A 57671-nucleotide genomic window follows, 5' to 3' on the forward strand; every position below is an offset into this window, starting at 1 on the left:
CCCGGTCCCGTCAGGATGGTGTGGCGCGTGCGGCGGTGCCGCCGGGTGCTGGTCCGGATGGTCCGTCCCGGTCCCGTCAGGATGGTGTGGCGCGTGCGGCGGTGCCGCCGGGTGCTGGTCCGGATGGTCCGTCCCGGTCCCGTCCGGAGGGTGCGGCGCGTGCCGCTGTGCCGCCGGGCGGTCCGGACGCCGCGGCCCGCGCCGTTGTCCCACCCGGCGTCGATCAGGAGCGTGCGGCCCGCGCGGCGGTACGACCGGATGTCGGCCCGGACGGTCCACCCCGACCTGGTGCGGCCCGGCCCCGCCCGGACGGTCCGGCGCGCGCCGCTGTCCCGCCGGGCGTCGGCCCGGACGGTCCACCCCGGCCGGATGCTCCGGCGCGCGCCGCCGTCCGCCCGCCAGGGGTCGGCCAGCCGCCCGGCGGTGACGTCCGGGCGGGTGCCGAGCAGGCCGGCCCGGGGTCGCCCGTGGCCGCGCGTGCCGCTGCCCCGCGACCGGCGGACCGCGCCGCGGGTCGGGCCCTGCCGCCGCCGCGCGAGGGCGGTCGCCCCGAGCCCAGCGGTGTCGCCCCCGTGCCGCCATCCGGCCGTCCCGGCGAACCGGTCGCCCGCGCTGCCGTCGTGCCCCCGGCCACGGCGGGTCCGGTGGACCGGCCGCCCTCCGAGCCGACCGATGGGCCGGCGTTGCGCGCGGCCGGCCATGACAGCTCCGACGACGACGATGCGGCCCCCGGCGCCCGGTCCGAGCAGCACCGGCAGTCGCGTGAACGACGTCGGCTGCGGGTCGCCGTCCTGGCGCTGGTCAGCGTCGTGCTGCTCGGCGCGGTGCCGCTCTTCTTCGGCCTCCGCACGCTCAGCCGGGACCCGGTCTTCGACAATCTGGACCAGCTCGACGTGCCCGCGTGGGCCGCGACGAAGACAGTCGACGACGTCAGCGGCAGCCGCTGGTGCCTGCTCGACTGCCGGCTTCGCGAGCGCACCGTCACCTCGGAGAAGTCGCCGGAGGAGACGGCGAAGGTCTACGAGGAGGCGCTGCGCCACGACGGTTGGCGACCGTGGAAGGTGAGCCGCTGCCCCGAGCAGGAGACGAAGGGCAGCTACACGTGCTGGCGTCAGGACGAGCTGACCCTCGACCTGTGGGTGCGCGCGCCGGCCTGCGTGCCGCCGCCGGTCGACGGGGAGCCGGCGATCGTGCCGTCACCCGACCCGTCGGCCGCTGCGGGGGAGTGCGCCGGTTCGTTGGTGTCGGTGAAGGTGCGCAACGCGATCGACGACGAGCGGACCAGGCCGCAGCCCAGCACCGATCCGTCACTGACCGGGGAGGATCCGTTCCCGACGGTCAGCGGGGATCCGCTGGGCGACGTGACACCCTCACCGTCCTGAGCCGCTCTCCATCACGGACGGTAGGGTCTGGGGCTGGCGGGCCGTCGGCGCTCGCCGACCGGCGGCGGCCCGGTGGGTTCGGTGGGCACCACGGTTGTGCGTTCCGGGGACGTCGGGTCCGGCGGAAATCTGCTTGAGGAGGACACGCGTGGGCGACATTGGAGAGGTCGCGGCGCTGATCGCGGCGAGCGCGTTCGCGTTGCTGGTGCTCATCCTGACGCTGCCGATCCTGCGGCTGCGGCACACGGTGGACGCCACCACCCGGATGATCAACGACCTCAACGACCGGACGGCACCGCTGCTCGGCGACGTCAACACCACGGTGAAGAACGTCAACATCGCTCTGGAGCAGGTGCAGACCTCGCTCGACGGTGTGAACCTGCAGCTGGCCAAGGTCGACACGATGACCAGCCACGCCCAGAACGTCACCGCCAACGTCGCCAACCTGGCGACGGTGGTCTCCGCCGCGGCCGCGAACCCGCTGGTCAAGGTCGCCGCGTTCGGCTACAGCGTGCGCAGGGCCGCCGCGAGCCGCCGGCACGCCGAGACCGAGCGCGAGGTGCGCGACACCATCAAGCAGCAGCGGCGGGCCGCCCGGCGCGGCAACCGCTGACCGGCCCGGCCACAGGAGGTAGCACGACATGAAGCGGTTGTTCTGGCTCGGCATCGGCGTGGCCGTGGGCGTGGTGGTGGTCCGCAGGGCGACCCGGACCGCGCAGGCGTACACCCCGGCCGGCATCGCCAGCTCGTTGTCGGAATCCGCTGGCAGCCTGGTGGAGTCGGTGCGTAGCTTCGTGGAGGACATCCGGGTCGGGATGGCCGAGCGCGAGCAGGAGATCCACCAGGCGTTCGTCCAAGGCGAGGCGTTCGACGACCAGTTCGCCGAGCTGCGGGAGTCCCCGCGGATCGGCGATCGAGAGATTTTTCCGGAGGAACACCAGCGATGAATACGGCGGAGATCAAGCGGCGGTACCTCGCGCACTTCGAGGCGAACGGCCATGCCGTGGTGCCGTCCGCTCCGCTGCCCGCCCTCAGCGACCCGAACCTGCTGTTCGTCAACGCCGGCATGGTGCAGTTCGTGCCCTACTTCCTGGGCCAGCAGACCCCGCCGTACCAGCGGGCGGTCAGCGTGCAGAAGTGCCTCCGCACCCCGGACATCGACGAGGTCGGCAAGACCAGCCGGCACGGCACGTTCTTCCAGATGAACGGCAACTTCTCCTTCGGCGACTACTTCAAGGCCGGGGCGATTCCGCTGGCCTGGGAGTTGTCCACGAAGCCGATCGCCGAGGGCGGTTACGGACTGGATCCGGAGCGGATCTGGCCGACGATCTACCTCGACGACGACGAGGCGTACGAGATCTGGCGGTCGGTGGGTGTGCCGGCCGAGCGAATCGTGCGTCGGGGCAAGGCGGACAACTTCTGGTCCATGGGCATCCCCGGGCCGTGCGGTCCGTCGTCGGAGCTGTTCTACGACCGGGGTCCGGAGTACGGCCGCGAGGGCGGCCCGGCGGTCGACGAGGACCGCTACCTGGAGTACTGGAACCTCGTGTTCATGCAGTTCGAGCGGGGTCCGGGTACCAACAAGGAGGACTACCCGATCCTGGGTGAGCTGCCGGCGAAGAACATCGACACCGGCATGGGCCTGGAGCGGATGGCCTCGATCCTGCAGGGTGTCGACAACCTCTACGAGATCGACGAGGTACGACCGATCCTGGCTCGGGCCGCAGAGCTGACCGGCAAGCGGTACGGCGCGCACTCCGGGCACGTGGCCAGCGAGTCGCACCCGGACGACGTCCGGCTGCGGGTGGTCGCGGATCACGTGCGGACCGCGCTGATGCTGATCGGCGACGGCGTCACCCCCAGTAACGAGGGTCGCGGGTACGTGCTGCGGCGGATCATGCGCCGGGCGATCCGGTCGATCCGGCTGCTGGGCTGGCAGGACCGGGCGCTGCCCGAGCTGCTGCCGGTGGCGCGGGACTGCATGGCGCCGTCGTACCCGGAGCTGGCGACCGACTTCGACCGGATCGCGCAGTACGCGTACGCCGAGGAGGAGACCTTCCTGTCGACGCTGCGTGCCGGGACGACGATCCTGGACACGGCGATCGCCGAGACCCGCTCGGCGGGTGGCACGGCGCTGTCCGGGGCGAAGGCGTTTCAGCTGCACGACACGTACGGCTTCCCGATCGACCTGACCCTGGAGATCGCGGCCGAGCAGGGCCTGAAGGTCGACGACGAGGGCTTCCGCCGGCTGATGGCCGACCAGCGGACCCGGGCCAAGGCGGACGCGCAGGCCCGCAAGACCGGGCACATCGACGTGTCGGCGTACCGGTCGGTGCTCGACGAGGGTGGCCCGGTGACGTTCACCGGCTACAGCGAGGTGGCCCGCGAGTCGCGGGTGCGGGCACTGCTGGGCTCGGACGGTCCGCGTGCGGCGGCGACCGAGGGCGAGACCGTCGAGCTGGTGCTCGACACGACCCCGTTCTACGCCGAGGGCGGCGGCCAGCAGCCGGACCACGGCATCATCACCGTGGGCGACGGTCAGGTCGAGGTGCTCGATGTGCAGGAGCCGGTGCCGGGTCTGATCGTGCACCGGGCCCGGGTGATCCGGGGTGAGGTGCACCCCGGCGACACCGGCTACGCCGAGATCGACACCACCCGGCGGCGGGCGCTCTCCCGGTCGCACACCGCCACCCACCTGGTGCACCAGACCATGCGCAGCTTCCTCGGCGAGTCGGCCACCCAGGCGGGTTCGCTGAACGCGCCGGGCCGGCTGCGGTTCGACTTCAACACCCCGACGGGTGTGTCGCCGACCGTCCTGCGCGACGTGGAGCAGCAGGTCAACGAGGTGCTCTTGGCCGACCTGGAGGTGCACGCCTTCATCACCTCGCTGGACGAGGCGCGGCGGATCGGCGCGGTGGCGCTGTTCGGCGAGAAGTACGGCGAGGAGGTGCGCATCGTCGAGGTCGGCGACTACGCCCGGGAGCTGTGCGGCGGCACGCACGTGGCCCGCTCGGCACAGCTCGGTCTCGTGAAGATCCTCTCCGAGTCGTCCATCGGCTCCGGTGTCCGCCGGGTCGAGGCGCTGGTCGGCATGGACGCCTTCGACTTCCTGGCCAAGGAGCACCTACTGGTCTCCCGGCTGGCCGAGCTGTACCGGGTGCCCAACGACCAGGTCGCCGACCGGGTGGAGCAGACGGTCACCCAGCTCCGGGATGCGGAGAAGGAGCTGGAGAAGCTGCGTGCCCAGCTGGTGCTCGGCGGGGCGGGTGCCCTCGCCGCGCAGGCCAAGGACGTGCGCGGGGTGGCGTACGTCGGCACCGAGGCGCCGGAGGGTGCGGCCGGTAACGACGTACGGACCCTGGCTCAGGAGATTCGCGGCAAGATCGACCCGGCGCGGCCGGCCGTGGTCGCCGTGGCGGCTCGGGCGAACGGCAAGGCGTCGCTGGTGGTGGCGGTCAACGCGGCGGCCCGCAGTCGGGGCCTCGCCGCGTCGGACCTGGTGAAGGCGGCGTTCTCCGGGCGTGGCGGGGGAAGCCCCGAGCTGGCCCAGGGTGGCGGCCTGCCCGCGACCGAGGCGCCGAACCTCCTACTCACTGTCGAGAAGGCGATCACCGAGGCGTGATGAACGGTCAGTGTCGACCAGGGCGGACCGTTCGGTTCGCCCTGGTTCGTCGACAGCCCCCGGGTGACCCACGGTGACCGGGCTCACGCGGGGCGTTCGCCTCGGTGTGGACGTCGGTCAGGTGCGCGTCGGGGTGTCCCGCTCGGATCCGCACGGGGTGCTGGCCACGCCGGTGGTCACCCTCGCCCGCGATCTCACCGCCGCGCCGGACGCGGTGCCGACCGACATTGCCCAGCTCGCGGCGCTGGTGGTCGAGCACGAGGCCGTCGAGGTGGTCGTCGGCCTTCCGGTCAACCTGGCTGGTAAACACGGCCCGGCGGCGGTCAGCGTCAAGGCGTACGCTGACCGGCTGGCCGATGTGATAGCGCCGGTCCCGGTAACGCTTACCGACGAGAGGATGTCGACCGTGGTCGCTTCTCGTAGGCTTGCCGAGCGTGGCGTTCGTGGCAAGCGTCAACGTGCGGTTGTCGATCAGGCGGCCGCGGTGGAGATCCTGCAGAGCTGGCTGGACGCGCAGCGGAGGCGGACGTAATGATCGACGATCTGGACCTTGGGTTTGACGAGCCGGAGCGAGGTGAGAAGGGCCGGCACCGACGCAGCTTCCGCAACAAGCGCAAGAAAGGCTCCGGCGGCGGCCGGGGCAAGACGTTCCTGGCTTTGTTCATGGCCCTGGTCCTGCTGGGTGTCATCGGTGGCGGCGCGTTCTACGGGTTCGACCGGATCCAGAACTACTTCGTCACGCCCGACTACGACGGCGCCGGGTCCGGTGAGATCACCGTCGAGATCAAGAACGGCGCGTTGCTGGCCGACATGGCCGACGCCCTGGTCGCGGCCGACGTGGTCAAGAGCCAGAAGGCGTTCATCGAGGCCGCTGCGGCCAACTCGCGCAGCAAGAACATCCAGCCGGGCACGTACAAGCTGCGCAAGCAGATGAGCGGCGCGAGCGCCGTGACGGCCATGCTCGACCTGAAAAACAAGATCGTCAACGGGCTGACCATTCCCGAGGGCCGCACCAGCAAGAACATCTACAAGATGCTCTCCGACAAGACCAAGATCCCGGTCAAGGAGTTCGAGGCTGCCGCGAAGGACCCGGAGGCGCTCGGCGTCCCGGACTGGTGGTTCAAGCGCGACGACGGCAAGAAGGTCGTCAAGTCCGTCGAGGGCTTCCTCTACCCGGACACGTACGAGATCCCGCCGAAGGCCACCGCCGAGAGCATCCTCAAGCTGATGGTGGACAACTTCCTCTCGGTGACCGGCGAGATGAAGTTCGCCGACCGGGTGCAGAAGGAGCGCAAGGTCAGCCCGTACGAGGGGTTGATCGTGGCGTCGCTGGCCCAGGCTGAGGCAGGTAACAAGGACGACCTCGGCAAGGTCGCCCGGGTGGCCTACAACCGGGCGTACGGCGAGTTCCCGTGCAGCTGCCTGGAGATGGACGTCACGGTCAACTACTACCTGGAGTCGATCGGCAAGCCGACCAAGTCGTCCAAGCAGATGACTGCGGCCGAGTTGGACGACCCGAAGAACCCGTACAACCGCAAGCTGTCCGGCATGATCCCCACCCCGATCAACAACCCGGGCAAGCGGGCCCTGGAGGGGGCGATGGACACGCCGGTGGGGAGGTGGCTCTACTTCGTGGCGATCGACAAGCAGGGCCACTCCGCCTTCGCCGAGACCTACGCGCAGCACCAGCGCAACGAGGCCCGGGCCCGGGAGGCCGGCATTATCTGATGGCGCTCCGACGACGGGCCGCGGTGCTGGGCAAACCGATCGCGCACTCCCTCTCCCCGGTGATCCACACCGCCGGCTACGCGGCGGCCGGGCTGACCGGGTGGTCGTACACCCGGATCGAGTGCGCGGCCGCGGAGCTGCCGGACCTGGTCGCCGGCCTCGGCCCGGAGTGGGCCGGGCTGTCGGTGACCATGCCGGGCAAGGAGGCGGCGCTCGCCGTGGCCGACGCCGCGTCGCCGGTCGCCGTCGCGATCGGCGCGGCCAACACGTTGGTACGCCGCCCGGACGGCTCCTGGTACGCGGACAACACCGACGTCGCCGGCATGGTGCATGTGCTCACCGAGGCCGGGGTGGTACCGGGCGCGGCCGTGACGGTGCTCGGCGCGGGGGGCACCGCCCGGGCCGCGCTCGCCGCCGCCGCCCGGCTGGCCTGCTCCGGCGTGACGGTGGTGGCCCGCAGGGCCGAAGCGGTGAAAGGCCTGCGGCCGGTCGCTGGGGCGGTCGGCGTTGCGTTGAGCGCCGGCGCCTGGGTGGACGCTCGCCGCCACCTCGCGGCCGACGTGGTCGTCTCCACGGTGCCGAAGGGGGCGGCCGACTCCCTCGCCGGCGAGGCGGACTGGCGATCCGGCGCGGTGTACCTCGACGCGCTCTACGACCCGTGGCCGACCCCCCTGGCGGCGTCCGCGCTCGGGGCCGACCTGCGGGTGATGTCCGGACTGGACCTGCTTCTGGCTCAGGCGGTGGACCAGTTCGAACAGTTCACGGGCGTACGCGCCCCGGTTGAGGCCATGCGCGCCGCATTGACGTCGGTCCGGGCCGGCTGACGCCCGGGATCGGATCGACCTGCCCGCGTACATGGACAGTCTTTGAGTGGCGGCGGTCGCGGGAATTGCCGGTCGTCGTGACGACCGGGCTGTATGCCCGGTTTGTCGGCGGGCGGCCCGGGACTGTGGGGTTGAGCCGTCTGCCCCTTGGGCTGCACTTATGTCAGGTGCTCTTGGCTTGGCCCTGAACCGGTAAACATTCGGGTTCGCTTTGAACCAAAGTCGAACCCGGCCCGTTTGGGGGGCACGGCGATCTGGCTACGGGTGGAGGTGAGTAGGGATGGATCAAGCGGGTCTTGATGGCGGGGCAACCGCCTGGGTGTTGGTGTCGGCCGCCTTGGTGCTCTTGATGACGCCAGGAGTGGCTTTCTTCTACGGTGGCATGGTTCGCGCCTCCAACGTCGCCGGCACGGTGATGCAGGGCTTTATGACGATCGGTGTCGTCACGGTCCTATGGCTACTGCTCGGCTACTCCCTGGCCTTCGGGCCGGGCAACTCGCTCGTCGGCGGGTGGTCATTCGTCGGGCTGACCGATCTCGCGGCCGAGGTACCGGGGATCGACCTCGCCGGGGTACCGCCAATGGCCTTCGTGCTGTTCCAGATGATGTTCGCGGTGATCACCCCGGCTCTGATCCTTGGGGCCGGGGCGGAGCGGTGGCGTTTCAGTGCCTCGATGCTCTTCGTCGCGCTCTGGTCCGTGTTGGTCTACGCGCCTGTGGCGCACTGGCTGTTCTCGCCGCTCGGTTGGGCGCACCAGCTCGGCGCGCTCGACTTCGCTGGTGGAGCGGTGGTGCACGCGAACGCCGGTGCGGCGGCGCTCGTCGTCGCCGCTCGTCTGGGGGCTCGGGCTCGTGCGGAGCATCGTCCGCACAATCTGCCGATGATGCTGCTCGGCACGGCGCTGCTCTGGGTTGGCTGGTTCGGATTCAACGGTGGTTCGGCACTCGGCGCCAACGGCCTGGCCGTTCTCGCGGTCATCAACACGCAGGCGGCCGCCGCAGCGGCGATGATCGCCTGGGCGGTCGTGGAGCGACTTCGGTTCGGCAAGCCCACCACGCTGGGTGCCGCGTCCGGGGCAGTGGCCGGCCTGGTCGCGATCACTCCGGCGGCCGGGTACGTGACGCCTACGAGTGCGCTGCTGATCGGTCTTGCGGCAGGCGTCCTGTGCCACCTCGCAGTGGGGCTCAAGGCGCTTTTCCGACTCGACGACGCGCTCGACGTCGCGGCCGTCCATCTGGGCGGCGGGTTGATCGGCGCGCTCTCGGTCGGCCTCTTCGCCACCGCCTCGGTCAATCCTGGGATAGCGAATGGCCTGTTCTACGGGGGCGGATATCGGCTGCTCGGAGTGCAGGCGCTGACCGTCGGCGCGGTGGTCGTGTACTCCGCGGCGGCCTCCCTGCTCATCATGGCCATCGTGTCGCGGATTCGGGGCAACCGCATCGGTGGCCGCGCAGAGAGCGTCGGGGTGGACCTGTCACAGCATGGCGAGACCGCGTACGCGATCCCGTCGTCGCCGCAGCCGGCGGTCCGGTCGTGACCAAGTCAATAGCCCTCCGTCAACGGCGCGGGCCATGGATCGCAGTCGCGTTGCTGCTGATCGCCGTCCTGGCCGCAGTGCACGCGATGCTCGCCGTGCAGTCGCGCAGGCAAATCGACTCCGACACAGCTCAGGTCACGAGCGAACAGCAGGGAGTGCGCTACCTACAGGCAGCTACCGACCTGATCAGCGAGTTGACCCGGCTCAGGGCGCAGACGGTGCGCGATACTCCGGCCAACCTCGGCGCGCTCCAGCGGGCGGTCGTCGAGCTCGATACGCTGGACGAACGCGAGGGCCAGGCGCTCGGCCTTGGCCAGAGTTGGTCCGGATTGCGTCCGAAGGTCAAGCAGCTCATGGACGACAGGCCGACCGGGCGTCAAGCGCTTGACCGTTACAGCGAGGTGCTCACTCTCGCGGTGGACATGGCCGCCACGGTATTGCGTCTCGCGCACGTCAACGGCAGTGGGGACAGCTACGGCAGCTACCTTGCCGATGCGAGCTTCGTTCAGTTGCCCATCGTGCTGACCGGGGCGAATTTGGTGGCTGACCAGACGTACCTCGGTGACAAGTCTGAGTCGACCACGGTCGCCATCGCGGTGACTCGTGCGCAGGTGGCGGCTGCGGCCGCAGCGATCGAGACCGGTCTGCGGGCCGTGACCGGAGCCGCTGGCCACGCTGCGCTGATCGAGCCCCTCGACTCGTTCCGCGACACCGTCAACCGGTTCGGCGACACTGCGCTGGCCGGAACGGCGGGGAAGAATGCAGTCGCTGCCATTTCGGCACAGGTACAGGACGCGAGCCTGGACGTGGCCGACGCGATGTCCATCGAGCTGGATCGGCTCCTCGAGGACACTGTCCGCTCCCTCAACAGGCTCCGGCAACAGCAGATCGCCATGGTGATCGGCGGGGCATTAGTCGGGCTGCTGCTGTTCTGGTGGGCGGTGCCCGCCCGCGAACGGGAGTCGGGCGACGACCGGGACGAGCAGGTTGGGACGCAGCCGACTGTCGATGTCGCGTCCCTGTCCGTCGCGATGCCGGAGGTTGATGCTCGGGAATTGCTCGCGGCCGAAGAATTGCTCCGGGTCGGGCGCGGCGTACGACCTCGATCGGGTGACGAAGAGCTGTCCGATGCTTAGCGGATTACGCGTCACGCAGCGACTCAGCCTCCTGTCGCTGCTATCGGTGGCCGTGGCGCTGTGCGCTACCGTACCGCTCGTCGCGCGGGGCGTCGACCAGGCGCGCTCGGCTGCGGCCGTCGCGGACAGCGCGGAGAATGCGCGGGCGGTAGGCCGGCTGATCCGGGACCTACAGCGGGAGCGCCTGCTCGTCGTGGGACGGCTCGCCGGAGCGCCTGTCGGTCGCGACGCGCTTCTTGTGCAGATGCAACACGTGGACGAGAGCTGGGAGAGCGTGGCACGTGTGCTGCCGTCCACCGCTGGCGCCGAGCTTCGTAAGGTGCTGGCCCAACCAGATCGCCTGCGGGAGCTTCGGGCCCCGGCATCGGCGGACGCCCGTGCCGCAGCGAAGCTCGCCCGCAGCTACGACGACCTGATCCGGGAACTGCTCGATGGCCTACGTCTGACCGGCTCAGCAGGTGCCGACGCGCCGGGGTTGCGACGGACGGCGGCGGCGGATTCCCTGCTGCGACTGGACGAGGCGGTCAGTCAGAGCCTCACCGCGGTGCTACTCGCGCCGGTGGACCCGAGCGGAGCCCAGCAATTGGCGGCTACGGCGGAGTCCGCGGCCGTGATCTATCGGGAGATTTTCCAGCAGCAGGGGGACGCGCACCACCAGGCGCTGCTCGCGGCAGCGGAAACGGGGCCAACATTCGGGCGGGCGAGAGCGGCAGTGGCCGCCGTGGCGAGCCGTCGCGGGTCGGCACAGGCTCTTCCTATTAGTCGACTGATGCCGATGATCGAGGGGGCGCTCTCAACTCGGCAGGAGGTCCAGGACGAGATCACGCGCGACACAGCGCAGCGAGCGGCGAACGCCGCAGTCGCTGCCCGTCGCGCCGCCGGCCTGGAGGTCGGGGTGGTTGCGGGACTGCTGGCCGCGATCTGGCTCTTCGCTGTCGCGGTGAACAGGTCTGTGGCACGGCCTCTGCGGCGAATGACGCGCGCGGCCAACGCGGTAGCCGACCTCGCCGCTGACGAGATGACACGGATCAACGAGCTCGAGTACGACGACGAGGAACTTCAGCCGAAGTTCGCGGCCGTGATGCTGCGGTCGGCGGACGAGATCGGCGAACTCGCATCAGCGTTCAACCGTGTTCAGGCGACTGCGGCGCTGCTGCTGCAGCAACAGGCACTCAACCGGCGCAACGTATCCGTGATGTTCGTCAACATCGCGAACCGCACTCGTAGTCTGGTTGAGCGGCAGGTGGCTCGTATCGACCAGTTGGAGCGTGACGAGTCCAATGAAGAGCGGCTTGCGCAGTTGTACCAGTTGGACCACCTGACCAGCCGTCTCCGGCGAGGGACCGAGAGCCTGCTCGCGATTGCCGGTCGGCGGGACGAGGAGCAGTTGCCTGCGCACTCCCCGACACCGCTGATCGACGTCATCCGCTCTGCGATCGGCGAGATCGAGCGTTACCAGAATGTTCACCTGGAATCGGTGGCCAACCCAACGGTGGCAGCGGGTGCCGTGGCCGACCTGACCCTGATCCTTGCCGAGTTGCTCGAAAACGCGACATCATTCTCGCCGCCGTCCGCGCCGGTCGTCGTCTCGACGAGCCTGGCTTCGGAGTGCGTGATTCGCGTCGTCGACTCCGGAATCGGCATGAGGCCGGACCGAATCGTCGAGGAGAACCGTCGACTTGTCTCGGTGGGACGGCCTGACGTCGCGCCGACCAACATGCTCGGACTGATCGTGGTGGGGCGGCTGGCCCGGAGGCACGGGATGACGGTACGCCTGATGCCGTCGCCGGTCACCGGGGTGACCGCCGAGATCACGGTTCCGCAGCACGTGTTGCTGCACCTGAATGGTGATCAACCGGCGGCCCGGTCGGGAGGAGGGGCTGAGCCCACGCCGGTGCGACGGGCAGCGCAGAGTGCTGCCGCCCGCAGCCCCGTCGCCGTGGGTGTGGAAGCGCCGTCCCGCCCGCTGCCCGAGGCGCTCGGTGACCGTGCCTTCAACTGGTGGACTGGACGATTGGACGCTGCTGCGGAAACACCCCACCGTCAGGTTCCGCAGCCAACTGCTTCGCGTAGGGACCAGCCCGAGGCGCCGCCGCCCCGAACGGCAGAGGAGCCGGTAGCCACGGAAATGCGTGCTGGGCTGCGGCGACGCCGGCCCGGCGCAACCCAGACGACCCTGGACTGGGATGGTCCGGCCCGGTCCGAGCCCGCCGGTTGGAGTGGGAAGCATGAAACTCTGCCGTACCCATCCCGACGTCCCGAGGCGGAGCGCGCTGAGCTGGACGAGATGGTCCGTGGCGAAGCGCGAGCTGCGGGCGCGATCAGGCCCGAGCCGCGTGGGCCAGGTCGTGATGCGCAGACGTCAGGCGGGCGGGCTACGGATGTCGGGCCATTGCGGCCGCGCGTTGCCGGGTCGTCGACGGCTCGCGGGACCGCTCAGGTCAGCCCCGGCGGGCTGCAACGGCGCCGTCCGGGAGAGCATCTCAACCTGCAGTTGGCCGAGGAACTCACCGCTCACACACGGGCGGCAGAGCCGCGCACCGGAAGCGTTGGAGCGCGACGTGATCCCGAGGCCGAACGGGCAGCACTCGACGACTTTCATGATGGGCTCGCTCGGGCGGCGGCCCTCCACTACGACCGGAGCGGACAATGACAGTACCTGGGCACCAGACAAGCAACGAGGCGCAGCAGTTCAACTGGCTACTCGAAAGGTTCGCCAGCGATACCGCGGGCGTCCTGGAGGCGATCGCGGTCTCCTCCGACGGGTTGCTGGTGGCGCTCTCCGCCACCCTCTCTCGCGCGGACGCCGACCGACTCGCCGCCATCACCTCTGCCCTCGCAAGCTTGGCGAGTGGCACTTCACGTGTTTACGACCTCGGCGCTACGAACAAGGTCATCATCGACATGCAGCGGGGCTATCTGCTGGTCAGCGCTATCAGCACGGGTTGTTCACTCGGAGTGCTCGCGCAGAAGGACGCCAGCCTGGGGAACCTCGCCTATGAGATGGCAGTCTTTGCCAATCACGCCGGCCCGGTACTCACGCCGCAGCTTATTGACGAACTGAAGCTTACGGTCCGGGCCTGACCAGGGTGGTCGCAGACGGGGCTCACGAAACAGCGGGCGCACGACATCGCCAGGTGTCCCGGGTACGGCCATATCTGCTGACCGGCGGGCGGGTACGCCCCATGGGGGTGACGTTGAACATGGCGGCACAGGTGGTGGCGACCCGGGACGGCTTGGAAGGGGCGTCCCGCCTGCACTACGAGCATCGCGACATTGTCGAGTTTTGCACGGAGTGGGTAGCGATCGCGGAGATTTCCGCCCACGTCGGGCTGCATCTCGGAGTCACGCGAGTGTTGGTCGCCGACTTGATCGCGCTGAAGTTTCTCACCACCCGCGGATTGGACCTCCCCGAGGACCGGCAAAGGCAGATCATCGAAAGGGTTATCCGTGGACTCACCGCAATTCGCTGAAGCGGCTGCCGAAAACGGCCGGCCGCCCGTACCGGTGAAGATCGTCATCGCCGGTGGTTTCGGAGTGGGCAAGACCACTGCGGTCTCTCAGATCTCCGAAGTTCCCGTGCTGACCACCGAGGCGCCGATGACCGAGGTCGCGGCCGCGCTCGACCGCGCCGAGGAGGTGCCAGACAAGACGACCACGACGGTTGCGCTGGACTTTGGTCGCATCACCATCGATGACGAGATCAAACTCTACCTCTTTGGCACGCCGGGCCAGGACCGATTCGGTTTCATGTGGCGCGATCTGACCGAGGGGGCGCTCGGCGCCCTGGTGATTGTGGATGCGCGTCGCCTCGACGACTGTTATCCGGCAGTCGACTATTTCGAGCGAACCGGCATTCCCTTCGGGGTGGCCGTCAACCTGTTCGACGGCTTGTTGACCCACGATCTTGACGATGTACGGTGGGCCTTGGCGGTCTCCGACGATACGCCGCTGATCACCTTCGACGCCCGTGACCGTGGCTCGGTGCTGGATGCGCTGTTGGTGGTGCTGCGCCGCAGCCTGACGATGCCGCGGCGGGCGGGCCTACCGGTCGACGTGTCTGGTCCCTGAGTCCGGGCCGGGGGCCGCTTGCCGCCGGCCCGCACGGCGCTCCTTCGCGAGCCTCGATCGCGCTCGTCCAGTCCCGGGAGCATCGAACGCCTCACGCTCACCGGGGGCGGACCGTTCGCGCACCCCAACCCAGCGGCGACGACACCGCGCGGTACGCCGCTCTCCTGCGAGGAGCTGCGGATTTACCCGCTGCGTCTCCTGGAACGGCTCGCCTTCCGCCGGCTTTCTTAGCTGACGGTTAAGACGCGCTTACGGAAAACTGTCCTACCGACGACGTGCCCTGGTCATCGATACGCTGCTCACGGTTATCGCACCAGACACAGGGAGTACTCCTTGACCAGGCACGGACTGCACCGCATCACCCGGTTCCGCACCGGCCCCCGGCGCAAGGCGATCGCCATCGGCGTCGTCGGCGGTTCGGTGGTGGCCGGCATCGTGGCGACCATGATGCCCCTGTTGGCCAGCGACGACCTGTCGATCCGCGCGGTGGCGGACACCACCGCGACGGTGGTCTCGCAGGACGGCGACAACGCCACCAAGGGGACCCTGGCGACCTGTCCGGCGCGCTGCGACGGCAACCCGCGCGGCGGCCGGGAGGCGGTCGTCGAGTTCGCGGTGACCACCCTTCCCGCCGCCGCCGTCAACGTCCGGGCGACGCTGCGCATGCACGCGTGGCAGCAGTTCGCCGCCACGGTGACCGCGCACGCCTCGTCGGTGAGCGCCCGCGAGGCGCGACCGGCCCCGGCGAAGGCGGGGGCCGTGCTGGACACCGTGGCCGGTGTGGCCAAGGGCGTCAACGAGTGGGACGTCTCCACGCTGGTCACCGGAAACGGCACCTGGACGGTGTCGCTGGCCCAGACCGGCCTGGAGACCCGCGTCTACTGGGCGTCGGTCGAGAACCGTAACCCCGACCTGCGGCCCAGCCTGGTGATCAGCTACGACCTCGGCAGCGGGCCGACGTCGGCGCCGACCACCCGACCGGCGCCGGCGCCCTCGCCGACGGTCGCGCCGACCACCGCCGCGCCCCGACCCACGCCGACGGTCACCCCGACCCGTACGCCGGCCCCGACCGGGAGCCCCACCCTCCCGTCCGGCAAGTGTGGCCAGGTGTCCGACACGCTCGTGCCCTCCTGCGGCGCCTGGTGGGGGATGTACTCACCCGCCAACGCCGGCAACGGCTGGGACCACGGCAAGGCGATCACCGACGTGGAAGCCCAGGTCGGGCGCAAGTTCGACATCGTGCACCGTTACCACGACTTCTCCAACGCCGGCAGCAACGGTGCGTTCCCCGACGCGTACGAGCAGGAGCAGATGCGACAGGGCCGGCTGATGTTCTTCGCCTGGGAGTCGCGCGACTTCTCCGCCGACACGACGCTGAAGTGGTCCGACATCTACAGTGGCCGGCAGGACGCGACCATCGACGCGGTCGCCGGTCGCATCCGGGCCGCGAAGGTGCCGGTGTTCATGGGCTTCGACCACGAGCCGGAGGACGAGCCGGGCAAGGGCAGCGACGCCGACTTCGTCCGCGCCTGGAAGTACGTGTACGAGCGGTTCGCCAAGGCGGGCGCGGACAACGCCGTCTGGGTGTGGACGATGATGGGCTGGTCCGGGCACTACTCCCGGTACGCCGGCCTCTACCCCGGCGACCGGTACGTCGACTGGGTGGCCTACGACCCGTACAACTTCCACGTCTGCAACGGCAGCACGGTGTGGAAGAGCCCGAGCACGACAGTGGACGGCTTCTACCGCTGGCTCGACGAGAACGGCGTCGGCGCGGGCAAGCCACGGATGCTCGCCGAGTTCGGAACGAACTTCGACGCCAAGGACCCCGGGGCGAAGCAGCGCTGGTTCCAGGAGTTCCCGGCGGCCCTGAAGGCCCACCCGAAAATCAAGGCCGCCATCTACTTCAACTCGCCGGGCATGACGACCCGCACGGCGACCTGTGACATGACGATGAACCACGATGCCTCCGCCGTGGCCGGGTTCACCCAGGCCGGCAAGGAGACGTACCTGTGGCAGCCCACCGGAGGGAGTCGCTGACGTTTGTGACGACACCATGAACACGGCCGCCGTTCATCGGAGATCTACCAGCTGATCTTCCGGCGTTCTGTCGGCTAGCAGATTCACGCACCGCCCAATCGGCGGATGCGCCTACCAGGCTGGGCGAGGCACGCTACCTCGGGTTCTCATCCATCTTGGAGGCGTAGCGTGCCCACACTCTCGCACTCATGGCGTTTCTCAGGACGACGTCGTACTCGGGCGGGGGTGGTCGCGCTGGCGGTCGCCGCCGCCGTGCTCAGCGCGCCCACGGCCTCCTCGGCGGCGGTGGTGCCGGTCCCCGGAACCGCGACCCTGGTGTCGGCGAATCCCGCCGACATCACCCCGCACGCCCGCGACGGTGAGACCCGCGCCTTCGCGCAGGTCGGCAACACCGTGTTCGTCGGCGGCAGCTTCACCCAGCTCCGGCAGACCGCCACGTCCGCGTGGGTCACGCAGCGCTACCTCTTCGCGTACGACCGCACGACGGGCACGATGTCCACCAGCTTCCTGCCGGTGCTCGACGGCGCGGTCAACACGCTGCTCGCGGGACCCGGCGGCACGCTGATCGTCGGCGGCGCCTTCAAGACCGTCAACGGGGTCTCCCGCAAGAACCTGGTCGCGCTCAACCCGAGCACCGGCGCGATCATCGACAGCTGGGTGGGCCGCTCCGACGGCGGCACCGTCCGGGACCTGGCGCTGTCGGGCAACTGGCTCTACGTGGCCGGCGCGTTCAACTGGCTCAACGGCACCGCGCACGCCGGTCTCGGCCGGCTGAACGCGACCACCGGGGCGATCGACCCGGCGTTCTCCGTCGACGCCACCGTCGGGCGGCACAGCACCACCTCGTACGTGTGGACCATCGACGTCACGCCCGACGGCAACACCCTGGCGGTCGGCGGCAACTTCACGCTCCTCAACGACCTTCCGCGTAACCAGATCGCGCTGGTCGACGTCTCCGGCACCCCGACGGTGCTGGACTGGAGCAGCGAGAAGTACGTCGCGCCGTGCGCCGCCCCGACGACCTTCGTGCACTACGTGCAGGACATCAAGTTCGGTGAGGACGGCAGCTGGTTCGTGGTCGGCAGCAACGGCGGCGGCGGCTGGCCGAGCGCGTACTGCGACGCGCTGGTCCGGTTCGAGACCGCCGCCCGCGGCACCGGCCAGGTCGCCACGTGGGTCGACTTCACCGGCAACGACACCATCACCTCGGTCGAGGTGGCCGACAACGTCATCTACCTCGGCGGTCACTTCCGCTGGTTGAACAATCCGAACGCCAGCGACAACGCCGGCGCGGGCGCGATCGACCGGCTCGGCATCGGCGCGGTCACTCCGGCCACCGGCATGCCGGTGAACTGGAACCCGCGGCGCAGCGGCAGCGCCTCGATGCCGTCCGGCACCACCGCCTGGGGGTCGGCGGTGCCGGTGCTCTGGCGCGGCTCGGACGGTCTCTACTTCGGGCACAACTCCGACGGCATGGGCGAGGAGTACCACGGGCGGCTCGGGATGTTCCCGCTCGCCGGTGGTCGCACCTTCACGGCGAAGAATCCGCCGAGCGGCAGCAGCGGCAACCTCTACCTGGGCGCCGGTGCGGGCGCGGTGTCGGAGGTGCCGTTCGACGGCGCGACGCTGGGCGCCCCGACCACTGTCAGCCAGCCGGCCTACACCGCGTCCGGCGCGGCCTGGCGCGTGGACGACCGGATCTACTGGTCGCACACGGTGGCCGGTACGCCCACCGGTAGCCGCATCGACGTCTCGCTGTTCAACGGCGGCGCGATCGGCTCGCCGTGGGAGGCGTCGGGCTACAACGACTGGTTCAACCCGGCGGCTCTCACCGGTGCCTTCTACCTCGACGGCCGGCTCTACTACACCCGTACCGGCGCCAGCAGCCTCTACTACCGCTACTTCGAGATCGACGGCAACTACCTCGGCGCCACCGAGTTCGCGCTGCCGACCAGTGGCGTCACCTGGTCGAGCGTGCGTGGCATGGCCTGGGTGGACGGTCGGATCGTCTACGGTGCGACAGACGGCGGGCTGCGCAGCGTCCCGTTCGACCCGATGGCCGCGCCGACCGCGGTGGTCAACGGCGCCGCGACGACGCTCATCGCCGCAGCGACGCCCGAGTTGTCGTGGTCCATCCCCTCAATGTTCTTCTCCGTGCAGTGATGGTCAACCGTTCGTAACGGAGGATCGGTAGATTGTTCACGTCGGGTCGGCGGCGGTACCACCGCCGCCGACCCCCACGATGTGGGGAGGGGTCGTTGGTCGACGGCGCTGGATTCCGCGCGAAACGGGCGGTCAACCTGGTCTTCGCGCTCAAACGGGCCTGGTACAGGTTGCGCTACCGGCGGCTGACCCTCGGGCGGGACGTGCAGATCCGAGGTCGTATCCGGCTGCGTCGGGGCGTACGGGTCAGCATCGGCGACCGCACCCGCCTCAACAAGCTGGTCCGCTTCGCCGGCCCCGGTGAGGTACGCGTCGGCGCCGACTGCCTGCTCAACGCCACCTGGATCGGCACCTGGACGTCGGTGACTGTCGGGGACCGGTGCCTGCTGTCCGACTGCGAACTGCTCGACAACGACTTCCACAACCTGCCGCCCGACCAGCGACACGCGCCGCCCGGCCCGGCCACCCGCGCCCCCATCGTGCTGGAGGAGAACGTCTGGGTCGGCGCGCACGCCCTGGTGCTCAAGGGGGTCCGTGTCGGCCGGGACAGCGTTGTGGGCGCGGCCGCGGTGGTGCGGACCGACGTGCCACCGGGCGTCGTCGTCGTGGGCAATCCTCAACAGACGGTGAAGAAGTTCCATGACTGACGCGACACTGGCCTCCTGGCCGCCCGACTCGTCGAGCCCCGGCGCCACCCGCGCCGTCACGCTCTCCGACCTGCTGCGGGTGCCGATGCACCGGCTGCGCCTGGTGGCCGCCGTCGCCCTGGTCGGCCTGCTCGCCGCCCTCGGCTACGTGCTGCTGGTACCAGCGGCGGTGACCGCCAGCGCGGTCGTGGCGGTCCGACCGGTGGTCACCGATGCCTTCACCCCCAGCGGCGCGGGCGCCGACCGTGCCGTCAACATGAACGTGGAGAGCGGCCTCGCCACCGGCACCGAGGTGGTCCAGCGGCTCACCAACGCCCTCGGTGGCGTGCCGCGCGACATCCGCAACGGCCTGGAGGTCGAGGTACCCACCGGCGGGCAGATCCTGCGCTTCACCTATCAGACGCACGACGCGCAGCGGGCGGTGCAGGGCGCCAACCTCGCCGCGCAGGCCTACCTCGATGTACGGCGTGCCATGTACGAGCAGCAGCGGGCCGAGATGCTGCGCTCGTACGACGCCAGCATCACCAAGGTCGTCGCCCAGCAGGCAGCGGTGCAGAAGCGGGCGAGCAGCGCCAAGGGCACCGCCGCCGGGGATGCGGCACTGGCCGAGCTGTCCGGCATCAACAACCAGCTCACCCAGCTCAACGCGGCCCGCACCGAGATCGCCGCGGTCGACATCAACCCCGGCTGGGTCACCCAGACCGCCGAACAGGCGCTGGTGACCTCCGCCGGGCGCCGGCCGCTCTACCTGGTCGCCGGCCTGCTGGGCGGCGCGTTGATCGGCGTCGTGCTGGCGTACGCGTGGGAGTCGGCGGACCGGCGGATCCGCTCGGTCACCGATGGCCGTGAGGCCACCGGCCTGCCGCTGCTCGGCACGGTACGCCGGCCGCCGTTTCGGGGCAGCCCGCGGGCGGTCGACGCGGACATCCGTTACGTGGCGATGGCGGTCGCCGAACGGGTGCGCCAGCCGGCCCGGGTCGCGCTGGTCACCTCCCGCGAGGACGCCACGGCGCTCACCGCCGGGCTGGCCGTGGCGCTCGCCGCCGACGGTCGGGAGGTCTTCGTCGCCGATGACAGCGGCCGCGTCGAGCGCCTGCGCGCCGCTGTCCTCGCCGACCGTGGGCGGCTGCCCGTCGACCCGTCCCGACCGCTGGTGCCCAAGCCGCGCCCGGCCGGCACCCCGGCGGCGGGCGGTGCCCCCGCGGAGAGCCCGGCACCCCGGCGGCCCTCCCCGCACCCGCCCGGCGCGCGCCCGTCCACCGATCCGGACGCCACGCTCACCCTGCCCCGGGTGGCGTCCGCCCGCACCGACAACGGAAAGCCGGCGTCGGCGGACGAGGTGAGCGTGGGGGTGGGCAGCGTCCGCTTCGGCACCTGGCGGCAGGGCGCCGACCATGGTCTGGTGCTGTTCAACGCGCCGCCGGCGGAGTCCGACGAGCGCGGCGTGGCGGTCGCCCGGCAGGGCAGCGCCGTGGTGGTCATCGAGCGGGACCGCACCCGGCAGAGCGACCTGCGGCGGCTCGTGGAGCGGCTGCGTGCCGCCGGAGTCACCCCGCTGGGCTTCGTGCTCACCCGCAACGGCCGGGCCTGATCGGTGTCGGTCACCCGCGCCCCGGCGACGGAGCAGCCACCCGGCACACCGTCCGCCGCCGCGCCGCCGCCGACACCGCCTCCGGCGCGGCTGCCGCTCTGGCCGCTGGCATTGATGTTCGGGCTCGTGCCGCTGTGGTGGTTGCTCGGGGCGTTCTATCTGGGCTGGCCATTGCTGGGCGCGCTGCTGCTCGCGTTGCTGCTCACCCGGGGTCGGGTGCCGCTGCCTCCGGCGGTCGGCAGCTGGCTGCTGTTCCTGGCGATCGTGGTCGTCAGCGCCACGCAACTGCCCTCGCCGGCCTCGCTGCTGACGTTCGCGCTGCGGCTGGCCTTCTACCTGACCGCATTGGTGGTCGGCGTCTACGTCTACGCCGCCGCCCGGGAACGGGCCGACCTCGTGGCGGTGCTCACCCCGCTCTGCGCGTTCTGGTTCGCGCTGGTGGTGCTGGGCTGGCTCGGGGTGCTGGCACCCCGGTTCGCGCTGGCCACCCCGATGGAGGTGCTGCTGCCGGCCGGCGTCGCCCGTACCCCGTTCATCCAGGACATGGTGCACCTGACCACCGCCGAATACAGCCCCCGCTCGCTCAACCCGATCTACCGGCCCGCCGCGCCGTTCGCGTACACCAACAACTACGGCAGCGCGTACGCGATGACGTTGCCGTGCGTGGTGGCGTACACCATGCTGCGCCGTCGCGGGCTGCTGCGGTGGACGCTGCTGGCGTCGTTGCCGCTGTCGCTGGCCCCGGCGTTCCTCACCCTGAACCGGGCGATGTTCCTCAGCCTCGGCGCGGGGCTCGCGGTGCTGGGGGTACGGGCCAGCCTGCGCGGCAACGTCCGCGTCGCCGCGTCCATCGTCGGCGTGGTGGTGATCGGAGGGTTGGCCACGCTCTTCATCCCGATCACCGAGCTGATCAACAGGCGGGTCGACTCCAGCGACACCAACACCGACCGGTTGTCGCTCTACACGGAGGTGATCCGCCGGGTGCAGGATTCCCCGTGGCTGGGCTACGGCGCTCCGGTGAACGTGGACACCATCTCCGCGGACGCGCCGATCGGCACCCAGGGACAGTTGTGGATGGTGCTGTTCAGTCACGGCGTACCGGCGCTGCTCTGTTTCCTGGGCTGGTTCGTGGCCGCCGCGGTGGTCTGCGCGCGGGCGACGTCGGCGGCCGGTCAGTGGCTGGCGGTGGTGCCGGTGGTCTGCCTCGTGCAGATCCCGTTCTACGGCATGGCCAACCAGAACCTGGCCGTCGCGTTCTTCGCGGTCGGCTTCGCCATGGCGCTCACCGAACGGGAACGCGCGGCCCGCCTGCAGCCGTGGCGTCCGCCGCTCGCGTCCGCCGTGGCGGTGCCGGCATGACCGCCGCCACCCGACCGCCGGCCGACGCCGGCCGGGACGGCCCGCAGCGCGCGGCCGTCGACACCGGCGCGGTCGAGACGCGCCGCAGCGCCCGCAGTGGGGTGGCCGGGTTGCTCGGCGCGGCCACCAGCGGCCTGTTCGGGTTCGTGCTGGCCGTGGTGATCACCCGGGGGTACGGAACGGCCGGCGCGGGGGCGTTCTTCGCCGCGATCGGTGTGGTGACCGTGGCCACCGCGGTCTGCACGCTCGGCGCGGAGACCGGTCTCATGTGGGCGGTGCCCCGGCGGCGTCTCGGCGTTCGGGGGGACGCGGCCCGGGTGCTTCCGGTGGCGCTGATCCCACCGCTGCTGGCCGGGCTCGTCGTCGCCATCGCGGGGGCGCTGAGCGCCGACGCGCTCGCCCCCCGCCTGCTGCGCGGCTCGGGCGACGCGGGCCACGGACTGCTGACGCTGACCTTCGCCGCCGTGCCGGTGGTGGTGGCGATGACCCTGCTGCTGGCCGCGTTGCGCTGCGTACGACCCATCCGCGCGTACGTCGGTGTGCAGTTCCTCCTGCTGCCGGTGGCCCGCCCCGCGCTGGTCGGCGCCGCCGCGCTGGCGAGCGGCGGGCTGCTCGCCGGCATGACGGGCTGGCTGGTGCCGGCCGCGCTGGCGTTGCTGGTCTGCCTGGTGTTGGTGGCCGGGCCGCTCGGGTTGGGTCGGGGCGCGGCGGTGCGGCCGACCCGCTCCGACTGGTCGACGTTCTGGCGCTTCGCGCTGCCCCGGGCCGCCTCGGCGGCCATCGACGCGGGCAGCATGTGGGTGGGCGTGCTGCTGACGTCGGTGCTGGCCGGACCGGCCGACGCGGGCGTGTTCGGCGCGGTTGGCCGCTACGTGCTGGCCGGTCAGCTCGCCATGCAGGGCCTGCGGGTCGCGGTGTCACCGCAGCTGTCGCGGCTGCTCGGGCGCGGTGAGCGGGCGGCCGCGGCGGCCGTGCACCGGCAGTTGACCATCTGGGGGCTGGTGCTGTCCTGGCCGGTGTACCTGCTGCTGGCGGTGTTCGCGCTGGCGTTCCTGCAACTGTTCGGCCCGGAGTTCACCGCCGGCGTGCCGGCGATGACGGTGCTGGCGCTGGCGATGCTGGTGAACACCGGCGTCGGCAACGTGCAGAGCCTGCTGCTGATGGGCGGCCGCAGCGGCCTGCACCTGGTGTCCACCCTGGCCGGGCTCACCGTGACCGTCTCGCTCGGGCTCTGGCTGATCCCCGGCCACGGCGCGACGGGAGCAGCGGTGGCGTGGGCCGCCGGCATCGCCACCGAGAACCTCACCGCTGCCGGCTTAGCCCGGTCGGTGGTCGCCGAGCCGCTGGTCGGCACCGCGATGCTGCGCGCGGCGGGGGCCACCGTCGGCGGTGTGGGCGTCGCGGCGGCGGTCGGTGTGCTGGCCGCGGGGCGTGGCCTACCCGGCCTGGCGGTGGCGCTCGGCGTGCTGCTGGCCGGTTGCGTCGGCTTGTTGACGTTGCCCCGGGTGCGCGCCGGCATCCGGGTGACCATGAGGCAGATCCGTGGGTCCGACGAGGCGGCCACGGCCGCCGGGCCGGCCCCGGCATCGACGAGAGGCAGGTGAGGGCCGTCGTGGCGTCCATCCGTGACCGGGTCAAGCAGTTGGTGCCGACCCAGGTGACCACCCGGGTGAGGGAGTCCCTGGTCGACTACGCGGTACGCACCAGTGACCGGCGGCCCCTGCCGGACTTCTTGATCATCGGCACCAAGCGGGGCGGCACCACCTCGCTGTGGAACTACCTCATCCAGCATCCGCTGGTGCCCCGGCTCTTTCCCGCGTGGAACACCAAGTCCGCGCACTACTTCGAGGAGCACTGGGGTCGCGGCGAGGCGTGGTACCGCTCGCACTTCCCGACCGAACGGCAGCGCGAGGCCCTCGCGAAACGGCACGGCGGGCCGGTCCGCGTCGGCGAGGCCGCGCCCCTGTACATGTTCCACCCGCTCGCCGCGCAGCGGGTCGCCGCGTTGATGCCGACCGTGAAGCTGATCGTGTTGCTGCGCGACCCGGTCGAGCGGGCGTACTCGCACTGGAAGGAGCGCCGCACGCACGGCATCGAGCCGCTGGACTTCGCGGCCGCGCTGGCCGCCGAGCCGGAGCGTACGGCGGGGGAGCGGGAGCGGCTCATCGCCGAGCCGGAGGCGTTCAGCGAGGCGTACGACTGGTACACGTACCGGGCGCGGGGGCGCTACCTGGAGCACCTGGAACCGTGGCTGGAACGTTTCGCCCCCGCCCAGATCCTCTTCCTGCCCAGCGAGGACCTGTACCGCGACTCCCGCGCCACCTATCGGCGCACCCTCGACTTCCTCGGGCTGCCTCCGTACGAACTGCCGAACTTCAAGGTGTACAACGACCGGCGCTCGGCGCCGCTGGAGCCGGCGGTGCGCGCCGAGCTGACCGAGTACTACCGCCCGTACAACGACGCGCTGCGTGAGCGGCTCGGGTTGGAACTCGACTGGGCGGACCGGGCGGCGTGACGACCGGGGTCGCCCCGGCCACGGACCCCCGGTCCCGGGCGGACGGGCTGGGCTGGGTGAGCCGTGCGGTGTTCCCGGACGACCGGGTCCACCTGACGGTGGGCGGCGTGGTGCCGGCCGGGCAGCGGGAAGTGGCCCGGTACGCCGTGGTGCCGTCGGTGGCGCGGGCGCGGTTCCTCGTACCGCTGGGCTCGCCCCGGGCCGGCGCGGCGTCGCTGCTGGCGTACAACGCGTTGCGGCCACCGAAGGTCCGGGCCCTGCGGGCGGCCCTCGGTGGGCTGGCCCGCTTCGGCGCGGCGGGCCTCGCGCCGTTTCCGACGCTGACCGTGTCGGTGCCGGTGGGGGCGTCCGTGACCGAGTTGGTGTTGACCGAGCGGCTCGCCGCCGCGCTGGGCGGTACGCCCCTGCTGGCCGCGTGTGGCGTCCGTCCACCGGACCCGAACGCCAAGCCCACGTTGCAACTGTTCACCGTCGACGGTCGCCCCCGTGGCTACGCGAAGATCGGTTGGAACGACGCCACCCGCGCCCTGGTCACCGCCGAGGCCGGCGCGCTGCGGGCGCTGCGCGCGGTGACCGGTGTGCCCGACCACCCGGTGCCACCGGGGCTGCTCACCGAGACGGCGTGGGCCGGTCAGGCCGTGGCGGTGATCGAGCCGCTGCCACCCGACGTACGCGGAGTGCCGGCCGACGACCCGCCGCGGATCGCGGCGCTGCTTGCGGTCGCCCGCCGGGGCGCCGCGCCCGGTGTGTCCCGGACGCTGGCCGCGTCGACGTTCCTTTCCCGACTGGCCGCCCAGGCCGAGCGGGCCGCAACGGCCGGGGTGGCCGGGGTGGCCGGGGTGGCCGGGGCGGCCGGGGCGCGGGCGGTGGCGGCGGTCGCCGTCCTGACCCGCCGACACGGCGACACGACCGTCGAGTTCGGCCACTGGCACGGCGACTGGGTGCCGTGGAACCTGGGCACGTACGCCGGCCGGCTGGTCGCCTGGGACTGGGAGCACAGTGGCCCGGACGTGCCGGTCGGCTTCGACCTGGCCCATGACGCGTTCCAGCGGTCGCTGGTGCTGCGCGGCGAGCCGGCGGCCGTGGCCGCCGCAGCCGTGGACGCGCACCTGGGTCGGCACGGCGCGCGGCTGGGCCTCGACGCGGCGCGGCGCGCTCTGGTGGCCGACGCGTACCTGCTGGAGATGTGGCTACGGACGTGGCGGCTGGCGGACGCCGGCGCCGGGTGGAACGCGTCGCTGCATCCCGCACTGTTGGACGTCATCGAGAAACGACATAGCGAGTGAACGGGAGAATTCTCGACGCCGGGTGCGCGTCGTAGAGTGACTACATAATGGCAGGTCGTGACGGCGGTCGATGGGCTGCGGGGTCGACAGTGGGCCTGAGCACGCCGAGGGGAGATCGTCGCCTCGTCCGGTCGCGCTATTCAACGACCGGAAAACCTGTGATCTGCTTCTGCCTTGCGTGAATCGGAATTCCAAGCGAACTTGTGGGGAGTCGCGTGGACACGAACAACGACGACGAATCGCCGGTGCTGCTGCTGGTCGGATCCAGCGGCGGCCACCTGGCCCAACTTCTCGCCCTGCGGCCCTGGTACGAACGGTGGCGGCGCTGCTGGGTCACCTTCGACACCCCGGAGGCGGTGTCGCTGCTGACCGGCGAGGACCTGGTGCCGGCGCACCACCCGACCACCCGCAACGTACCCAACCTGCTGCGCAACGCGCGGCTGGCCTGGCGGGTGCTGCGGCGTCGGCGGGTCGCGGCCGTGGTCACCACCGGCGCCGGCGTGGCCGTGCCGTTCGTGGTGCTGGCCCGCCTGCGTCGCATCCCGACCGTCTACATCGAGGTGTACGACCGGATCGACACCCCGACGTTGACGGCCCGGCTCTGCCGCCCGTTCCTGTCCGCGATGCTCGTGCAGTGGGACGAGCAGCGCCGGCAGTACCCGGAGGCCACCGTCGTGGGGACGCTGCTGTGAGCGGGGAGGCGGGCACCACCCGCCGTGCCCAGTCGCCCCGGCCGGATGCCGCCCAGTCGCCCCGGCCCGACGCCGCCCAGTCGCCCCGGCTGCCGCGCCAGCGCGACACGAACTCCGTCGGGCAGCCCCGGCTGCTCGTTGCGGTCGGCACCGACAAACACCCCTTCGACCGGCTCGTGGACTGGCTGGCGCAATGGCACGAGCAGGCCGGCCCGGTCGGGCTGACCGTGCAGCACGGGCACACCGCCGCGCCGCCCCTGCCCGGCGCGGTGCCGTTCCTCGGCCATGACGCCCTGCAACGGGCGATGGCGGACGCTGACCTGGTGGTGTGTCACGGCGGCCCGGCGACGATCCTGGAGGCGCGCCGGCACGGCCACCTGCCGATCGTGGTGCCCCGCGACCCGTCCCGCGGCGAGCACGTCGACGACCACCAGCAGCTCTTCGCGCGTCGGCTCGGCGCGGCCGGGCTGGTGGCGCTCTGTGAGACCCGCGAGGAGTTGCACGACGCGCTCGCCGCCGGACAGGCCGACCCGTCCCGGTACGCGGTCCAGGCCGACCCGGCCGCGTACGAGGCCCGCCGCGCGGCCGTGGCCCGGGTCGGGCAGATCGTGGACGACCTGGTGGCCCGGTCGAGCCGGCGCCGACCCCGCTGGCGGACCTGGCCGCGCACCGGCCAGCCGACGAAGGAGACCCGATGACCCGCCAGCCGAGCGTCAGCGTCGTGGTGCCCACCCGGGACCGCCCCGAACTGCTGCGCGCCGCCGTGGCCGCGATCCTCGCCCAGGAGTACGCGGGCACGATCGAGGCCATGGTCGTGTTCGACCAGTCCACGCCGGACGAGTCGCTGACCGGACTGGGCGGGCCGGACCGGACGGTCCGGGTCATCGCCAACGGGCGCGCGCCCGGGCTGGCCGGCGCGCGCAACAGCGGCACCCTCGCCGCCGAGGGCGACCTGGTCGCGTTCTGCGACGACGACGACGAGTGGCTGCCCGGCAAGCTGGCCGCCCAGGTCGAGGCGTTGGCCGCCGACCCGGCCGCCGAATTCGTCTGCTGCGGCATCCGGGTCAGCTACGACGGGCACACCGTCGACCGGGTGCTCGACAAGGACCGGATCACCCTGGACGACCTCCTGCGGGACCGGTTGACCGAGCTGCATCCGTCCACCTTCCTGATCCGGGCGGCGGCCCTGCGCGACGGCTTCGGCCTGGTCGACGAGGAGATCCCGGGCAGCTACGCGGAGGACTACGAGTTCCTGCTGCGCGCCGCCCGCAGCGCGCCACTGGTCAACCTGCGGACGCCGTCGGTGCTGGTGCGCTGGCACAAGCGTTCGTACTTCGCCCAGCGGTGGGACACCATCTCGGAGGCGTTGCAGTGGCTGCTGCGGCGCTACCCGGAGTTCGCCGGGCAACCGGCCGGCGAGGCCCGGGTCACCGGCCAGATCGCCTTCGCGCGGGCCGCCGCCGGCGATCGGCGGGGCGCGCTGCGGTGGGCCCGACGCACCCTGCGCAGCAATCCCCGCGAGCCGCGCGCCTACCTGGCGCTCGCGGTCGCCGGTCGGATGGTACGGGCCGACTCGGTGCTACGCACCCTGCACAAGCGCGGTCGGGGCATCTGATCCGTCGCGCGAAGCCGCCCTGCGGACGGTCCTGGCCGTCCGCAGGGCGGGACGCGGCGGGCAGCGCGACGTGTCCGTCGCGCGCCGTGACAGACTGACCGCTGTGTTGCGCTGGTTGACTGCAGGTGAATCGCACGGTCCCGCCCTCGTCGCGCTGCTGGAGGGGGTGCCGGCCGGCATCGAGGTGAACACCACCGAGATCGCGGGCGAGCTGGCGCGTCGCCGGCTGGGCTATGGCCGCGGCGCCCGGATGTCGTTCGAGCAGGACGAGGTCGAGGTGATCGGCGGGCTGCGGCACGGCGTCACGCTGGGCAGTCCGGTGGCGATCCGGGTCGGCAACTCCGAGTGGCCCAAGTGGCAGACGGTGATGGCCGCGGACCCCGTCGACCCCGACGAACTGGCCCGGCAGGCCCGCAACGCGCCGCTGACCCGCCCCCGACCCGGTCACGCCGACCTGGCCGGCATGCAGAAGTACGGCCACCACGACGCGCGGCCGATCCTGGAGCGCGCCAGCGCCCGGGAGACCGCCGCCCGGGTGGCCGTCGGCACGGTCGCCAAGGCGTTGATCCGGCAGGCGCTCGGCATCGAGATCGTCTCGCACGTCGTCGAGTTGGGGCCGGTGGCCGCGAAGCCCGGGCTACGTCCGACCCCGCAGGACGCCGACCGCATCGACGCCGACCCGCTGCGCTGCCTCGACCCGGAGGCCAGCGCCCTGATGGTGGCCGAGGTCGACGCCGCGAAGAAGGCCGCCGACACCCTCGGTGGTGTGGTGGAGGTGCTGGCGTACGGGGTGCCGCCGGGCCTGGGTAGTCACGTGCAGTGGGACCGCAAGCTCGACGCCCGACTGGCCACCGCGCTGATGTCCATCCAGGCGATCAAGGGTGTGGAGATCGGCGACGGGTGGCAGCAGGCCCGCTCCCGTGGCTCCGAGGCGCACGACGAGATCATCCCGTCGGCCACCGGCGTCCGTCGCGTCACCGACCGGGCCGGAGGGCTGGAGGGTGGCATCACCACCGGTGAGCCGCTCCGGGTCCGCGCCGCCATGAAGCCGATCTCCTCGCTCAACCGGGCGCTGGCCACCGTGGATGTCGTCACCGGCGAGCCGGCGACCGCCATCAACCAGCGCTCCGACGTCTGCGCCGTGCCCGCCGCCGCAGTCGTCGCCGAGGCGATGGTGGCCCTCGTGCTGGCCGAGGCGGCCACCGAGAAGTTCGGCGGCGACTCGGTCGCCGAGATCCGCCGCAACGTCGCCGGTTACCTCGACGCGTTGGTCATTCGCTGATGGCGCCGGTCGTCGTCCTGGTCGGGGTGCCCGGCTGCGGCAAGACCACCGTGGGGCAGGCGCTCGCCGCCACCCTCGGCGTGGAGTTCCGGGACACCGACGCCGACATCGAACAGATGGCCGGCAAGACCATTCCGGAGATCTTCATCGACGAGGGTGAGGAGCACTTCCGGGCCTTGGAACGGGCCGCCGTGGCCGCGGCGCTCGCCGCGGGCACCGGTGTGCTCGCCCTCGGTGGCGGTGCGGTCCTGGCCGAGGAGACCCGAGCCGCCCTGGTGGGGCACCGGGTCGTCCACCTGTCGGTGGAGCTGCCCGACGCGGTGCGGCGCGTCGGGCTCGGCGCGGGCCGGCCGCTGCTGGCGATCAACCCCCGAGCCACCCTCAAGCACCTGATGGACCAACGCAAGCCCCTCTACGCCGAGGTCGCCACCGACACGGTGGCCACCGACTGCCGGACGCCGGCGGCGGTCGTCGCCGAGGTCGCCGCCCTACTTCCCCGCTGACCCACCCCCACCCTGACCCGCCCCACCCCCACCCCCACCCCACCCCCACCCCACCCTGACCCGCCCCACCCGCCCCGCCGATCATGGAGTTGTGGTGGGGGACGAACTGTCTCTCGTCCCGCAAACCCGGCACCACGACTCCATGATCGACGAGAGCGCGGCGCGCGGGTAGCCGCCGGCCCGGCCAGCAGGTGGACAGCCGCCCGCGCCACGCCGTCCGCTGGACTAGGCTGCCGGCGATGGACGAGGTGACCCGGATTCCGGTCGGCGGCGAACGACCGTACGACGTGCTGGTCGGACGCGACCTGCTGGACGCGCTGCCCGGGCTGCTGCCCGGCGCGACCAGGGCGGCCGTGCTGCACACGCCCCCGCTCAAGGCCCTGGCCGCCGCGGTCGGTGAACGGCTGCGCGCGGCCGGCGTCGACCCGCTGCCGATCGAGGTGCCGGACGCCGAGTCGGGCAAGCGGATCGACGTGGCGGCCGCCTGCTGGGACCAGCTCGGCGCGGCTGGCTTCACCCGTACCGACGCGGTGGTCGGGGTCGGCGGCGGCGCGGTGACCGACCTGGCCGGATTCGTCGCGGCCTGCTGGCTGCGCGGGGTGCGCTGGGTGCCGGTCGCCACCTCGCTGCTGGGCATGGTGGACGCGGCCGTGGGCGGCAAGACCGGGATCAACACCGCCGCCGGCAAGAACCTGGTCGGCGCGTTCCACCCGCCGGTCGGCGTGCTCGCCGACCTGGCCACCCTCGACAGCCTGCCGGCCGTCGATCTCGCCGCCGGGCTCGCCGAGGTGGTCAAGTGCGGGTTCATCGCCGACCCGGTGATCCTGGATCTCGTCGAGCGTGACCCGGCGGCGGCCACCGACCCGCGCGGGCCGGTGGCCCGGGAGCTGATCGAGCGGGCCGTCCGGGTGAAGGCCGACGTGGTCGCCGGCGACCTGCGCGAGTCGGGCCTGCGGGAGGTGCTCAACTACGGCCACACCCTGGCGCACGCGATCGAGCAGAACGAGGGCTACCGCTGGCGGCACGGCCACGCGGTCGCGGTCGGCCTGGTGTACGCCGCCACGCTGGCCCGTCTCGCCGGCCGGCTGGACGCCCCGACCGCCGACCGGCACCGGAGTACCCTGACCGCCCTCGGCCTGCCGGTGAGCTACCCCGCCGAGGCCTGGCCGCGACTGCTGGCCGCGATGCGGGTGGACAAGAAGGCGCGGGGCAGTCGGCTGCGGTTCGTGGTGCTGGACGGGCTGGCCCGCCCGGCGATGCTGGAGGGGCCGGACGACGCCCTGCTGGAGGCCGCCTACCGGGAGGCGGTGGCGGCGTGAAGGTGTACGTGTTGAACGGACCGAACCTGGGTCGCCTCGGCACCCGGGAGCCCGCCGTGTACGGCTCGACCAGCTACGCCGACCTGGTGACGCTCTGCGAGGCCACCGGTCGGGACCTGGGGCTCGACGTCACGGTCCGGCAGACCGACGCCGAGCACGAACTGCTCGGTTGGCTGCACGACGCCGCCGACGAGGGCGTGGCCGTGGTGCTCAACCCGGCCGCGTGGTCGCACTACTCGTACGCGGTGCGCGACGCCTGTGCCATGTTGCGCGGGCCGCTGGTGGAGGTGCACATCTCCAACATCCACACCCGTGAGGAGTTCCGGCACCACTCGGTGATCTCCGCGGTGGCGACCGGGGTGATCTGCGGTCTTGGCATCGACGGCTATCGTCTCGCGCTACACCATCTGGCCGGCCGCGCAGATGCCGCCGGAAGCGGCGGGCAGCCGATTCGCGGCAGCTAGTAGACTTCTGAGGTCTGTCCGCCAATTGATGATCAAGGCAGGAAATGGCCTCCACCAACGACCTCAAAAACGGCCTGGTACTCAACCTCGACGGCGAGCTCTGGGCCGTCGTCGAGTTCCAGCACGTCAAGCCCGGTAAGGGTGGTGCCTTCGTGCGCACCACGCTGAAGAACGTGCTGTCCGGGAAGGTGGTCGACAAGACCTTCAACGCGGGCACCAAGGTCGAGACCGCGACCGTGGACAAGCGCACGATGCAGTATTTGTACGCCGACGGCGAAGACTTCGTCTTCATGGATCTGGAGACCTTCGACCAGATCACCGTGCCCGGCGGCACCGTCGGTGAGGCAGCCAACTACCTGCTGCCCGAGGCGGAGGCGACCGTCGCCCAGCACGAGGGTGTGCCGCTCTACATCGAGCTGCCCACCAGCGTCGTGCTCGAGGTCACCTACACCGAGCCGGGCCTGCAGGGCGACCGTTCGACCGGCGGCACCAAGCCGGCGACCGTGGAGACCGGCGCCACCGTGCCGGTTCCGCTGTTCATCACCACCGGTGAGAAGATCAAGGTCGACACCCGCGACGGCCGTTACCTCGGCCGCGCCTGATGGCTGAGGGTCCCAAGCAGCAGATGCCGGCGCGCCGCAAGGCGCGCAAGCGGGCGCTGGACGTCCTTTACGAGGCCGACCTGCGGGATCGGCCGCCCGTCGAGGTCCTGGCCGGCTACCTCCAGCGCATCGAACAGCCCCGCCCGGAGCACCTGGGTTACGCGGTGGGCCTGATCGAGGGGGTCGCCGAGCACCTCAACCGCATCGACGAGCTGATCGCCAGCTACGCCGAGGGTTGGACGTTGGAGCGGATGCCGGTGGTCGACCGCAACCTGGCCCGGATCGCCGTCTACGAGTTGCTCTACGTCGACGAGATCGACGACGCGGTGGCGATCAGTGAGGCCGTCGAGTTGGCCCGGCAGATGTCCACCGACGATTCGCCGCGGTTCCTCAACGGCGTGCTCGGCCGTATCGCCGAGTACGCCACCCGCTGACCAGCTCGCGTACCCGCACGACGAGAAGGGCCCGTGCCATCCGGCACGGGCCCTTTCGGGTGAAGCGACAGTTCAGGAGGCGAAGAACGCCCGGGGGTCGGCCACCAGCACGCCGTGCTCGGTGAGCCGCTCGATCAGACCCGACGGTGAGGCGTCGTAGACGATCGCGAGCGCCCGCAGGTCGTCGGCGCGGATGGAGAGCACCCGGCCGTTGTAGTCACCGCGCTGCTGCTGGATCGCGCGGGCGTAGCGGGCGACGTAGGCCAGGTCCTCGGAGGCCTCGTCGTAGAGCCGCTCCAGGTCCAGGACGATCTTGCTGGTGGGCTCGTGCCGGACACCGCTGCCGTCGGGCAGCAGCTCCGAGACCGGGACACGGTAGAACTCGGCCAGCTCGGCCAGACGGGACACCGTCACGGCCCGGTCGCCACGCTCGTACGAGCCGACCACCACGGCCTTCCACCGCCCGTTCGACTTCTCCTCCACACCCTGCAGGGAGAGGCCCTGCTGCTGGCGGATGGAGCGCAGGCGTGCGCCCAGAGATTTGGCGTATTCAGAGGGCATTCGGACACTCCCAGTGCTGCTCGGGGTTCTCCCGTCGATCGCTACGGAGCGTGACGGTACGGGGAATGGGACACCTGGTCAAGTGGTCGTGACCTTACCGTTGGGGAGCGCCGGGGCGGCCATCGGCATTTGGGTGGATCTGATCCGGTGGTCAGCGGCCGCCGTCGGTCGGCACGGTGACCACTGGTAACGTGGCGTGAAGCCCCGGTCAGGGCGGCTTGCGCTCCCCGGCCGGTGGTGCCCGACATCCTTTAACGACCCGTCCCGTGAGGCGGGGAAGGAGGTCCGCCGTGGCGTACCCACCGGCTGCCCGCCCGTCACCACCGCGACAACCCTCGGTGAAGGTGATCCTCGCCAGCGCCGACGTGCAGCGTGTGGTCGACCGCATCGCACACCAGATCCTGGAGAAGACCCAGGGCGCGGCCGACACCGTGTTCCTTGGGATTCCCACCCGGGGTGCCCCCCTCGCGCGGCGGCTCGCCGCCCGGATCAGCACCTTCGAGGACGTCGTCGTCCCGGTCGGTGTGCTCGACATCACGCTCTACCGTGACGACCTGCGCCGGCACGCCACCCGCGCGATCGGCCCGACCCAGGTGCCCAGCGGCGGCATCGACGGCAAGCGGGTGATCCTCGTCGACGACGTGCTCTTCTCCGGCCGCACCGTGCGGGCCGCGCTCGACGCGCTCAACGACGTCGGCCGCCCGGCGTCCGTGCAACTCGCCGTCCTGGTCGACCGCGGCCACCGCGAGCTGCCGATCCGCGCCGACTACGTCGGCAAGAACATCCCCACCGCGCTCGCCGAGAGCGTCAAGGTGACGCTCGCCGAGACCGATGGGACGGACGAGGTCAAGCTCTTCGGGGGAGCCCACTCATGATCAGACACCTGCTCTCCGGCGCGGACCTGGACGCCGACACCGCCACCGAGATCCTGGACACCGCCGCCGAGATGGCCACCGTCGCCGGGCGGGAGATCAAGAAGCTGCCCGCGCTGCGTGGCCGGACGGTGGTGAACCTCTTCTACGAGGACTCCACCCGGACCCGGATCTCGTTCGAGGCGGCGGCCAAGCGGCTCAGCGCCGACGTGATCAACTTTTCCGCCAAGGGGTCCAGCGTCGCCAAGGGCGAGAGCCTGAAGGACACCGCGCTGACCCTGCAGGCCATGGGCGCCGACGCGGTGGTCGTACGGCATCCCGCCTCCGGCGCGCCGCACCGGCTGGCCAACTGGGTGGACGGGTCGGTCGTGAACGCCGGCGACGGCACCCACGAGCACCCCACCCAGGCGCTGCTCGACGCGTACACCATGCGGGCCCGGCTGGGCCGGCTCGCCGGCCTGTCCGTCGCGGTGGTCGGGGACGTGCTGCACTCCCGGGTGGCCCGGTCGAACGTGCTGCTCCTGTCGACCCTCGGCGCGAAGGTCACCCTGGTCGGCCCACCCACCCTCATCCCCGTCGACATCGCCGGAGCGCTCGCCCCCGGCATCGACGTGTCGTACGACCTCGACGCGGTGCTGCCGAACGTCGACGCGGTGATGATGCTGCGCGTGCAGCGGGAGCGGATGCAGGATTCCTACTTCCCCTCCGCCCGTGAGTACGCCCGCCGCTACGGGCTGGACGGCCCCCGGATGCGCCGCCTGCCCGAGCACGCGATCGTCATGCACCCCGGCCCGATGAACCGGGGGATGGAGATCACCCCCGAGGTCGCCGACTCACCCCGCTCCACCATCGTCGAACAGGTCACCAACGGGGTCTCCGTACGGATGGCTGTTCTTTACCTGCTGCTCGGAGGGAACAACCGGTGACCGCGTACCTCATCACCAGCGTGAGCATCGTCGGCGCCGCGCCGACCGACCTGCTGATCCGCGACGGCGTCGTCGCCGAAATCGGTCCGGGGCTCTCCGCGTCGGACGCCGTCGTGATCGACGGAACCGGCCTCGTCGCCCTGCCCGGTCTGGTCGACCTGCACACCCACCTGCGCGAGCCGGGCCGCGAGGACGCCGAGACGGTCGAGTCCGGGTCACGGGCTGCGGCGTTGGGCGGCTACACGGCGGTCTGCGCGATGGCCAACACCTCGCCGGTCGCGGACACCGCCGGCGTGGTCGAGCAGGTCTGGCGGCTCGGCCGGGAGGCCGGGCTGGTCGACGTGCAGCCGATCGGCGCGGTCACCGTCGGACTGGCCGGCGAGCGCCTCGCCGAGCTGGGCGCGATGGCCGACTCCGCGGCCCGGGTACGCATCTTCTCCGACGACGGGCACTGCGTCGCCGATCCGCTGCTCATGCGCCGCGCCCTGGAGTACGTCAAGGCGTTCGACGGGATCATCGCCCAGCACGCCGAGGAGCCCCGACTCACCGAGGGCGCCCAGATGCACGAGGGTGAGGTCTCCACCCGGCTCGGGCTGATCGGCTGGCCGGCGGTCGCCGAGGAGGCGATCATCGCCCGGGACGTGCTCCTCGCCGAGCACGTGGGCAGCCGACTGCACGTCTGCCACGTCTCGACCGCCGGCAGCGTCGAGGTGCTGCGCCAGGCAAAGGCCCGCGGGGTACGCGTCACCGCCGAGGTCACCCCGCACCACCTGCTGCTCACCGACGAGCGTGCGGAGAGCTACGACCCGGTCTTCAAGGTGAACCCGCCGCTGCGCACGGCGGCCGACATCGCCGCGCTGCGCGCCGCGCTCGCCGACGGCGTCATCGACGTCATCGCCACCGACCACGCCCCGCACGCCGTGGAGGACAAGGAGTGCGAGTGGGCGTACGCCCGGCCGGGGATGCTCGGCCTGGAGACGGCGCTGTCCATCGCGCTGGACGTGCTCGGCCCCGAGTGGGACCTGATCGCCGAGCGGATGTCCCGCACCCCCGCCCGGATCGCCGGGCTCACCGGGCACGGCGTCGACCCGGCGCTCGGCGTACCGGCCACGCTGACCCTGGTCGACCCGGCCGCCCGGCGCACCATCGAGCCGTCGGAGCTGGCCAGCCGTAGTCGCAACACCCCGTACGCCCGCATGACGCTGCCGGGTCGCATCGTGGCGACCTTCCTGCGCGGCGAGCCGACGGTCCTGGACGGAAAGGCAATCAAGTGACGCGTAGACGTTCCGCGATCCTCGTGCTCGAGGATGGGCGCACGTTCCCCGGTGAGGCGTACGGCAGTGTCGGGGAGACCTTCGGCGAGGCCGTCTTCACCACCGGCATGACCGGCTACCAGGAGACGCTGACCGACCCGTCCTACCACCGCCAGGTGGTCGTGCAGACCGCCCCGCACATCGGCAACACCGGCGTCAACGGCGAGGACGACGAGTCCGGCCGGATCTGGGTGGCCGGGTACGTCGTCCGCGACCCCGCCCGGGTCGGCTCGAACTGGCGGGCCACCGGCGGCCTCGAGGACCGCCTCGCCACCGAGGGTGTGGTGGGCATCAGCGGGGTGGACACCCGGGCGCTGACCCGGCACCTGCGCGAGCGGGGCGCCATGCGGGTGGGCATCTCCAGCGTCGAGAAGGACCCGCAGAGCCTGCTGGCCCGGGTCCGGCAGTCACCGCAGATGGTCGGCGCGGACCTGTCCGCCGAGGTGAGCACCCCCGAGCCGTACGTCGTCGACGCGATCGGCGAGCACCGGTTCACGGTGGCCGCGCTGGACCTGGGCATCAAGCGCAACGTGCCGCGCCGGCTCGCGGCACGCGGGGTGACCACCCATGTGCTGCCGTCCTCGTCGAGCATCGAGGACCTGCTGGCCACGGGCGCCGACGCGATCTTCCTGTCGCCCGGCCCCGGCGACCCGGCCACGGCCGACGGCTCGGTGGCGGTGGCACGGGAGGCGCTGCGGCGGGAGGTGCCGCTGTTCGGCATCTGTTTCGGCAGCCAGATTCTCGGTCGGGCGCTCGGCTTCGGCACCTACAAGCTGGGCTACGGCCACCGGGGGATCAACCAGCCGGTGCTCGACCGGGCCACCGGCAAGGTCGAGGTGACCAGTCACAACCACGGCTTCGCTGTGCAGGTGCCGGGCGCGGGTGTGGGTGCCGGCGCGGTGGTTCCCGACCAGGTGATCGACACCGACTTCGGTGGCGTGCGGGTGTCACACGTCTGCCTCAACGACAACGTGGTCGAGGGGCTGCGGGCCGTGGATGTGCCCGCCTTCACCGTCCAGTACCACCCGGAGGCGGCGGCCGGTCCGCACGACGCGGACTACCTCTTCGACCGTTTCGCCGAGCTGATCGAGGGCACTGGCGCCCTCGACCGGCAGCAGAGCGAGGGCCGGAACCACAGCAAGGGGCGCAGCAATGCCTAAGCGGACCGATCTCAAGCACATCCTCGTGATCGGCTCCGGGCCGATCGTCATCGGGCAGGCCTGCGAGTTCGACTACTCCGGCACCCAGGCGTGCCGGGTGCTGCGCAGCGAGGGCATCCGGGTCAGCCTGGTCAACTCCAACCCGGCCACGATCATGACCGACCCGGAGTTCGCCGACGCGACCTACGTCGAGCCGATCACCCCGGAGTTCGTGGAGCTGGTCATCGCCAAGGAGCGCCCGGACGCGATCCTCGCGACCCTCGGCGGGCAGACCGCGCTGAACACGGCCGTCGCCCTGCACGAGAACGGCGTCCTGGAGAAGTACGGCGTCGAGCTGATCGGCGCGAACATCGACGCCATCAACCGGGGCGAGGACCGCCAGCTCTTCAAGGAGATCGTCGCGAAGGCCGGCGTACGCCTCGGCGTCGACGACCCGACCGCGCTGGTGCCCCGCTCCCGGGTGTGCCACTCGATGGACGAGGTCGAGGCGACAGTCGCCGAGCTGGGTCTGCCGGTGGTGATCCGGCCGTCGTTCACCATGGGTGGCCTGGGCTCCGGCATGGCGCACACCCCGGAGGACCTGGCCCGCATCGCCGGCGACGGCCTGGCCGCCAGCCCGGTGCACGAGGTGCTCATCGAGGAGAGCGTGCTCGGCTGGAAGGAGTACGAGCTCGAGCTGATGCGCGACCGGCACGACAACGTGGTGGTGGTCTGCTCGATCGAGAACATCGACCCGATGGGCGTGCACACCGGCGACAGCGTCACCGTGGCGCCGGCCATGACACTCACCGACCGGGAGTACCAGCACCTTCGTGACCTGGGCATCGCCGTCCTGCGTGAGGTCGGGGTGGACACCGGCGGGTGCAACATCCAGTTCGCGGTCAACCCGGTCGACGGTCGGATCGTCGTGATCGAGATGAACCCCCGGGTGTCGCGCTCCTCGGCGTTGGCCTCCAAGGCGACCGGCTTCCCGATCGCGAAGATCGCCGCGAAGCTGGCCATCGGCTACACCCTCGACGAGATTCCCAACGACATCACGCTGAAGACCCCGGCGGCGTTCGAGCCGTCGCTCGACTACGTGGTGGTGAAGATCCCCCGGTTCGCGTTCGAGAAGTTCCCCGGCGCGGACCCGGAGCTGACCACCACCATGAAGTCGGTGGGCGAGGCGATGAGCCTCGGGCGCAACTTCACCGAGGCGCTGAACAAGGCGATGCGCTCGATGGAAACCCGATCATCTGGTTTCTGGACCACTCCCGACCCAGTGGACGTCACTCTGGCGGACACCCTTGCCGCGCTGCGCATCCCGCACGACGGCCGGCTCTACACGGTGGAACGGGCGCTGCGCCTCGGCGCGTCGATCGCCGAGGTCGCCGAGGCGTCCGGCGGCATCGACCCCTGGTTCCTGGACCAGATCGCCGCGCTGATCGAGCTGCGGGCCGAGATCGTCGACGCGCCGGTGCTCGACGCCGACCTGCTGCGTCGCGCCAAGCGGGCCGGTCTGTCCGACCGGCAGCTCGCCGCGCTGCGCCCGGAGCTGGCGGCCGAGGACGGCGTACGCGCCCTGCGGCACCGCCTCGACGTGCGCCCGGTCTACAAGACCGTCGACACGTGCGCGGCCGAGTTCGAGGCCACCACGCCGTACCACTACTCGACGTACGACCTGGAGACCGAGGTCGTGCCGTCGGACCGTCCGAAGGTGCTGATCCTGGGCTCCGGCCCGAACCGGATCGGGCAGGGCATCGAGTTCGACTACTCCTGCGTGCACGCGGTCCAGGCGTTGCGGACGGCCGGTTACGAGACCGTCATGGTCAACTGCAACCCGGAGACGGTCTCCACCGACTACGACACCGCCGACCGGCTCTACTTCGAGCCGCTGACCTTCGAGGACGTCCTGGAGGTCTGGCACGCGGAGGACTCCTCCGGCCGGGCGGCCGGCGGGCCGGGCGTGGTCGGCGTGGTCGTGCAGCTCGGCGGGCAGACCCCGCTGGGGTTGGCGCAGCGGCTCAAGAACGCCGGCGTGCCGATCGTCGGCACGTCCCCTGAGTCGATCCACCTGGCCGAGGAGCGGGGCGCGTTCGGCGCGGTGCTGGCCCGTGCCGGGCTGCGCGCGCCGGCGTACGGCATGGCCACGTCCTACGACGAGGCCAAGACGATCGCCGACGAGATCGGTTACCCGGTGCTGGTCCGTCCGTCGTACGTGCTCGGTGGGCGGGGCATGGAGATCGTGTACGACGACCCGACGCTGCGCGACTACATCGGGCGGGCCACCGACATCTCCGGCGACCACCCGGTGCTGGTGGACCGGTTCCTCGACGACGCCATCGAGATCGACGTGGACGCCCTGTGCGACGCCGACGGCGAGGTCTACATCGGTGGCGTGATGGAGCACATCGAGGAGGCGGGCATCCACTCCGGAGACTCGTCCTGCGCGTTGCCGCCGATCACCCTCGCGGGCTCGCACCTGGCCGAGGTCCGTCGGTACACCGAGGCCATCGCGCGTGGTGTCGGCGTGCGCGGTCTGCTCAACGTGCAGTACGCGCTCAAGGACGACGTGCTCTACGTCCTGGAGGCCAACCCCCGCGCGTCGCGGACCGTCCCGTTCGTCTCGAAGGCGACGGCGGTGCCGCTGGCCAAGGCGGCGGCCCGGATCGCCCTGGGCGCGACCGTCGCGGAGCTGCGTGCCGAGGGCCTGCTGCCGCCGACGGGGGACGGCGGGACGATGCCCGCCGACGCGCCGATCGCGGTGAAGGAGGCGGTGCTGCCGTTCAAGCGCTTCCGTACCCGCGGGGGCAAGGGGATCGACTCGCTGCTCGGCCCGGAGATGAAGTCGACCGGCGAGGTGATGGGCATCGACACCAACTTCGGGCACGCCTTCGCCAAGAGCCAGTCGGCCGCGTACGGGTCGCTGCCGACGGCCGGGAAGATCTTCGTGTCGGTGGCCAACCGGGACAAGCGCGGCATGATCTTCCCGATCAAGCGACTGGCCGACCTGGGCTTCGAGATCGTGGCGACTGCCGGTACCGCGGAGGTGCTGCGTCGGCACGGCATCGCCTGCGAGCAGATCCGCAAGCACTACCAGGCCGGCGAGGGCGACGACGCCGTGTCGCTGATCCTCGGCGGCGACGTGGCGCTGGTGATCAACACGCCGCAGGGTTCGGGCGCCAGCGCCCGCTCCGACGGCTACGAGATCCGCAGCGCGGCCGTCACCGCCGACATCCCGTGCATCACCACGGTCCCCGGCGCCGCCGCGGCCGTGATGGGTATCGAGGCACGCATCCGGGGTGACATGCAGGTCCGCCCCCTGCAGGATCTGCACGCCACCCTGCGGGCCGCCCAGTGACCGTGTTCGAGCGGGTCGTACGGCCGTCGTTGTTCCGGCTTGGTGGTGGGGACGCGGAGGCGGCGCACGAGTGGACGCTGCGGCGGCTGGCCGCCCTGTCCGGGCGTCCGGCCGCTCTGGCCGCGCTGCGGGCCCGGTACGCCGTCGACGCTCCGCGCACGGTCTTCGGCGTGCGGTTCCCCAACCCGGTCGGGTTGGCCGCCGGCATGGACAAGGACGGCGCGGCGCTGCCGGCCTGGCCGGCGCTCGGGTTCGGTTTCGTCGAGGTCGGCACGGTCACCGCGCACGCCCAACCGGGCAATCCACGGCCCCGGCTGTTCCGGCTGCCGGCCAGCGAGGCGGTGGTCAACCGGATGGGCTTCAACAACGCCGGCGCCGCCGCGTTGGCGGCCCGGCTGGCGGCGCTGCCGCGCCCCCTCGGGGTGCCGTTGGGCATCTCGTTGGGCAAGTCCAAGGTGACCCCGCTCGACGAGGCGGTCGAGGACTACCTGGCCTCCTACCGGGCGCTGCGCGGGCACGGCGACTACTTCGCGGTGAACGTGTCCTCGCCGAACACGCCGGGTCTGCGGTCGTTGCAGGACGGCGCCCACCTGGACGCGCTGCTCGGCGCGCTGGTGGGGGAGAAACCGGTGCTGGTCAAGATAGCGCCCGATCTCACCGAGGCGGCGATCGCCGAGCTGCTGGAGGTCTGCCTGGCCCGGGGCGCCGCCGGGGTGATCGCCACGAACACCACCCTGGCCCGCGACGGTCTGGCCGCGGCGGACGTCGAGCGCGGTGCCGAGGCTGGTGGTCTGTCCGGCCGACCGCTGACCGGCCGCGCCCGGGACGTGGTGGCCTTCGTGCACCGCGAGACCGGTGGCCGGCTGCCCATCGTCGGGGTCGGCGGTGTGCTCGACCCGGACGACGCCAGCCGGATGTTCGACGCCGGCGCCTCCCTGGTGCAGCTCTACACGGGCTTCATCTACCGGGGTCCGGCCCTGGTCCGCGCCGCGGCCCGCGCGAGCGCCACGGCGGGGACACCGGCTCCGGTCGCCGGCCGGTGACCGGCCCCCGGCCCGGCGTCTCCGCCGGGTCCGTGCGTCGGTCGGCCGAGGACCCCGACCGGTCACTGCGCCCTTTGCTCTGCTTCAACCCAGGAAACGGTGGGCGTCCGGTATTCGGACGCCAGGTGTCGCCTCCGCTGAAGCAGAGCAAAGACGGTCGGGGGGAGGTGCGGTCCGGCCGCGCGGTCCGCCGCCCGGACGGCGCTGCCAGCGCGGACCACCCCGGTCGGGCCGGTCGGCCCGATCCGGTCGGGAAGGAGTACGCGTGACACCCGAGGAGATCCTGGCCGTCGACCGGGCGCACGTCTGGCATCCGTACGCCGCCCTGCCGTCGGCGAACGCGCCGTTCGTGGTCCGCGGCGCCGAGGGGGTACGGCTGACCCTGGCCGACGGTCGGGAGTTGGTGGACGGGATGTCGTCCTGGTGGGCGGCGGTCCACGGCTACCGGCACCCGGTGCTGGACGCGGCCGTGACCGACCAACTCGGGCGGATGAGTCACGTGATGTTCGGTGGACTCACCCACGAGCCCGCAGTGCGGCTCGCGCGGACCCTCGTCGAGCTGGCCCCCGAGGGGCTGGAGCACGTGTTCCTGGCCGACTCCGGCTCGGTCAGCGTCGAGGTGGCCGTGAAGATGTGCCTGCAGTACCAGCTGGCCGTCGGCCGGCCGGAGCGGCGGCGGCTGGCCACCTGGCGGGGCGGCTACCACGGCGACACCTTCCATCCGATGAGCGTCTGCGACCCCGAGGGCGGAATGCACCACCTCTGGGGTGACGTGCTGCCCCGGCAGGTGTTCGCCCCGGTGCCGCCGGGCGGGTTCGCCGATCCGACCGACGAGGCGTACGTGGCGGCGTTGGTGGACGCCGTCGAGCGGCACGCCCACGAACTGGCCGCGGTCATCGTGGAGCCGGTGGTGCAGGGCGCGGGTGGGATGCGCTTCCACCACCCCGGTTACCTGCGGGTGCTGCGCGAGGTGACCCGCGCCCACGGGGTGCTGCTGATCTTCGACGAGATCGCGACCGGGTTCGGCCGTACCGGCACGATGTTCGCTGCCGAGCACGCCGGGGTGTCGCCGGACGTGATGTGCGTGGGCAAGGCGCTCACCGGGGGTTACCTGACCCTCGCCGCGACGCTGTGCACCCCGGAGATCGCGCGCGGGATCTCCGCCGACGGTGTCCTGGCGCACGGTCCGACGTTCATGGGCAACCCGCTGGCCTGCGCGGTCGCCAACGCCTCCATCGGGCTGCTGAGGGCCGGTGACTGGGCGGCGCAGGTATCCAGGATCGGCGCGGGCCTGCGTACCGGCCTGGAGCCGCTGCGTGCCGCGCCGGGCGTGGCCGACGTGCGGGTGCTCGGGGCGATCGGCGTGGTCCAGCTCGACCACGACGTCGACCTCGGCGCTGCCACCGCGGCGGCCGCCGACCGCGGCGTCTGGCTGCGCCCCTTCCGCGACCTGATCTACACGATGCCGCCGTACGTCACCGACGACGCCGACCTGGCCCGGATCGCGGCCGGGATCGCGGCGGCCGCGGCGGCCGGCTGAGCGGGCATCGCCGAGTACCCCGGGAGGCGGTCCCGCCGCCCGGACGACGAAGAGGGGAAGTACGCCGATGGAGAGCTTCGGCACCCGGCTGCACCGGGCCGTCACCGAGCGCGGACCGCTCTGTGTGGGCATCGACCCGCATCCCGGTCTGCTCGCCCGCTGGGGCCTCGCGGACGACCTCGACGGTCTGGACCGATTCGCCCGGACCGTGGTGGATGCCCTCGGTGACCGGGTTGCGGTTGTCAAGCCTCAGTCGGCCTTTTTCGAGCGGTTCGGATCCCGCGGTGTGGCGATTCTTGAGTCAACTATCCGACAGTTACGAGAAGCCGGATCGCTCGTTCTGCTCGACGTCAAGCGCGGCGACATCGGCTCAACGGTCAGCGCGTACGCCTCCGCGTATCTTGATCCATCCAGTCCTCTGTATGTCGACGCTGTCACGGCCAGTCCCTACCTGGGAGTAGGTTCGCTGGCGCCGATGTTCGAGTTGGCCACCCGGCACGGCGGCGGGGTCTTCGTGCTGGCCCTCACCTCGAACTCCGAGGGTGCGGCCGTGCAGCGGGCCCGTACGGCCGACGGGCGCACCGTCGCGCAGACCGTGATCGACGAGATTTCCCAGCTCAACAGCGGTGCGGAACCCCTCGGTAGCTTCGGTCTGGTGGTCGGGGCCACCATCGGTGACACCGGTCATGACCTCTCCGGCGTGGGGGGTCCGCTGCTCGCTCCGGGGCTCGGCGCGCAGGGTGCGGGCGCCGCCGATCTGCGTACCGTCTTCGGTTCCAGCCTCGCCGCGGTGCTCCCGTCGTACTCCCGCGAGGTCCTGTCGGCAGGACCGGACGCCGACGCCCTGCGGGCCGCCGCGCACCGGGTGCTGGGTGAGTGTCGGGCCGTTCTGGCTGCCCGGTGACTGACTGACGGCTCGGTCACTTTGCGATGATCATCGGGCGCTCACGTTGCCGAAAGCTCCGTCGACCGCTAGTTTTCCCCGCGCTGGGAACCACGGACCCCTTGGTTCACAGCGACACCACGTTTCACAGCTGCGGCGGTGCGCCCCGCCCGCCGCGATAGGGACCTGAGGAGAACTGGTGCCGCTCCCGTCACTGACCCCCGAACAGCGCGCTGCCGCGCTCGAGAAGGCCGCGGAGATCCGCAAGGCCCGTGCCGAGCTGAAGGAGCAGCTCAAGCAGGGCAAGACCACCCTTGGTGCCGTCCTCGAGCGCGCCGAGAGCGACGACGTCGTGGGCAAGCTCAAGGTTTCGGCCGTCCTGCAGGCCATGCCGGGCATCGGCAAGATCCGGGCTACCCAGATCATGGAGAAGCTCAAGATCGCTGACAGCCGTCGTCTGCGCGGCCTCGGCGAGCAGCAGCGCAAGGCACTGCTTGGAGAGTTCGCCGCCAACTGAACCTGGCAGCGTGTAGAAACAAGCAGTGAGCACGGATGACGAGGCGCGCCCGGCGGCTCGGCTCACTGTCCTGGCTGGACCTTCGGGTTCCGGCAGGGAGAGTGTCGTCGAGCTCGTCCGGGCGCGTTTCCCGTCCGTGTGGATCCCGGTGCCGGCAACGACCAGGCCGCGCCGGGAGCCGGAGGCCGACGGAGAGCAGCGGGTCTTTCTGGCCCCGGCCGAGTTCGAGCGCCGGGTGGCCGCCGGCGAGCTGCTGGAGTGGTCCCGGATCGGCGCGTACCGCCGGGGGACCCTGCACCCACCGCTGCGCGCCCGGCTCGACGCCGGGCAGCACGTCCTGCTTCCGCTCGACGTGACCGGGGCCCGGCTGGTGCGGGCGCGACTGCCCGACGCCCGGTTGGTGCTGCTGATCCCGCCCGGACGCCGACCCGCCGCCGCCGTGGCCGCGGCCTTCGCGCACACCCTCACGCACGACCTCACCGATCGGGTGGCTGACGAGCTGGTAGGCTTGCTCGGTTCAACTCATCCGGATCCGGCCTGGTCGCGCGTGCGTGGCTGACAGTCGGCCGCCGTCGGGACTCAGCACCGCGTCCGCGCGGCTCGAAAGACGCAGAGGTTAATTCGTGGGATCCATCGCCAACCCCGAAGGCATCACCAACCCGCCGATCGACGAACTCCTCGAGAAGACGACGTCGAAGTACGCGCTGGTCATCTTCGCCGCCAAGCGCGCGCGCCAGGTCAACGCCTACTACAGCCAGCTCGGCGAGGGCCTCCTGGAGTACGTCGGTCCGCTCGTCGAGACCACCCCGCAGGAGAAGCCCCTCTCCATCGCCATGCGCGAGATCAACGGCGGCCTGCTCACCGCCGAGCCGACCGACCAGCCGTAGGCCCGTACCCGTCGATGTCCGCCTCGATCGTCCTCGGGGTCGGCGGTGGCATCGCCGCCTACAAGGCGTGCGAGCTGCTGCGACTCTTCACCGAGTCGGGCCATCGGGTCCGTGTCGTGCCGACCGCGTCGGCGCTGAGGTTCGTCGGCGCGCCGACCTGGGCGGCGCTCTCCGGCCAGCCGGTCGCCGACGACGTCTGGTCCGACGTGCACGAGGTGCCGCACGTACGCCTCGGCAAGCAGGCCGACCTGGTGCTGGTCGCGCCGACGACGACCGACCTGCTCGCCAAGGCCGCCCACGGGCTCGCCGACGACCTGTTGACCAACACGTTGCTGACCGCGCGCTGCCCGGTGGTGCTGGCTCCGGCCATGCACACCGAGATGTGGGAGCACCCGGCCACCGTTGCCAACGTCGCCACGCTGCGCTCCCGGGGCGTCCGGGTCGTCGAGCCGGCCGTCGGGCGGCTCACCGGCGTCGACACCGGCAAGGGACGGCTGCCCGACCCGGCGGAGATCTTCGCGGTCGCCCGCCACGTCCTCACTCGGGGCGCCTCCGCGCCGGCCGACCTGACCGGCCGCCGGCTGGTGGTCACCGCCGGCGGCACCCGTGAGCCGCTGGACCCGGTCCGCTTCCTCGGTAACCGCTCATCCGGCAAGCAGGGCTACGCCTTCGCGCGCTCGGCGGTCGCCCGGGGCGCCCGGGTCACGCTGATCGCGGCCAACGTGTCCCTCGCCGACCCCGCCGGGGTCGACCTGGTCCGGGTCGGTACGACCGCCGAGCTGCGCGAGGCGACCCTGCGGGCCGCCGATGGGGCCGACGCGGTCGTGATGGCGGCGGCTCCGGCCGATTTCCGACCGGCGACGTACGCGCCTGGCAAAATCAAGAAGTCGGACGACGGTGTCGCTCCCACCATCGAGCTCGTCACGAACCCGGACATCGCGGCGGAGCTCGGCCAGCGCAAGCGACCGGAGCAGGTGCTGGTGGTGTTCGCCGCCGAGACCGGCGACGCGGAGGCCAACGGCCGGGCGAAGCTGGCCCGGAAGCGGGCCGACCTCATCGTGGTCAACGAGGTCGGTCCGGACCGGGTCTTCGGCGCCGACACCAACACGGTGACGGTCATCGGCGCGGACGGCTCGGTGAGTCGTCTGCCGGAGCAGGCCAAGGAGGCTGTGGCCGACACCGTGTGGGACCTCGTCGTGGCGCGGCTGGCCAACCGCTCCTGACGGGTGGAACAGGGCGCGACCGATCCCGACACCGGCCGCAGCGGTGATTAGACTGCCGCGGAACGACCTCACACGCTTAGGAGTGCCGTGACACGCCGCCTCTTCACGTCCGAATCGGTCACGGAAGGCCACCCGGACAAGATCGCCGACCAGATCAGCGACGGCATCCTCGACGCGCTGCTCGCCGAGGACCCGCACAGCCGGGTCGCGGTCGAGACCATGATCACCACCGGCCAGGTGCACATCGCCGGCGAGGTCACCACCAAGGCGTACGCCGACATCCCGACCCTCGTCCGCCGGACGATCCTCGACATCGGCTACGACTCGTCGAAGAAGGGTTTCGACGGCGCCTCCTGCGGCGTCAGCGTCTCGATCGGCGCCCAGTCCGAGGACATCGCGCAGGGCGTCGACAACGCCTTCGAGCTGCGTACCGGGGCGTCGGAGAGCGCGTTGGACGCACAGGGCGCCGGCGACCAGGGCATGATGTTCGGCTTCGCCTGCTCCGAGACGCCGGAGCTGATGCCGCTGCCGATCGCCCTGGCCCACCGGCTCGCGCGTCGGCTCGCCGCGGTGCGCAAGGACGGCACCATCCCGTACCTGCGCCCGGACGGCAAGACCCAGGTCACCATCGAGTACGAGGGGCTGCGCCCGGTCCGTCTGAACACCGTGGTGGTGTCCAGCCAGCACGCCGCGGACATCTCGCTGGAGTCGCTGCTCACCCCCGACGTACGCGACTCCGTGATCGCCCCGGAGCTGGAGAGCCTCGGTCTGGACACCGACGGCTACCGGCTGCTGGTCAACCCGACCGGCCGGTTCGAGATCGGCGGCCCAATGGGTGACGCCGGCCTGACCGGTCGCAAGATCATCGTTGACACCTACGGCGGGTACGCCCGGCACGGCGGCGGCGCGTTCTCCGGCAAGGATCCGTCCAAGGTGGACCGTTCGGCCGCGTACGCGATGCGGTGGGTGGCCAAGAACGTGGTCGCCGCCGGCCTCGCCGAGCGGTGCGAGGCGCAGGTCGCCTACGCCATCGGCAAGGCGCACCCGGTGAGCCTGTTCATCGAGACGTTCGGCACCGAGACCGTGCCGGTCGCCTCGATCGAGAGCGCGGTCTCCGAGGTGTTCGACCTGCGCCCGGCCGCGATCATCCGGGACCTCAACCTGCTCCGCCCGATCTACCAGCAGACCGCCGCGTACGGCCACTTCGGCCGCGAGCTGCCGGACCTGACCTGGGAGAGCACCGACCGGGCCGCCGACCTCAAGTCGGCCGCGGGAGCCTGACCGCCACCAGGTCCAGCGACCGGCGACCCGCGGACGGGTCGCCGGTCGCACGCGTCTGCGTGGACGTGCCGCTGGCCCACCTGGACCGCCCTTTCGACTACCTCGTGCCGGCCGAGCTGGACGACGTGGCGGTGCCCGGCACCCGGGTCAAGGTGCGTTTCGCGGGGCAGGTGGTCGACGGTTGGTTGTTGTCCCGGGCGGACGACTCCGGGCACACCGGGCGGCTCGCCTACCTGGAGAAGGTCGTCTCGCCCGAGCCGGTGCTGACGCCCGAGGTCGCCCGGCTGGCCCGCGCGGTCGCCGACCGGTACGCGGGTAACCTCGCCGACGTCCTCCGGCTCGCCGTGCCACCTCGGCACGCCCGCGTCGAGAAGGAAACCCACGAGGAGCAGCCGACCCCGGCCCCCGACCCCGGCGATGCCGCCGCGCCCGGTGGTCCGGTCGTCTCGGGGGAGTCCGGCGTGCCGGGTGGCCCTGCGGTGCCGGGGGAGCCCGTCGACCCGAGGGGGTGGCGGGACTATCCGGCCGGGCCGGCACTGCTGCGGGCGCTCACCGAGGGCCGGCCGGCCCGCGCGGTCTGGTCCGCATTGCCTGGTGAGGACTGGGCCGCCCGCTACGCCGACGCGGTCGCCGCCACCGTCGCCGGTGGGCGCGGCGCCGTGGTCGTGGTGCCCGACGCGCGTGATCTCGACCGTCTCGACGCGGCGCTGACCGCCGTGCTGGGCCCGGGGCGGCATGTCAGTCTCTCCGCCGCCCTCGGACCGGCCCGGCGCTACCGGGCGTTCCTCGCCGCCCGGCGGGGACAGGTGCCCGTGGTCGTCGGTACCCGGGCGGCGATGTTCGCCCCGGTGCGCCGGCTCGGTCTCGTCGCCGTCTGGGACGACGGGGACGACCTGCACTCCGAACCCCGCGCCCCCTATCCGCACGCCCGTGACGTGCTGCTCACCCGGGCGCAGCTCGGCGAGGCCGCCGCGCTGGTCGGCGGGTACGCGCGTACGGCCGAGGCGCAGTTGCTGCTGGAGACCGGCTGGGCCCGCGAGGTGGTCGCCGACCGGGCGACGGTCCGGGCCCGGATACCGGCCATCGCGCCGACCGGCGACGACCCGCAGCTCGCCCGTGATCCCGGTGCGGCCACCGCGCGGCTGCCCAGCCTGGCCTGGACGGCCGCCCGCGACGCGCTCCGGGCGGACCTGCCGGTGCTCGTGCAGGTGCCCCGCCGTGGTTACCTGCCCTCGGTCTCCTGCGCCGACTGCCGTACCCCGGCCCGCTGCGCGCACTGCGCCGGCCCGCTCGCCCTGCCGTCGGCGGGTGGCACCCCCGCCTGCCGCTGGTGCGCCCGGGTCGCCGCCGCGTACGCCTGTCCCCAGTGCGGCGGGCGGCGGTTGCGGGCGGCAGTGACCGGCGCCCGGCGTACCGCCGAGGAGCTGGGCCGGGCCTTTACCGACGTGCCGGTGCGGACCTCGGGACGGGAGGAGGTCCTGACCGACGTGCCCGGCACGGCGGCCCTGGTCGTTGCCACCCCCGGTGCCGAGCCGGTCGCCCAGGGCTGCTACGGCGCGGTGCTGCTGCTCGACTCGTGGGCCCTGCTGACCCGGGCCGACCTGCGCGCCGGCGAGGAGGCGCTGCGCCGCTGGCTGGCGGCGGCGGCCCTGGCCCGCCCGGCGCCGGCCGGCCGCGTGGTGGTCGTCGCCGACGGCGCGCTCGCCCCGGTGCAGGCGCTGCTGCGCTGGGACGCCGCCTGGTTCGCCGGCCGGGAGTTGGCCGAGCGCCGCGAGCTGGGCTTCCCACCTGCCGTACGCATGGCGAGCGTCACCGGCCCGGCCGAGGCGGTGGCGGACCTGCTCGACGCCGCGCGGCTGCCCGCCGACGCCGAGGTGCTCGGCCCGGTGCCGGCCGACGAGGGGCGCGAGCGGATGCTCCTGCGGGTGCCCCGGGCGCGGGCCGCCGCGCTCGCCGAGGCCCTGCACTCGGCGGCCGGGCTGCGCGCCGCCCGCAAGGCCGCCGATCCGGTTCGTCTCCAGGTCGATCCGCTGAGCCTGTTCTGACCGTTTCCCGGGCGCGGCCGACGGGCGGGAACCCCGCCGTGGGGACCGGTGCCCGCACACCGCGTCCGGCAAAGCGCTGGCGACGAGGTGGTAGCATCGCCCGTCATGCTCGGGCGTACAACGGCCCCAGGTCACGGCACCGCCGGAGACGGACGGGCCGGGCCGGGTGCGCCGCGGGATGGCGCGACGATGGCGGGAACGCGTCGGTCGGACGCGATGTCGATGATGTCAGGAAGCCGGTTATCAGGGGTGGACCAGTCGTGACCGTTCGACAATCGATCGTCTTCAACGGCGACCTCGGCAGCGGCAAGAGCACGGTGTCGGTGGAGATCGCCAAGCGGCTCGGGATGCGCCGGGTCAGCGTGGGTGACCTCTATCGGGAGATGGCGCAGCAGCGGCAGATGACCGCCCTGCAACTCAACCTGCACGCCGAGCTGGACCAGGCCGTCGACGGGTACGTCGACCAGCTCCAGCGCGACATCGCCGCCTCCGGCGAAAACCTGATCATGGATTCGCGGCTGGCCTGGCACTTCTTCACCGACGCGCTCAAGGTGCACATGGTCACCGAGCCGGGTGAGGCGGCCCGCCGGGTGCTGGCCCGCCCGTCCGGCCCGGCGGAGAGCTACACCTCGCTCCAGGAGGCCAAGGTCAAGCTCCGCGAGCGCAGCGCGAGCGAGCGGAACCGGTTCATCGTCCGCTACGGCGTGGACAAGGCGCGGTTGCGCAACTACGACCTGATCTGTGACACCACCCGGGCCTCCGCGGCCGAGGTGGTCGAGCACATCGTCGCCGCGTACGAGGGCACGCTCGGCGCCGACGTGCTGCGCGACGGTCCGCCGCTGCTGCTCCTGGACCCGGCCCGGGTCTACCCGACCGAGGACATCGCCACCCTGCGCGGCCTCTGGGACAGCGAGTTCGTCGGCGACGTGGCCGAGGCCGGCGACGAGTCCCTGGAGCCGTTGAAGATCGGCTTCACGGGGGAGTACTTCTTCGTCGTCGACGGTCACCGGCGGCTCAGCGCCGCCCTGCAGAACGGTTTCTCCCTGGTCCCGGCCCAGCTGGTGGCCGAGGTCGACGAGCCGGTGGTGGGCGGGATGAGCGCCGTGGACTACTTCGCCGCTCAGGTCCGGCCGGGCCTGGTCTACGACTGGGAGGCGGCCCACAAGATCCAGTTGCCGCTGCCGGAGCCGGCACTGCTCCGCGGCGACGCCGTGCTCGCCGCGGACACGGGCGTCGGCGCCTAGGCCCAGCGCGGTGCCGGGCCGGCGCGCGGGATGCACGCCGGCCCGACTGTCAGCCTGAATGCTCCTTCATTCGGAAGGCGTCAGCCCAGGACGACTCCGGAGGCGCCGACGCCGGCCATGCCGGAGAAGATGTCCTCGTCGTAGAGCCGCCAGGCGCACACCCGCCCGGTGGGAACGTAGCCGGTACATGCCGTCGCGGTATTGGTGTCGTCGATGGCGGTGTTGGTGCCGGTCGCCCAGACCTGGAGGGTGTTCGCCGGGTTCACGATCTCCACCGGGCCGCCGCTGTCACCCTGGCCGACGGCGTTGGTGTGGGCGGTGCCCGGCCGGTCGGCGTGGAGCTGCTCAGCGCCGCCGAGGCGTGGCAGCTGCTGGCCCGGCGGCTCGGCGCGGACCGGTTGGCCCTCGAGCCACGGGCCGTGGACGAGATCATCGAGGGGCGCGCGCGGTTGCCGCTGGCGCTGGCGCTGGCGGTGCTCGCCGCTCGGGGGGGCGGCGAATCCCCGGGTTCGCCCTGTCCAGCCTGGCCGTGGAGCTGCGCGGAGCACTCCGCCCGCTGGACTCGTTCGACGCGCGACGCCGGCCATCTGACCGGTGAGGCGAGCGCCCGCAACGCGGTGGGTTGGGCGCACGCCCAGCTCGGCCAGTACGCCCCGGCGCTCGCGCACTGCGGGCGCTGGAGCTGCTGCGCCGCACCGGCGACCGGCACGGCGAGGCGAACACCTGGGACAGCCTCGGCTTCGTCCACGCGCGGCTGGGTGACCACCGGGAGGCGATCCGCTGTTACGGCCGGGCGCTGCGGCTGTACCGGGTCCGGGCCCTGCTGGCCCCGGCTGCGGCTCCCGGGGCCGGGTCGGTGACGCTGGGCACACCGGCGATGGCCGATCGAGGTACGCGGGCCGGAGCGCTGCCGGGCACTCCGTAGACTGGTACGGCACCGCTCGCCCGTCCGACGAAGGAGCCGTCCCGCGTGACCGTCCAGCCCATCCGTCTGTTTGGGGATCCGGTGCTGCGCACGCCGGCCGATCCGGTGGTCGACTTCGATGTCGAGCTGCGTAGGCTCATCGCCGACCTCACCGACACGATGCGGGGCCAGAACGGCGCCGGTCTGGCCGCGCCGCAGCTCGGCGTGAGCCTGCGGGTGTTCGCCTTCGACGTCGACGACGTGCTCGGGCACCTGGTCAATCCGGTGCTGGAGTTCCCCGACGAGGAGGAGCAGGACGGCCCCGAGGGCTGCCTGTCCATCCCCGGGCTCTACTTCGACACCAAGCGCCGCCAGAACGTCGTCGCCAAGGGCTTCAACGGCTACGGCGACCCGCTGCAGATCGTCGGCACCGGGCTGATGGCCCGCTGCGTGCAGCACGAGACCGACCACCTCGACGGTGTGCTCTTCCTCGACCGGCTCGACACCGCCGGTCGCAAGGAGGCCATGAAGGCGATCCGCCAGGCCGAGTGGTACGACCCGGCAGCCCCCCCGGTGGTCAAGGTCAACCCGCACGCCGGTGGCAGCCCCTTCGGTCTGGGTCGGTGACCCGGATGCGTGTGATCTTCGCCGGCACCCCGGCGGTGGCCGTACCCGCCCTGGCCGCCGTCGCGGCCTCCCCACACGAACTGGTCGCCGTCGTCACCCGACCCGACGCGCCCGCCGGACGGGGGAGGGGCCTGTCCCGCTCCCCGGTCGGCACGTGGGCCGACGAGCACGGCGTGGAGGTGCTCACGCCGGCCCGACCCCGCGACCCGGAGTTCCTCGGCCGGCTGCGCGAGCTCTCGCCGGACTGCGTGCCGGTGGTGGCCTACGGCGCGCTGGTGCCGCCGTCCGCGCTGGAGATCCCCCGCCACGGCTGGATCAACCTGCACTTCTCGCTGCTGCCGGCCTGGCGGGGCGCGGCGCCCGTGCAGCACGCCGTCCTGCAGGGTGACGAGCTGACCGGGGCCAGCGTCTTCCAACTGGAGCAGGGCCTGGACACCGGGCCCGTCTACGGCACCCTGACCGACGAGATCCGCCCCGGCGACACGTCCGGCGACCTGCTGGAGCGGCTCGCCGACTCCGGCGCGGGGCTGCTGGTGGCGGTGCTCGACGCCATCGCCACCGGCACCGCCCGCGCCGAGCCGCAGCCCGCCGACGGGGTGACCCTGGCGCCGAAGCTGACGGTGGAGGACGCCCGGGTCCGCTGGAGCGACCCGGCCTTCGCGGTGGACCGGCGGATTCGGGCCTGCACCCCGGCCCCCGGCGCGTGGACGACCTTCCGCGACGAGCGGGTGAAGCTCGGTCCGGTCGCGGCGGTCGCCGACGGCCCGGACCTGAAACCGGGAGAGTTGCTGGTGGAGAAGAGCCGCGTGCTGGCCGGTACGGCCACCGGCCCGGTGCGACTCGGCGAGGTCCGGGCCGCGGGCAAGCGGGCCATGGCGGCCACCGACTGGGCCCGTGGCGTCCGCGTCAGCGCCGGCGAGGGCCTCGCGTGACGGCCCCGGAGGGGACGCGCCCGTACCGTGGCGGTCCGTCGGCCGGCCGAGGTGGCGACCGCCGGCCGGCTCGGCCTCCGCTGGACCGGCCGCGACGTGCGGCGTACGAGGCGGTGGCCGCCGTGCACCGCGACGACGCCTTCGCCAACCTGGTGCTGCCCACCATCCTGCGCGAGGAGGGGCTGTACGGCCGCGACGCCGCCTTCGCCACCGAGCTGACCTACGGCACGCTGCGCCACCTGGGCACGCTGGACGCGATCCTCAGCGACGCGTCCGGCCGGGACGTGGCCCGGATCGACCCGCCGGCACGCGACGCGCTGCGGATCGGGGCGTACCAGCTGCTGCACACGCGGGTGCCCCCGCATGCGGCCGTGTCGTCGACCGTGGACCTGGTCCGCTCGGTCGCGCCGGGCGCCGCCGGGTTCGCCAACGCGGTGCTGCGCGAGGTGTCCACCCGCGACATCGACGCGTGGGTGGCCAAGCTCGCCCCGCCCATCGAGACCGACCCGGTCGGGCACTTGGCGCTGGCGTACAGCCACCCGCAGTGGATCGTGCGGGCCTTCTCCGAGGCGCTCGGCGGTGACCTGGGCGAGACCGCCCGGCTCCTGATCGAGGACAACGAGCGTCCCCCGGTGCACCTGTGCGCCCGTCCCGGCCTGATCGACCCGGTCGAGCTGGCCGACGCGGTCGGTGGCGCCCCCGGCGCGTTCTCCCCGTACGCCGTCTATCTGCCTGGCGGCGCGCCCGGCGACGTGCCGGCGGTGGCCGACGGCCGCGCCCACGTCCAGGACGAGGGCTCCCAACTCGTGGCCGCCGCGCTCGCCGACGCGCCACTGGACGGCCCGGACGGGCGTTGGCTGGACCTCTGCGCCGGCCCCGGCGGCAAGGCCGGGCTGCTCGGCGCGTTGGCCGCGCAGCGGGGTGCCCGCCTGACCGCCGTGGAGGTGGCCGAGCACCGGGCCCGGCTGGTGTCCCAGGCGACCCGGGGTCTGCCGGTGACCGTGCTCGCCATGGACGGTCGTGAGGTCGGCGCGGACCCGAAGCTGCCCGAGGGCCACTTCGACCGGGTGCTGGTGGACGCCCCGTGCACCGGGCTGGGCTCGTTGCGCCGGCGGCCCGAGTCGCGCTGGCGCCGCCAGCCCTCCGACCTGCCGTCCTTGACCCGGCTGCAACGGGAGCTGCTGGGCGCGGCGCTGCGGGCGGTCCGGCCGGGCGGGTTGGTCGCCTACGTCACCTGCTCGCCGCACACGGTGGAGACGCACGTGACGGTCACCGAGGCGGCCCGCCGCAGCGGCGTCGCGGTGGACTTCGTCGACGCCCGGCCGCTGCTGCCCGCCGGTATGCCCGGCCTCGGCGACGGCCCCACCGTGCAGCTCTGGCCGCACCGGCACGGCACCGACGCGATGTTCCTCGCCGTCCTGCGCAAGGGCTGACAGCCGGCCCGCGCAAAAGCTGACCGCCGGCCCCCGCGAGAGCTGACAGCCGTCCCCGCGAGGGGCTGAACACGACACCGCACCCGGCCCATCCGGCCGGGTGCGGTCGTACCGGTCGGGATCAGGTGACCGGGAGCCCCTTGGATCCGGCGTTGCGCATGGAGCGGGTCAGGTTCCGGTCGCTGATCCACAGGAAGCACTGCACGCCACGGTTGCCGTTCTTCCACTCCTGCTCGTACGGCTGGTAGTAGATCGTCCCGGCGCGGAAGTCGAGCTTGGAGTCGTCCGGCACCTTGGCGTACTTGGCGGTGACCGACTGGCACGCCCGGTGGGTGCGCTTCGTGGTGCGGTTGAACTCCGCGTAGCTGATGTCGGGGGCCTGCCAGATCCCGACGAACTCGGCGTGGTGCTTCGCGGTGCAGGACACCGCGACCATCTCCTCGATCTTGTCCTTGACCAGCTTCGGGTTGAAGCAGCGGTACGCCAGTGGCGCCGCGCCGCTCAGCGCGCCCCGCAGACTGCCGGTGCGCAGGTCGACGGCGGTGTCGTCGATGCTGGCGATCTCGGTGACGTCACAGCGGTACCAGCGGGCGCCGCCGGCCCAGGCGGGCGCGGACGGCAGCACGACGGTCAGTCCGAGGCGTCCGGAGCGCCAGTCACCGCCCACCGCCTTGGTGACCTCCTTGTCGCAGCCGGCCTGGGCGGCCCGCATGCCCTCCGAGCCGGGCGGCGGGGTCGTGCCGCGCTCTGCGCCGGGGGTGGTGAGCGTACCGACGTGGATGGTCTCCACCCGGTGCGCCTCAGTGCACTCCATCGGGTTGTAGCCGCTGAGGAAGCCGACCTGCTGGGAGGAGTGGTGGCAGACGCCGGCGGCGGGGACGAACTGCTGCGCCGCCACCGGCGCCGGCCAGTCGTCGACGAGGTTCCGGTCGACTCCGGCGGGCGCGCCACAGCCGCTGAGCGCCAGGGCAACCGCCGCGCTCCCGGCAACCGCCGTCAACCACCGTCGCATCCTTCGACCTCCCGCCGCTGGTGACCTCCGGTCGGCCCCCAGCCGGCCGGTAGCGCCACGGCGCAGCAGCATACGGCACCGTGGCTCAGCTGGCGGGCAGTCCCTCGGGGCCGGCGCCGCGCATCGAACGGGTGAGTTTGCGATCGTCGCTCCACAGGAAACAGCGCACCCCGCGGTCGCCCTCCTCCCACTCCCGCTGCGACGGTGGGTAGTAGATGGACCCGGCCCGGTACGGCAGCTCGCTGTTGTTGGGCACGGCGACGTACGCGGCGATCAACGCCATGCAGCGCTGGTGCGCCTGCTCGCCCGCACGGGAGAAGGCCGCCCAGTCCATGTCCTTCTCCTCGTAGACGCCGACGAACTCGGCGCGGTGCGGCTCGGTGCAGAGGACCGGGGCCATGTAGTTGAGGTTGTCGCCGATCAGCTTGGGATCGAAGCAGCGGTGTGTCAGCGGGCTGTCGCCGATCAATGCGCCGCGCAGGCTGCCGACCCGGTTCACCGGCCGGGTGTTGTCGATGCTGTCGGTCTCGCTGAGGTCGCAGCGGAACCAGCGCGCGCCCCCGGTCCAGGCCGCCGCCGAGGGCAGCGACAGCGTCAGGGTGAGCCTCGCCGCGTGCCAGTCGCCGCCGAGCACCTCCCGGGCCCGCTGGTCGCACTCGGAGCGGGCCGCGCGCAGTGCGGTCGAACCGGGGCCCGGCCGGGTCCCGGCACGCGCCGCCGGACCGGTGAACGTGCCGACGTGGATCGCCTCGGCGAGGTGGCTGCGGGCGCAGTCCACGGTCTCGTACGTGCTGGCCTGCACGACCGAGGTGATCCGGGGCAGGCAGGTGTCGGTGGCCGGGGTGAACGGTCGTGGAACCCGCAGCTCCGGCCAGTCGTCGGTGAGATCACCGTCCGCGCCGCGCGCTGGCGCGCAGCCGGAGAGCAGCATCGTCGTGACGCCGACCAGCGCCAGCGCTGCAAGCCACCGTCGCATCGTCCGCCCTCCCGGGAGCTGGCGACCGGCCGCCGCGCCCTGCGGCGCGACCCCGGCGGGCGTGCAGCCTACGGCACCGTCCCGCTTGGAGTGTCGTCGCGTTTGGGTCGATCGGCCAGCCACTGATGTCTGTTCGTCCG

54 protein-coding genes are annotated in these 57671 nt (G+C 72.0%); 49 read left to right on the plus strand and 5 right to left on the minus strand.

Annotated elements, in window-relative coordinates:
- A partial coding sequence (locus ACLQ24_RS06385) for a hypothetical protein (RefSeq protein ID WP_425889584.1) occupies positions 1–701 on the minus strand: 701 nt, incomplete at its 3' end.
- Between ACLQ24_RS06385 and ACLQ24_RS06390 the strand changes: the two genes are divergently transcribed.
- The 30 genes from ACLQ24_RS06390 (at position 684) to nusB (ending at position 32812) form a co-directional block, all read left to right on the plus strand.
- The gene (locus tag ACLQ24_RS06390) at positions 684–1382 is read left to right on the plus strand and encodes a hypothetical protein (protein WP_425889585.1); all 699 of its coding nucleotides are present in this window, start codon (positions 684–686) and stop codon (positions 1380–1382) included. The two genes, ACLQ24_RS06385 and ACLQ24_RS06390, sit on opposite strands and share 18 nt — an antisense overlap.
- Positions 1383–1530: 148 nt before the next feature.
- Entirely contained in the window at positions 1531–1995 is a 465-nt protein-coding gene (locus ACLQ24_RS06395; RefSeq protein ID WP_425889587.1) for a DUF948 domain-containing protein, read from the plus strand.
- A gap of 28 nt (positions 1996–2023) precedes the next feature.
- Positions 2024–2329: a hypothetical protein gene (locus ACLQ24_RS06400; RefSeq protein WP_425889588.1), complete on the plus strand. Its 306-nt coding sequence runs from the start codon at positions 2024–2026 to the stop codon at positions 2327–2329.
- Positions 2326–5004 (plus strand): alanine--tRNA ligase, encoded by a 2679-nt coding sequence (gene alaS, locus ACLQ24_RS06405; RefSeq protein WP_425889590.1) that lies wholly within the window; start codon positions 2326–2328, stop codon positions 5002–5004. Before ACLQ24_RS06400 ends, alaS begins: the two co-directional genes overlap by 4 nt.
- 73 nt (positions 5005–5077) lie before the next feature.
- Positions 5078–5536 carry a Holliday junction resolvase RuvX gene (ruvX, locus tag ACLQ24_RS06410; RefSeq protein WP_425889592.1) on the plus strand — a complete coding sequence of 153 codons (459 nt, stop codon included), beginning with the start codon at positions 5078–5080 and terminating at the stop codon, positions 5534–5536.
- Positions 5536–6732 carry an endolytic transglycosylase MltG gene (mltG, locus tag ACLQ24_RS06415; protein WP_425889594.1) on the plus strand — a complete coding sequence of 399 codons (1197 nt, stop codon included), beginning with the start codon at positions 5536–5538 and terminating at the stop codon, positions 6730–6732. The genes ruvX and mltG overlap by 1 nt, the downstream gene beginning before the upstream one ends.
- A complete protein-coding gene (locus ACLQ24_RS06420; RefSeq protein WP_425889596.1) occupies positions 6732–7556 on the plus strand; it encodes a shikimate dehydrogenase in 825 nt (274 codons plus the stop codon). Before mltG ends, ACLQ24_RS06420 begins: the two co-directional genes overlap by 1 nt.
- 280 nt (positions 7557–7836) lie before the next feature.
- The gene (locus tag ACLQ24_RS06425; RefSeq protein ID WP_425889598.1) at positions 7837–9093 is read left to right on the plus strand and encodes an ammonium transporter; all 1257 of its coding nucleotides are present in this window, start codon (positions 7837–7839) and stop codon (positions 9091–9093) included.
- A gap of 50 nt (positions 9094–9143) precedes the next feature.
- Complete coding sequence (locus tag ACLQ24_RS06430) at positions 9144–10229, plus strand: hypothetical protein (RefSeq protein ID WP_425889599.1); 1086 nt, start codon at positions 9144–9146, stop codon at positions 10227–10229.
- Positions 10204–12882, plus strand: coding sequence for a sensor histidine kinase (locus ACLQ24_RS06435; protein WP_425889601.1), 2679 nt, complete (start codon positions 10204–10206; stop codon positions 12880–12882). The genes ACLQ24_RS06430 and ACLQ24_RS06435 overlap by 26 nt, the downstream gene beginning before the upstream one ends.
- A complete protein-coding gene (locus ACLQ24_RS06440; protein WP_425889602.1) occupies positions 12879–13313 on the plus strand; it encodes a roadblock/LC7 domain-containing protein in 435 nt (144 codons plus the stop codon). The genes ACLQ24_RS06435 and ACLQ24_RS06440 overlap by 4 nt, the downstream gene beginning before the upstream one ends.
- 107 nt (positions 13314–13420) lie before the next feature.
- Positions 13421–13702, plus strand: coding sequence for a DUF742 domain-containing protein (locus ACLQ24_RS06445; RefSeq protein WP_425889604.1), 282 nt, complete (start codon positions 13421–13423; stop codon positions 13700–13702).
- A complete protein-coding gene (locus ACLQ24_RS06450) occupies positions 13680–14300 on the plus strand; it encodes a GTP-binding protein (protein WP_425889606.1) in 621 nt (206 codons plus the stop codon). The genes ACLQ24_RS06445 and ACLQ24_RS06450 overlap by 23 nt, the downstream gene beginning before the upstream one ends.
- Positions 14301–14633: 333 nt before the next feature.
- Entirely contained in the window at positions 14634–16340 is a 1707-nt protein-coding gene (locus ACLQ24_RS06455; RefSeq protein WP_425889608.1) for a glycosyl hydrolase, read from the plus strand.
- A gap of 225 nt (positions 16341–16565) precedes the next feature.
- Positions 16566–18503, plus strand: a complete 1938-nt coding sequence (locus ACLQ24_RS06460; protein ID WP_425889610.1) for a hypothetical protein — start codon at positions 16566–16568, stop codon at positions 18501–18503.
- A gap of 95 nt (positions 18504–18598) precedes the next feature.
- Positions 18599–19150 carry an acyltransferase gene (locus tag ACLQ24_RS06465; protein ID WP_425889611.1) on the plus strand — a complete coding sequence of 184 codons (552 nt, stop codon included), beginning with the start codon at positions 18599–18601 and terminating at the stop codon, positions 19148–19150.
- The gene (locus tag ACLQ24_RS06470) at positions 19143–20741 is read left to right on the plus strand and encodes a lipopolysaccharide biosynthesis protein (protein WP_425889613.1); all 1599 of its coding nucleotides are present in this window, start codon (positions 19143–19145) and stop codon (positions 20739–20741) included. Before ACLQ24_RS06465 ends, ACLQ24_RS06470 begins: the two co-directional genes overlap by 8 nt.
- A gap of 3 nt (positions 20742–20744) precedes the next feature.
- On the plus strand, positions 20745–22100 hold the full coding sequence (locus ACLQ24_RS06475) for an O-antigen ligase family protein (RefSeq protein ID WP_425889615.1): 1356 nt from the start codon (positions 20745–20747) through the stop codon (positions 22098–22100).
- Positions 22097–23704, plus strand: coding sequence for a lipopolysaccharide biosynthesis protein (locus ACLQ24_RS06480; RefSeq protein ID WP_425889616.1), 1608 nt, complete (start codon positions 22097–22099; stop codon positions 23702–23704). Before ACLQ24_RS06475 ends, ACLQ24_RS06480 begins: the two co-directional genes overlap by 4 nt.
- Before the next feature lie 8 nt (positions 23705–23712).
- The gene (locus ACLQ24_RS06485) at positions 23713–24615 is read left to right on the plus strand and encodes a sulfotransferase domain-containing protein (protein ID WP_425889618.1); all 903 of its coding nucleotides are present in this window, start codon (positions 23713–23715) and stop codon (positions 24613–24615) included.
- Positions 24612–25901: a hypothetical protein gene (locus tag ACLQ24_RS06490; RefSeq protein ID WP_425889619.1), complete on the plus strand. Its 1290-nt coding sequence runs from the start codon at positions 24612–24614 to the stop codon at positions 25899–25901. The genes ACLQ24_RS06485 and ACLQ24_RS06490 overlap by 4 nt, the downstream gene beginning before the upstream one ends.
- A 215-nt stretch (positions 25902–26116) precedes the next feature.
- The gene (locus tag ACLQ24_RS06495) at positions 26117–26593 is read left to right on the plus strand and encodes a UDP-N-acetylglucosamine--LPS N-acetylglucosamine transferase (RefSeq protein ID WP_355243117.1); all 477 of its coding nucleotides are present in this window, start codon (positions 26117–26119) and stop codon (positions 26591–26593) included.
- Between the two features lie 131 nt (positions 26594–26724).
- The gene (locus ACLQ24_RS06500; RefSeq protein WP_425889680.1) at positions 26725–27291 is read left to right on the plus strand and encodes a glycosyltransferase; all 567 of its coding nucleotides are present in this window, start codon (positions 26725–26727) and stop codon (positions 27289–27291) included.
- Entirely contained in the window at positions 27288–28208 is a 921-nt protein-coding gene (locus tag ACLQ24_RS06505; protein WP_425889621.1) for a glycosyltransferase family 2 protein, read from the plus strand. The genes ACLQ24_RS06500 and ACLQ24_RS06505 overlap by 4 nt, the downstream gene beginning before the upstream one ends.
- Before the next feature lie 103 nt (positions 28209–28311).
- Positions 28312–29490, plus strand: coding sequence for a chorismate synthase (gene aroC / locus ACLQ24_RS06510; protein WP_425889623.1), 1179 nt, complete (start codon positions 28312–28314; stop codon positions 29488–29490).
- Positions 29490–29993 (plus strand): shikimate kinase, encoded by a 504-nt coding sequence (locus ACLQ24_RS06515; RefSeq protein ID WP_425889625.1) that lies wholly within the window; start codon positions 29490–29492, stop codon positions 29991–29993. Before aroC ends, ACLQ24_RS06515 begins: the two co-directional genes overlap by 1 nt.
- A gap of 239 nt (positions 29994–30232) precedes the next feature.
- A complete protein-coding gene (aroB, locus tag ACLQ24_RS06520) occupies positions 30233–31312 on the plus strand; it encodes a 3-dehydroquinate synthase (RefSeq protein ID WP_425889627.1) in 1080 nt (359 codons plus the stop codon).
- Complete coding sequence (gene aroQ / locus ACLQ24_RS06525) at positions 31309–31776, plus strand: type II 3-dehydroquinate dehydratase (RefSeq protein ID WP_425889629.1); 468 nt, start codon at positions 31309–31311, stop codon at positions 31774–31776. Before aroB ends, aroQ begins: the two co-directional genes overlap by 4 nt.
- 44 nt (positions 31777–31820) lie before the next feature.
- Positions 31821–32378: an elongation factor P gene (gene efp, locus ACLQ24_RS06530; protein WP_007458344.1), complete on the plus strand. Its 558-nt coding sequence runs from the start codon at positions 31821–31823 to the stop codon at positions 32376–32378.
- A 23-nt stretch (positions 32379–32401) separates the two neighbouring features.
- Positions 32402–32812: a transcription antitermination factor NusB gene (gene nusB / locus ACLQ24_RS06535; protein ID WP_193376622.1), complete on the plus strand. Its 411-nt coding sequence runs from the start codon at positions 32402–32404 to the stop codon at positions 32810–32812.
- Between the two features lie 72 nt (positions 32813–32884).
- Here the strand turns inward: nusB and ACLQ24_RS06540 are convergent, their stop codons facing one another.
- Positions 32885–33373, minus strand: a complete 489-nt coding sequence (locus tag ACLQ24_RS06540) for a transcriptional regulator BldD (RefSeq protein WP_007458348.1) — start codon at positions 33371–33373, stop codon at positions 32885–32887.
- A gap of 290 nt (positions 33374–33663) precedes the next feature.
- Here ACLQ24_RS06540 and pyrR point away from each other — a divergent pair, with 290 nt between their 5' ends.
- The 15 genes from pyrR to ACLQ24_RS06615 all read left to right on the plus strand — a co-directional run bounded on the left by pyrR (position 33664) and on the right by ACLQ24_RS06615 (position 51647).
- Positions 33664–34248, plus strand: a complete 585-nt coding sequence (pyrR, locus tag ACLQ24_RS06545; RefSeq protein WP_425889631.1) for a bifunctional pyr operon transcriptional regulator/uracil phosphoribosyltransferase PyrR — start codon at positions 33664–33666, stop codon at positions 34246–34248.
- Positions 34245–35171, plus strand: a complete 927-nt coding sequence (locus tag ACLQ24_RS06550; RefSeq protein WP_425889632.1) for an aspartate carbamoyltransferase catalytic subunit — start codon at positions 34245–34247, stop codon at positions 35169–35171. The genes pyrR and ACLQ24_RS06550 overlap by 4 nt, the downstream gene beginning before the upstream one ends.
- On the plus strand, positions 35168–36445 hold the full coding sequence (locus ACLQ24_RS06555; protein ID WP_425889634.1) for a dihydroorotase: 1278 nt from the start codon (positions 35168–35170) through the stop codon (positions 36443–36445). Before ACLQ24_RS06550 ends, ACLQ24_RS06555 begins: the two co-directional genes overlap by 4 nt.
- A complete protein-coding gene (gene carA / locus ACLQ24_RS06560) occupies positions 36442–37644 on the plus strand; it encodes a glutamine-hydrolyzing carbamoyl-phosphate synthase small subunit (protein ID WP_425889636.1) in 1203 nt (400 codons plus the stop codon). The genes ACLQ24_RS06555 and carA overlap by 4 nt, the downstream gene beginning before the upstream one ends.
- Entirely contained in the window at positions 37637–40984 is a 3348-nt protein-coding gene (gene carB, locus ACLQ24_RS06565) for a carbamoyl-phosphate synthase large subunit (protein WP_425889638.1), read from the plus strand. Before carA ends, carB begins: the two co-directional genes overlap by 8 nt.
- A complete protein-coding gene (locus tag ACLQ24_RS06570) occupies positions 40981–42027 on the plus strand; it encodes a quinone-dependent dihydroorotate dehydrogenase (RefSeq protein ID WP_425889640.1) in 1047 nt (348 codons plus the stop codon). Before carB ends, ACLQ24_RS06570 begins: the two co-directional genes overlap by 4 nt.
- Positions 42028–42292: 265 nt before the next feature.
- Positions 42293–43567, plus strand: coding sequence for an adenosylmethionine--8-amino-7-oxononanoate transaminase (locus ACLQ24_RS06575; protein ID WP_425889642.1), 1275 nt, complete (start codon positions 42293–42295; stop codon positions 43565–43567).
- A gap of 67 nt (positions 43568–43634) precedes the next feature.
- Positions 43635–44471, plus strand: coding sequence for an orotidine-5'-phosphate decarboxylase (pyrF, locus tag ACLQ24_RS06580; protein ID WP_425889644.1), 837 nt, complete (start codon positions 43635–43637; stop codon positions 44469–44471).
- 178 nt (positions 44472–44649) lie between these two features.
- Positions 44650–44967, plus strand: a complete 318-nt coding sequence (gene mihF, locus ACLQ24_RS06585) for an integration host factor, actinobacterial type (protein ID WP_007458370.1) — start codon at positions 44650–44652, stop codon at positions 44965–44967.
- A gap of 25 nt (positions 44968–44992) precedes the next feature.
- Positions 44993–45526, plus strand: a complete 534-nt coding sequence (locus ACLQ24_RS06590) for a guanylate kinase (protein ID WP_425889645.1) — start codon at positions 44993–44995, stop codon at positions 45524–45526.
- Between the two features lie 64 nt (positions 45527–45590).
- Positions 45591–45854 (plus strand): DNA-directed RNA polymerase subunit omega, encoded by a 264-nt coding sequence (gene rpoZ / locus ACLQ24_RS06595; RefSeq protein WP_074318577.1) that lies wholly within the window; start codon positions 45591–45593, stop codon positions 45852–45854.
- 14 nt (positions 45855–45868) lie between these two features.
- Positions 45869–47077, plus strand: a complete 1209-nt coding sequence (gene coaBC / locus ACLQ24_RS06600; RefSeq protein WP_425889647.1) for a bifunctional phosphopantothenoylcysteine decarboxylase/phosphopantothenate--cysteine ligase CoaBC — start codon at positions 45869–45871, stop codon at positions 47075–47077.
- 87 nt (positions 47078–47164) lie between these two features.
- Positions 47165–48358: a methionine adenosyltransferase gene (metK, locus tag ACLQ24_RS06605; RefSeq protein WP_425889648.1), complete on the plus strand. Its 1194-nt coding sequence runs from the start codon at positions 47165–47167 to the stop codon at positions 48356–48358.
- Between the two features lie 59 nt (positions 48359–48417).
- Positions 48418–50403 (plus strand): primosomal protein N', encoded by a 1986-nt coding sequence (locus tag ACLQ24_RS06610; protein WP_425889649.1) that lies wholly within the window; start codon positions 48418–48420, stop codon positions 50401–50403.
- A gap of 260 nt (positions 50404–50663) precedes the next feature.
- Entirely contained in the window at positions 50664–51647 is a 984-nt protein-coding gene (locus ACLQ24_RS06615) for an AAA family ATPase (RefSeq protein ID WP_425889651.1), read from the plus strand.
- Positions 51648–51727: 80 nt separating this feature from the next.
- On the opposite strand, the gene ACLQ24_RS06620 is transcribed toward ACLQ24_RS06615, so the two are convergent.
- Positions 51728–52195 (minus strand): hypothetical protein, encoded by a 468-nt coding sequence (locus ACLQ24_RS06620; protein WP_425889652.1) that lies wholly within the window; start codon positions 52193–52195, stop codon positions 51728–51730.
- A gap of 74 nt (positions 52196–52269) precedes the next feature.
- Between ACLQ24_RS06620 and ACLQ24_RS06625 the strand changes: the two genes are divergently transcribed.
- The 4 genes from ACLQ24_RS06625 to ACLQ24_RS06640 are packed head-to-tail and all read left to right on the plus strand — an operon-like array spanning position 52270 to position 55543.
- Positions 52270–52572 (plus strand): tetratricopeptide repeat protein, encoded by a 303-nt coding sequence (locus tag ACLQ24_RS06625; protein WP_425889654.1) that lies wholly within the window; start codon positions 52270–52272, stop codon positions 52570–52572.
- A 45-nt stretch (positions 52573–52617) separates the two neighbouring features.
- A complete protein-coding gene (def, locus tag ACLQ24_RS06630; protein WP_425889655.1) occupies positions 52618–53178 on the plus strand; it encodes a peptide deformylase in 561 nt (186 codons plus the stop codon).
- A 5-nt stretch (positions 53179–53183) separates the two neighbouring features.
- Positions 53184–54110, plus strand: coding sequence for a methionyl-tRNA formyltransferase (fmt, locus tag ACLQ24_RS06635; RefSeq protein WP_425889657.1), 927 nt, complete (start codon positions 53184–53186; stop codon positions 54108–54110).
- Entirely contained in the window at positions 54107–55543 is a 1437-nt protein-coding gene (locus tag ACLQ24_RS06640) for an RsmB/NOP family class I SAM-dependent RNA methyltransferase (RefSeq protein ID WP_425889658.1), read from the plus strand. Before fmt ends, ACLQ24_RS06640 begins: the two co-directional genes overlap by 4 nt.
- A gap of 121 nt (positions 55544–55664) precedes the next feature.
- On the opposite strand, the gene ACLQ24_RS06645 is transcribed toward ACLQ24_RS06640, so the two are convergent.
- Complete coding sequence (locus tag ACLQ24_RS06645) at positions 55665–56555, minus strand: septum formation family protein (RefSeq protein WP_425889660.1); 891 nt, start codon at positions 56553–56555, stop codon at positions 55665–55667.
- 85 nt (positions 56556–56640) lie between these two features.
- Positions 56641–57531, minus strand: coding sequence for a septum formation family protein (locus tag ACLQ24_RS06650; protein ID WP_425889661.1), 891 nt, complete (start codon positions 57529–57531; stop codon positions 56641–56643).
- Between the last annotated feature and the right edge of the window lie 140 nt (positions 57532–57671).

It is taken from the genome of Micromonospora sp. DT4 (genome assembly GCF_049841675.1).
In the GTDB taxonomy this organism is placed as follows: Bacteria; Actinomycetota; Actinomycetes; order Mycobacteriales; family Micromonosporaceae; genus Micromonospora.

Coding starts and splice junctions, on each gene's coding strand:
- alaS (WP_425889590.1), top strand. CDS start 2,326: ATGAATACGGCGGAGATCAAGCGGCGGTACCTCGCGCACTTCGAGGCG.
- ACLQ24_RS06540 (WP_007458348.1), bottom strand. CDS start 33,373: ATGCCCTCTGAATACGCCAAATCTCTGGGCGCACGCCTGCGCTCCATC.
- ACLQ24_RS06400 (WP_425889588.1), top strand. CDS start 2,024: ATGAAGCGGTTGTTCTGGCTCGGCATCGGCGTGGCCGTGGGCGTGGTG.
- ACLQ24_RS06515 (WP_425889625.1), top strand. CDS start 29,490: ATGGCGCCGGTCGTCGTCCTGGTCGGGGTGCCCGGCTGCGGCAAGACC.
- ACLQ24_RS06440 (WP_425889602.1), top strand. CDS start 12,879: ATGACAGTACCTGGGCACCAGACAAGCAACGAGGCGCAGCAGTTCAAC.
- ACLQ24_RS06505 (WP_425889621.1), top strand. CDS start 27,288: ATGACCCGCCAGCCGAGCGTCAGCGTCGTGGTGCCCACCCGGGACCGC.
- ACLQ24_RS06425 (WP_425889598.1), top strand. CDS start 7,837: ATGGATCAAGCGGGTCTTGATGGCGGGGCAACCGCCTGGGTGTTGGTG.
- ACLQ24_RS06550 (WP_425889632.1), top strand. CDS start 34,245: ATGATCAGACACCTGCTCTCCGGCGCGGACCTGGACGCCGACACCGCC.
- fmt (WP_425889657.1), top strand. CDS start 53,184: ATGCGTGTGATCTTCGCCGGCACCCCGGCGGTGGCCGTACCCGCCCTG.
- mltG (WP_425889594.1), top strand. CDS start 5,536: ATGATCGACGATCTGGACCTTGGGTTTGACGAGCCGGAGCGAGGTGAG.
- aroB (WP_425889627.1), top strand. CDS start 30,233: ATGGACGAGGTGACCCGGATTCCGGTCGGCGGCGAACGACCGTACGAC.
- nusB (WP_193376622.1), top strand. CDS start 32,402: ATGCCGGCGCGCCGCAAGGCGCGCAAGCGGGCGCTGGACGTCCTTTAC.
- ACLQ24_RS06420 (WP_425889596.1), top strand. CDS start 6,732: ATGGCGCTCCGACGACGGGCCGCGGTGCTGGGCAAACCGATCGCGCAC.
- efp (WP_007458344.1), top strand. CDS start 31,821: ATGGCCTCCACCAACGACCTCAAAAACGGCCTGGTACTCAACCTCGAC.
- carB (WP_425889638.1), top strand. CDS start 37,637: ATGCCTAAGCGGACCGATCTCAAGCACATCCTCGTGATCGGCTCCGGG.
- pyrF (WP_425889644.1), top strand. CDS start 43,635: ATGGAGAGCTTCGGCACCCGGCTGCACCGGGCCGTCACCGAGCGCGGA.
- ACLQ24_RS06480 (WP_425889616.1), top strand. CDS start 22,097: ATGACCGCCGCCACCCGACCGCCGGCCGACGCCGGCCGGGACGGCCCG.
- ACLQ24_RS06650 (WP_425889661.1), bottom strand. CDS start 57,531: ATGCGACGGTGGCTTGCAGCGCTGGCGCTGGTCGGCGTCACGACGATG.
- coaBC (WP_425889647.1), top strand. CDS start 45,869: ATGTCCGCCTCGATCGTCCTCGGGGTCGGCGGTGGCATCGCCGCCTAC.
- ACLQ24_RS06645 (WP_425889660.1), bottom strand. CDS start 56,555: ATGCGACGGTGGTTGACGGCGGTTGCCGGGAGCGCGGCGGTTGCCCTG.
- ACLQ24_RS06470 (WP_425889613.1), top strand. CDS start 19,143: ATGACTGACGCGACACTGGCCTCCTGGCCGCCCGACTCGTCGAGCCCC.